This window comes from Endozoicomonas sp. OPT23, assembly GCF_009653635.1.
Taxonomy (GTDB): domain Bacteria; phylum Pseudomonadota; class Gammaproteobacteria; order Pseudomonadales; family Endozoicomonadaceae; genus Endozoicomonas_A.
Genome location: NZ_PPFD01000006.1, coordinates 403,700 through 460,122, shown reverse-complemented (window position 1 = coordinate 460,122; position 56,423 = coordinate 403,700). Strand labels below are relative to the sequence as shown.

Below are 56,423 nucleotides of genomic sequence, written 5' to 3'. Positions count from 1 at the left end.
CTTGCTGCTTCTGCTGCACAAGCAGAAGAAACGCGTCCATATCTGACTTCTGCCAATGCTCTGAAAGGTATTCAGGCCTGCCAGACACTGGCTGCCAGCAAAGGCTGGAATATGGCCATGGTCATTGTTGATCGTGGTGATGATGTTGTGGCTTCATTTAGAATGGATGAAGCGTTACCAGCGGCATACACTGGCGCAACTTTGAAGGCAGGCTCCTCTCTCTCGTGGGGGATGCCGAGCGGTGATATCGCCAATATCACCAACAAGAAGCCTGAATTCAAGGCGTTTCCAGGTCTGTTGACCGTTGGTGGTGGTGAGCCGTTGTTTTCAAAATCCGGTAAGTTGATGGGTGCTATTGGTGTTGCGGGTGGTTATGTTGAGCATGATCAGGAATGTGCGAAGGCTGCTGTCGCGGCAATGAAATAGTCTTTGTATTCAGGGGGTTGACTCTTCAGATATCAGTCCCTATAGTTGCACCCTCATTGCGACGCGCTCGTAGCTCAGCTGGATAGAGTACCTGGCTACGAACCAGGCGGTCGGAGGTTCGAATCCTCCCGAGCGCGCCATATTTAAAAAGCCGATTCTGTTTTCAGAATCGGCTTTTTTCGTTTAATACGTTAGTTTTATTGTTAGCGTTGAGTCAGTTGTCGGAACCTTTCGCAATCTCCCTTCTTAGCTTTGCCTGTGACTTTTTAAATTCCGGTGTTGATAGCTTTTTTCGGTCTGTATTTGATAATTTCTGCCCTGCTGCCTGATATAAGCTGTCATGATGAAGAGGGCAGGGGATAAGAAAGAGTTGTCTTCCAAATAGTTCTTTTTGGCTGTCGACGATTTTGTTGTTTTCATCATCTAATGACAGTTCAAAGTCTTTCAGTAGATTGCCGATCTGAAGTACCAGAGTGTATTTTTTTGCATCGTGTTCCCCAGACGACAGTGTTTTGGTTTTGTATTCGACAGGGCATGTTTCCTTTCCACTCGGACAGTGATCACTGGCCAGAAAAATATGTCGGTCGTCGTGGTCGGGAAGACCAAGTTCTTCCAGTTTTTCTGCAAGCAGTTGGCGTTTTTCCTTTGCATCACTTCCGCCCATAGAAGACAGTGTTTCATCAGCGATATAGAAAATATCATAGCCCTGATTTTTGGCGTTAGTGAGGGCTTCATAGGCGCCAGCAATTAAGTTGCTGTTATCAAAGAGTCGGCTGAACCACTGATAGTGATCGTCAGGGTTGTCGTCAGGGCTGGGTGTTGCGGGCATGTATTCCAGTACGCTGCCATTTAAGGTGATTGTGATTGCGGGGTTGCTAACTTGTGTTCTGTCGACCTTGCTGGTCACCTGATCCACTTTATTAAAAGTTTGCAGGGCTGATGCGTCTGCTTCTGCTGATGCGTGCTGCCATAAAAAAGCCGAAGTGCTTTGTTGTGCGTATAAAGATTCTCTAATGTCTGGGTAGTAGCTGTTGTTGAGAGCGGCAAGGCGTGCAGAGTGTTGTTCTTCTCGTGTTGGTCTGGTCAGGTTGCCGTTAACTGTGGTTTCCCATGAGCCGTAAATCAGATTAGGAATATAAAACCAGTTCTTGCCGAGGTGGTTCTGGTTGTTATACAGCCAGTGTCTTTTTTGTGGCAGGCTGGAGTTGGTTGCAGGGCCCAGGTCTTCCAGTTGGTCGCCAATCAGCATGACAATATGAAAGCCTTTATCACGAATGCTAGCTCTTTTGCCTTCTTTGCTGAGGGTGTCATTTTCAGCGCTTTGAAAAAGAAGATGGTCTTCGTTGCTGTCGGGAAACCCCATGGCTTTAAGGTTTTTTAATGTAGCTTTTTTAACCTGATTAAAGCGGCCGCTAATGTAGAAGATCTCCACTCCGGCATTATGAGCTTGCTGAAGGAAGTTTTTGGCTCCCGGCAGTGCGGGCATGGTTCTGTTTGACCACCAGGCCATGGAGCGATGAATATTTTTATTATCATTTGTGTCGATCAGGTTGGAGAAGTAATCAGCGCTTCTTAATACCGTGTCATCAATATCAATAACGATGGCGGGCTTTTTATTTTTAGGTACACCCTGCAGTAATTCTGGAAGCGAGTCGCTGGCAAAATTGTAGGTTTGATACACCAGTGCTGTAAATTCAGGGCTCTGCTGTTGCCAGAGTGATGCTATGACCCGCTCTTCATTCTGATCCTTCTGGGTGTAGTTCGACTGGTAGCTCGGTTGATGGCTTGATTGAGCGCTGGCAAAAGCTGGCAAAAGCAGCCAGAAAAGAAGTTGGAAAGGTTTCTGCATAAAGCACCCCCGGCAAAGAGATTTAAAGCATTATTGGATGCCTGATTCTGCCGGGAGTTCCTTTATATATGATTTTTTTTATTCAGGTTTATAGTTGAATCTGCTTTTACTGTTCGTCGCTGCTTTTCTGGGCATGGAAAGCTCTGCCGTTACTGTCCTTGCTGTCCTGTCCCATAAGGTAAAGGTAGAGTGGCATAACATCTTCCGGAGTCGGGCGGGTTTCCGGATCTTCACCAGGAAAAGCGGCTGCGCGCATGGTGGTGCGGGTGCCACCTGGATTCAGGCTGTTGGCACGAACGTTGGAAATGCCATCTTCTTCGTCGGCAACCAGTTGCATCAAGCCTTCGGTGGCAAACTTGGATACGCTATAAGCGCCCCAGTGAGCACGAGCCTTATGGCCAACGCCGGATGAGGTGAAGATAATGGAGCCTGCTTCTGACTCCCGTAAAAGTGGTAGTAATTCACGGGTCATCAGGAAAGGTGCATTCAGATTGACCTGCATGATTTCCTGCCACTTATCGTAGTCGTACTGAGCAATGGCTTTCAGTTCGCCCAGCAGACCAGCGTTGTGCAGCAGGCCATCGAGACGGCCAAACTCTTTTTCCAGAGTGGCGGCAAGGTTGGCATAATCCTCTTCACTGGCACCTGTCAGGTTCATTGGATAAATCGCCGCCTGCGGCCAGCCGTTGGCTTCAATCTCGTCGTAGACTGTTTCCAGTTTGCTGGTGGTTCTACCCAGCAGAATAACGGTGGCGCCGTGTTTGGCGTAAGTCAGTGCCGCTGTTCGGCCAATGCCGCTACCAGCGCCTGTTACCAGAATGATTTTGCCTTCCAATAGGCTGGCTGGTGCTGAGTATTCAAACATCAGGGTTTCTCCGTGGCAGTTGCCACTCCATGCTTTCCAGCAGAGGCAGAATCTCGCTGGCTTGATTAATATAATGATCAGCCTGCCAGGATGCAGGGTTATCGTCGTCTGTTATGTAGCCGTAGAGTGCCGCAATAGTGGTCATGCCTGCCGCTCTTCCTGCCTCGATGTCACGAAAGTGGTCACCTACATAAAGACAGTTTTCAGGCGAGGTTCCAGTCTGCTGGCAGGCTAGCAGTAATGACTCCGGGTCAGGCTTGTTGCGGCTGACATGATCAGGGCAGATCAGGGTTTGAGATCGCTCCTTTAAGCCATTCTGCTCAATCAGAAGAGATGCGTAGTCTGCTGGCTTGTTGGTGATAACTCCCCAGACAATATTCTTTTCTTCCAGGTTTTTCAGAAGCTTGCTGATACCCGGGTAAAGCATTGCCGGTGATGCGCGATCCACTCTCTTGATGTGTCGGTCATAACAGTCCAGAAAAATGTTCCGCTTTTCTTCCAGTTCTTGTGTACCGGGGGCTAGTTGATAAGCGAGCTCAACCATTTTGCGTGAGCCTTCAGAAACATGTTTATAAATGATCTCGGGATCAATCAGTGGTTTCTGGTCAAGGGTCTGCATTTGATGCATGACATTAATAAAGTCACTGGCGGTATCCATCAGGGTGCCGTCAAGATCGAAAAATACCGCTTCGATATTCTGCATCTTTTGACTCATGGTTTGGCTCATGCCTGTTCCGGCTTGCTGCCGTAAATCAGATAGTTAACGTCAGTGTCATTCTTGTTGAGTTTATAGACGCCGGTCAGAGGGTTAAACACCATGCCGGTCATGTCGTGTACTGCCAGTTCGGATTTGCGCATCCAGTTGCAGAGTTCACTTGGTTTAATGAACTTGCTGTGGTCGTGGGTGCCTTTTGGCAGCATTTTCAGCACGTACTCTGCGCCAACGATGGCAAACAGCCAGGACTTTTTGTTGCGGTTAATGGTGGCGAAGAAAATCTGGCCGCCGGGTTTCAGAAGCTTGTTGCAGGCGCGAACTACGGACTCCGGGTCAGGGACGTGCTCCAGCATTTCCAGGCAGGTCACCACATCAAACTGGCCTGGCATTTCTTCCGCCAGCTCTTCTACCGGAATACGACGGTAGTTTACTTCTACTTCACTTTCCAGACTGTGCAGGCGGGCAACAGAGAGCGGAGCTTCACCCATATCGATGCCAGTAACATCAGCACCGCGCAGTGCCATGGATTCGCTGAGAATGCCGCCGCCGCAGCCAACATCAAGAACTTTCTTGCCTGCAAGTCCCACGCGCTCATCAATAAAGTTCAGGCGCAGCGGGTTGATTTCATGCAGAGGTTTGAATTCACCGTCACGATCCCACCACTTGCTGGCGAGTTCTTCGAACTTGGCGATTTCCGCCGGATCAACGTTATGAACCGTTTTTTCGGATTCCGGTTGGGAGGTCATAGAGTCTCTGTTCTCAAAGATGGTGAGTCCCGGACGGTAAAAATCAAGCCGCCCTGTCATATTCCCGGAATTATACCCATTGCCGTAGTGACATGCAGTATTGCACGGTTAATAACCCGATTATGTGCGGGTGTTTTTTGTCATTTTAAGGCTGTTGATAGAGAGTTTCTGATACTGGTCAGTCTTTGTTCTTTTCAAGGCTTGAGTTACTCGCAGTGTCTGTCCTTACTGTGGTATTATTTCTCCCTTATTGAATTTGAATTGTTGCCGGCCAGCTGGCTGCGGATCAACCGCCGGATGTCGGGGTGGCTGCCGGTTTCTGAGCTCTACTCTGGACATGAGAGTGCAGAGCGTTTGCTAACAGCAATTTGAACCTGATCTTTTAAGACGATGGTTCTATATTTTTAGCATTCAGATTTCCGGCCTTTTCGAATTTCCCTGATCTGTTGACAGGGATTCGGCAGGCGCAAGCTAAAGGACAACTGGGTTTACATGACTGATATCGCCAAAGAAATTCTCCCGGTAAATATTGAGGACGAACTCAAGCAGTCCTATCTGGACTACGCAATGAGCGTCATTGTCGGGCGGGCACTGCCCGATGTTCGCGACGGGCTCAAGCCGGTGCACCGGCGTGTGCTCTTTGCCATGAATGTTCTGAATAATGACTGGAACAAGCCTTACAAAAAATCGGCACGTGTTGTCGGTGATGTCATTGGTAAATACCACCCTCACGGTGACTCCGCTGTATACGACACTATCGTACGTATGGCGCAACCTTTCTCCCTGAGATATATGCTGGTCGATGGTCAGGGTAACTTTGGTTCTGTGGATGGTGACTCTGCAGCGGCCATGCGTTATACGGAGATCCGTATGCGCAAAATCAGTCACGATATTATGGCTGATCTGGATAAGGAAACCGTTGACTACGTTCCAAACTACGACGGTACCGAACAAATTCCGGCGGTTATGCCGACTCGTGTTCCCAATTTGCTGGTGAATGGTGCGGCTGGTATTGCCGTAGGTATGGCGACAAACATACCTCCGCATAACCTGACTGAAGTCGTGAAAGGCTGTCTGGCGCTCATTGATGATGAAAATCTGACCATCGATGATCTGATGGAATACATTCCGGGTCCGGACTTTCCGACAGCGGGCATTATTAATGGCCGTGCTGGAATATTGCAGGCTTACCGCACAGGTCGTGGTCGTATATATGTTCGTGCTCGTGTAGAAATTGAGCACGACGATAAGAAAAACAAGAGCACCATTCTTATCCATGAATTACCTTACCAGGTAAACAAGGCGCGCTTGATCGAAAAGATTGCCGAGCTGGTTAAGGATAAGAAGATTGAGGGTATCACTGAGCTTCGTGATGAGTCCGACAAGGATGGCATGCGAGTGGTGATCGAGCTCCGTCGTGGTGAGGTTGCTGATGTTGTTCTGAACAACCTGTATGCCCAGACACAATTGCAAACCGTGTTTGGTATTAATAATGTGGCACTGCTGGATGGCCAGCCCAAGCTTTTCAATCTGAAAGAAATGCTGGAAGCCTTTATTCGTCATCGCCGTGAAGTGGTCACACGCAGAACCGTTTATGAGCTGCGTAAAGCTCGTGAGCGTGGCCACTTGTTGGAAGGCTTGGCTGTAGCGCTCTCCAATATTGATCCTGTTATTACTTTGATCAAGGCTTCTCCATCGCCTACTGAAGCCAAAGAAAAACTGATGGCGCAGGGCTGGGAGCCGGGCTATGTAATGGATATGGCTGAGCGTGCCGGTGCTGATGCCTGTCGCCCTGACGAGTTACCTGAAGAATATGGTCTGCGTGATGGTAAGTACTATCTGTCACCCGCTCAGGCTCAGGCCATTCTGGAGATGCGTCTGCATCGTTTGACGGGTCTTGAGCACGACAAGCTGCTCAGCGAATATCGCGAATTGATCGAGAGAATTGCTGAGTTGTTGCATATCCTTGCCAGTTCCGAGCGGTTGCTTGAAATCATCCGTGAAGAGCTTGAAAGTGTGGTTGAGGAATACGGCGATGAGCGCCGTACTGAAATCATCAGCTCCCGTCTTGATTTGACCGTTGAAGATTTGATTACCGAAGAGGACATGGTAGTCACCTTGTCTCATGGTGGTTATGCCAAGACAACAACGCTTGATACTTATCAGGCTCAGCGTCGTGGTGGTCGTGGTAAGTCTGCCGCGTCGGTAAAAGATGAAGATTATGTTGAACACATGCTGGTGGCTAATACCCATACCCAAATTCTGTTGTTCTCCAGTCGCGGTAAGGTTTACTGGTTGAAGGTTTACCAGATTCCAGTAGCGGGCCGTACATCCCGTGGCCGACCGATTGTTAATATTCTGCCGTTGGAAGAAGATGAGAGTATTACGGCCATGTTGCCGGTAGAAGAGTACACCGAAGGTCACTTTGTCTTCATGGCGACCCAGAAGGGTACTGTGAAGAAAACACCTCTGGAGCAGTTCTCCCGTCCGCGCAGTAGCGGCTTGATCGCACTGGGTCTGGATGAGGGTGATCAGCTGGTCGGTGCTGCGATTACCAAGGGTGACGAGCAGGTAATGCTGTTGTCCAATGCCGGTAAGGCAATTCGCTTTGAAGAGGGTGATGTTCGTGCCATGGGCCGTACCGCACGCGGTGTTCGTGGTATGAGGCTGCACGAAGGTCAGCAGGTAATCTCGCTGATCATTCCTGAAGATGAAGCGACGATTCTTACCGTCAGTGAACACGGCTTTGGTAAGCGCACCAATGTTGATGATTTCCGTATCACCGGTCGTGGTGGTCAGGGTGTGATCTCCATGCAGTGTACTGAACGTAACGGTGATCTGGTCGGCTCTATTCAGGTGCAGGATGGCGAAGAAGTCATGCTGATTTCTGATCAGGGTACTCTGGTTCGTACCCGTATCGACGAGATCTCCGTCATGAGCCGTAATACTCAGGGTGTGACTCTGATCAAGGTTCAGGAAGGTGAGAAATTGGTCGGTGTAGCTCGAGTTGAAGAGCCTGAGGAACAGCCTGAGTTTGATGATGAAGAATCTGATTCTGAAGGTGAAACCCAGGCTTCGAATGAAGCCCCTGCAGAAGCAAAAGATGATTCTGAAGAGTCTCAGGAAGACTGATTACTTAATTCAGTCTTAACTCTGAAAAAAACGCCGGCTTTTATGCTGGCGTTTTTTTTTGTTGGTTGATTAAGTTAATAAATAATTATCTGCTCTTATATTCTTGTTCTTGCTTTATCGCTGTCAGATGGTCTTTGAGTTTGTCTCTCAATGTATCTAGTTCTTCAATGTTTTCCGGGCTCAGTCGTTCTTGAAGGTCTGAGATTAACTGGTCAACTTCAAGTGTGCTTGAGTTGTTGTCGTAGAAAACGATCAGTTCATCATCGGAGATGGTGCCATCATTAATTCCGTTCCATCCAAGGTGCCAGCTATCATCAAGGACAGTCTCGCAAGCAGATTTTTTTGACATCTCGGTATTACGTAGGTCATCTGGTTCAATTATTTTGCGCTTTAGGGCTGAGCGATAAAAGTTACAAAGTTTTGGAGCTCCATAGTAGGAGTTAGTGGTTGGCAGGGGTTCATTTTGGCATTCTGGCACAATGGCTGGTATGACAGTGGTTTCCTGCTGGGAATCTGTAGGTGTTGCTTCCCGTTGGAAGCTTGTAGATAGTCGACCGGACTCTTTTGCCTGTTCCAGGCATGAGAATGTATCGTCGTTATAGGCTGAATCGAACAGATTTAAAAGCTTGGCCAGTTTCTCTTCGGTGGGGCTGATAGTATTGCGGGTATGACCTTGTAAAAAGTTTTTTGCTTTTTCGTTCGAATCAAAAGTAAAGATGACATCTATGAATTCATCTTGTTCTGGAAATGAGTCGTAGATGTAAGGGTAGATTTTTTTTATAACAGTGTATTGTTGTTCACCTAGGTGGCCGGTGAGTAAAACGGTGGATTCGGGCTCGGACGACTCAGTTTTGTAGGCTTCATCAGCTACAGCTGTACGGATAAGGACTAAAAGCATAAGGAATACCCAGTTAAGGGGTATGTTTTTCATTTTGTTGTTTTCCTGCGTGTTTTGTTAATTAGAGATAAGACCTGCCTGGCTTAGTTAGGTTCAAAAAAATCCTTTTCTATAGGTAAATCGGGTGATGCTGTTACGGGCAATACGTTGTATGCTTCGCTGTTCTTGAGTGATGGTGGTTGGCTGTATTGTCGACGCCTGTAGCTGGCAGGGAGTCTTGGGAGAAAACGATGAACCAGGTAGTAGCAGAAACACTGGCCCAACTGGAAGGTCGAAAATATAACTTTTCAGCAGGTCCGGCTCCATTGCCGCAGGCAGTTCTAGAGCGCGCACGGGATGAGTTGCTGGATTTTCGTGGCGAGGGCGCCTCCATTATGGAAGTCAGCCACCGTGGTAAATCGTTTATGCAGGTTGCAGAAGAAGCTGAGCAGGATTTGCGTGACTTGCTGGCTGTTCCTTCCAACTACAAGGTTCTCTTTCTGCAAGGTGGTGCTCGTGGTCAGTTTGCAGCGGTTCCCATGAATCTTAAAGGCGATAAGGCCGGAGCTGATTATGTGAGCAGTGGACACTGGGCGCAGTCTGCGATTAAAGAAGCGCAGCGCTATCTGGATATTAACGTTGTGGCTGACGGAAAAAATGCCTCGTTTCATACCATGCCTAAGCAGAGTGACTGGCGTTTGAGCGGTGATGCCGCTTACCTCCATTACACCCCTAACGAAACCATCGGTGGTCTGGAATTTCCTTTTATTCCTGACAGTGGTGATGTGCCACTGGTTGCGGATATGTCATCCAATATTCTCTCCAGACCCATTGATGTCAGCAAGTTCGGTTTGATCTATGCCGGTGCCCAGAAAAACATCGGGCCTGCGGGTCTTACCGTCGTGATTGTTCGTGATGACCTGTTGAATCAAGGTCAGTCAGCCTGCCCTGCAGTGCTCGACTATCGGGTTCAGGCGGATAAAGACTCCATGTATAACACACCACCAACCTATGGCTGGTATCTGGCTGGTCTGGTTTTTAAATGGTTGAAGGAGCAGGGCGGTCTGGCCGCGATTGATGCTCTGAATGATCGTAAATCTGGCAAGCTTTATGGTGCTATTGATAACTCCGACTTCTATCATAACCCGGTAGCCATTGAATGGCGTTCCAGGATGAATGTGCCATTTACTCTTGCGAAGCCTGAGCTCGATGCCACTTTCCTTGCGGAAGCGGATAAAGCGGGCTTTCTCTATCTTAAAGGGCATAAGGCTGTTGGCGGTATGCGTGCCAGTATCTACAATGCGGTTCCTGAGCAGCATGTGGATGCACTGGTCAGTTTTATGGCTGAATTTGAACGGAAGTATGGTTGATGCCTGCTTCGACAGTGCAATAAGAAAACCACAAGAAAATAAGGCTAAGAATTGATGTGCAGCCATCAGGTTGTACTCGACAGCAAACAGTAGCGAGTTTTAGTAGAGACGATTATGACTGATGACAAGTTGAAAGGGCTTCGTACCAAGATTGATAAGCTGGATACTGATATCCTGCGCCTGATCAGTGAGCGCGCCCAGTGCGCTCAGGATGTAGCTCAGGTAAAACAAAACGAAGACTCTTCAGCTGTGTTTTATCGCCCCGAGCGCGAGGCTCAGGTTTTGCGCCGGGTGATGGAAAGAAACAGTGGTCCATTGGATGACGAGGAAATGGCTCGTCTGTTTCGGGAAATTATGTCAGCCTGCCTGGCGCTTGAAGAGCCGGTTAAGGTTGCTTTCCTGGGGCCGGAAGGTACCTTTACTCAGCAGGCGGCCATGAAACATTTTGGTCATTCGGCAGTCACTGTGCCAATGGCAGCTATTGATGAAGTTTTCCGTGAAGTAACTGCGGGGGCTGTCAGTTATGGCGTAGTTCCGGTAGAAAACTCAACCGAAGGTGTTATCAGTCATACCCTCGACAGTTTTATGGATTCCGGTCTGCAGATTTGCGGTGAGGTGGTGCTGCGTATTCACCAGCATATGCTGGTCTCAGAAAATACTCGTCGCGATAATATCACTCGTATCTATTCCCATGCACAGTCTCTGGCGCAATGCCGTAAGTGGCTGGACGCCCACTGGCCGATGGCAGAAAGAGTGGCAGTCAGCTCTAATGCTGAAGCGGCCAAGCGTATTAAGGGTGAGTGGAACTCTGCGGCTATCGCGGGTGATATGGCCGCTGAGTTGTATGGTTTGGAAAAGATCTCCGAGAAAATTGAAGATCAGCCGGATAACTCAACCCGTTTCCTTATTATCAGTAATCAGGAAGTGCCAGCCAGTGGTGCAGACAAAACGTCCATTATTGTCAGTATGAGAAACAAGCCGGGTGCGCTGCACTCTATTCTGGAAGTGTTCCATGTCCATGATGTGGATCTGACTCGAGTGGAAACCCGGCCTTCCCGTTCAGGTACCTGGAATTACGTGTTCTTCATTGATTTTGAAGGTCATAAGGACGATCTGGTCATCAAGAAAGTGCTGGAGAAGCTGGGTGATCGTGTTAGCGATTTGAGAGTGCTGGGTTCCTATCCAAAGGGTGTGCTCTGATAGCCAGAAGCTGTTAGAAAGTTCAGGTCTGCTACTGCAGGCCTGATGTTTTATTTTTCTGCACAATTGTTATGTCTTTTTTTGCGGCATTTCCAAAGTAAACACTACAACTAAAACAGGTGAATTATGGGTTGTGATTTCTTGAAGCTGGCGGTTTCCGGTGTTCAGTCACTTCACCCTTATCTGCCCGGCAAGCCCGTCGATGAATTAGCGCGGGAGCAGGGTCTGGCAGTAGAAAGTATTGTTAAGCTGGCCAGTAATGAGAATCCTTTGGGGCCTGCAGCGTCTTCAACCGCAGCTATTAGTCATATGTTGTCTGAGTTGGCTCGATATCCGGACGGTAACCTGTATAACCTGCGTGTCACTCTGTCAGAAAAACTGGCTGTAAAACCAGAGCAGCTGACTTTCGGTAATGGTTCCAACGATGTCTTAGTATTGCTAGCAGAATGCTTTCTGAAAGAAGGTTGTTCGGCGGTATTTTCACAGTACGCTTTTGTGGTGTATCCCATTGCTGTTCAAGCTTCTGGTGCGGAAAGTATTGTTGTGCCGGCTAAGGACTTCGGGCATGACCTGGAGGCGATTGGTGCAGCCATTCGTTCGGATACTCGTATGGTATTTCTGGCGAATCCGAACAACCCAACCGGAACTGCTTTTGGCACAGCTGAATTCACAGATTTTATGGCGAAAGTGTCTGAAGATGTGATTGTCGTACTTGATGAAGCCTATTTTGAATACGCCGATGGTGGTGATCATCCGGACGGTGTTCAGTTGTTGAACCAGTACTCTAATCTGGTGATCACTCGCACCTTCTCCAAGGCTTATGGCCTGGCTGGTGCAAGAGTGGGGTACTCGGTATCCAGTCCGGAGATTGCCAGTATTCTCAACCGATTGCGTCAGCCGTTTAATGTGAATAATCTGGCAGAAGCGGCTGCGGTGGCCGTTCTTAATGATGATGAATACCTGCAGCAATCCCGTGATGTAAATTCCGAGGGTAAAGCGTTACTGGAGAAAGGGTTGGCTCAGCTGGGTTACCGTTTTATTCCATCGTCAGGCAACTTCATTACCTTCGATACTGGCATGGATGGTGTCGCCTGTTATCAGAAACTGCTGGAAAAAGGTGTGATAGCGCGGCCTGTTGCTAATTACGGTATGCCGAATCACCTGCGGGTTTCTATTGGTTTGAAAGAAGAGAATGAGCGTTTTCTGGAAGCGTTGGCTGAAGTGAAAGAGCAGGTGGTTGAGTGACAACGCTGATGAATGATAAGCCGCTGAGTATTCTGGTGGTTGGATTGGGCCTTATTGGTGGCTCGTTTGCTTTGTCCATCAAAAACAGTGCTTTCGCCTGTAAAGTTTCAGGCTTTGATCTGAGCAGTGAGTCTGTAGCTGAAGCGTTGGAACAGGGCATTATTGATCAGGGTGTTGACAGTCTTGAGTCAGGCGTGACTCAAGCAGATGTGGTGATGCTTTCGGTGCCCATGCTGGCCATGGAAAAAGTGCTGGAGCAGTTGAGCGGCTTTGATCTGACTGGCAAGGTTGTTACCGATGTTGGTAGCTGTAAGGTGTCGCTGGTTCGGGCAGCTGAGCGTATTTTTGGTCGAGTACCAACCAATCTTTTGCCCGGGCACCCTATCGCTGGCTCAGAAAAGAGCGGTGTTGCTGCGGCCAAAGAAGGTCTGTTTAAGGGTCATAAAGTTATTATTACGCCACTGCCGGATACTGAGCCCGAGGTTATTTCTCTGGTCAGAAAACTCTGGCAGGCCTGTGGCGCTGAAGTGAATGCCATGGATGTACAGCGCCATGATGAAGTGCTGGCATTGACCAGTCATCTGCCCCATCTGCTGGCGTTTTCGCTGGTGGATACGCTGGCAGGCAATCCTGAAAATCAGGATATTTTCCGTTATGCCGCAGGAGGTTTTCGGGACTTTACCCGAATTGCCGGCAGTGATCCTGTGATGTGGCATGACGTTGCAGTGGGTAACAAGGATGCCATATTAACGGCGCTGGACCAGTTTTCTGCCGGGGTAGAAAATCTACGTCAGGCCATTATTCAACAAGACAGTGAAACCATGCTGGGTACCTTTGAGCGAGCCAGGGCGGCTCGCAACCATTTTGCCAGCATGCTTGAGAGAAGAGCTTATATGACTAAAGAACTGGAGAATGGGTCTCAGACCTATGTCGCTCGTCCTGGTGGCAGTATCACAGGTGAGTTGAGAGTACCGGGTGACAAGTCCATCTCTCATCGTTCGATTATGCTGGGTGCCCTGGCTGAAGGCGTAACCGAAGTTGAAGGTTTTCTGGAGGGCGAAGATGCTCTGGCAACCCTGCAGGCTTTCCGTGATATGGGCGTTAATATTGAAGGCCCGCACGAAGGTAAAGTCACCATTCATGGTGTTGGCATGAAGGGGTTGAAGCAGCCTGTTGGTCCACTCTATCTGGGTAATGCTGGTACCGCCATGCGTCTGATGGCTGGCCTGATGTCGGCTCAGGATTTTGATGTCACTCTGACCGGTGATCATTCCCTGTCTGGCCGCCCAATGGGTCGTGTAGTCAATCCGTTACGTGATATGGGGGCGAGTATTGAAACCACTGAAGGAGGTCGTCCGCCATTAGTGATTAAGGGTGGTCAAAAGCTGAAGGGTATTGATTACGATATGCCGATGGCTTCGGCTCAGGTTCAATCCTGTCTGCTGTTGGCGGGTATGTACGCTGAGGGTGAAACCGCTACGGTTGCTCCGGGTATTGTTCGTGATCATACCAATCGTATGTTGGCTGGATTCGGGTATCCTGTTGCGGTTGAGGGCAGTCGAGTAGCTATTCAGGGCGGTGGTGCGCTGACCGCAACGGCGATTGATGTACCGTCGGATATTTCTTCTGCGGCCTTCTTTATGGTGGCGGCGAGTATCGCGGAAGGTTCCGATCTGACCCTGAAACATGTGGGTATTAACCCGACCCGTACCGGTGTGATCGATATTCTTAAACTGATGGGTGCCGATATCACGCTGTCCAATCTGCAAACCGTTGGTGGTGAGCCGGTCGCGGATATCCGTATCAAGTATGCGCCGCTGAAAGGCATTAATATTCCTGAAGAATTGGTGCCGCTGGCGATTGATGAGTTTCCGGTGCTGTTTGTGGCTGCGGCCTGTGCCGAGGGTGAAACCCTGTTGACTGGCGCTGAAGAGCTGCGGGTTAAAGAAAGTGATCGCATTCAGTCCATGGCGGATGGAATGGCGGCGCTGGGTATTGATGCTCAGGCGAAACCTGACGGTATGTTAATCAAAGGTGGTAAGCCTTTTGGTGCTGGTACGGTTGACAGTCACGGTGATCACCGTATTGCCATGGCCTTCGCTGTTGCTTCCCTGAGAAGTGAAGGTGAAATTCGAATTCTGGATTGTGCCAACGTAGCTACCTCATTCCCGAATTTTGTTAAACTGGCGACCCGTGCCGGTTTGAATCTTGTAGTAAGCGGCAATTAAACTTCGAATAAGTGTGTTCAGGCACACTTAAAGTTGGTAATCGATAGAAGGTAATTCAAGAGTGAGAAACTCGAAAGTGCCAGTTGTGACCATTGATGGACCAAGCGGTTCCGGTAAAGGAACGGTAGCTGGTCTGCTGGCTCGTGAGTTCGACTGGCATCTTCTGGACAGTGGTGCGCTGTATCGCCTGACTGGACTGGCAGCTAGTAATCATGGTGTTGCATTTGATGATGAGGCCTCACTGGAAGTGCTGGCTGAGCATCTGGATGTTCAGTTTGAACCGACGGAAGATGGTTTAAAGACCATTCTTGAAGGTGAGGAAGTCGGTGTCACCCTGCGTACGGAAGAAGTGGGAGCTATGGCTTCAAAAGTCGCAGCGTTGCCTGGTGTTCGCAAAGCTCTGATGAAGCGTCAACATGACTTTGCAATGGCTCCGGGGTTGATTGCAGATGGTCGTGATATGGGAACGGTCGTGTTCCCGGATGCACCGGTAAAAGTGTACCTGACGGCCAGTGCCGAAGAACGGGCGAAGCGACGTCAAAACCAGTTGCAACAAAAAGGGATTGATGCTAACTTCGACCAGCTTTTAGCTGACATAATAGCTCGGGATGATCGTGATACGAATCGTACCGTCGCGCCACTGAAGCCTGCCGAGGATGCCATTGTGCTGGATAGTACCAGGCTGAGCATTCAGGAAGTCTTCAATAAGGTGATTGCTGCTATGCGTCAGCAGGGCATGATCTGATTTCTCAGAAATCATTATCCATGCCGACAATGCATTACCATCAGGCTGGTAAGAATCCTGTTAAAAGGATGCCTTAACAGTCTGTTTTAATTAAGGCTTTGCCATCAGGTAAGGCCGGAAAAATCCGCTGGCCGAGAGAGCCAGTCAGCAACCGGCGGATTCTTTACTGACAACCCACACAGACTGGCGGTGTGGCCGGCATCCAGCAGATTTCTTGCTGAATGACCGATTTACAGGAAATACCATGAGCGAAAGCTTTGCTGATCTGTTTGAAGAGAGCCTGAAAGATATCGAAATGAAGCCGGGCGCTATCGTTAGCGGCCAGGTTATTGATATCGACAGCGACTGGGTAACTGTTCACGCAGGCCTGAAGTCCGAAGGCGTTATCCCTAAAGCCCAGTTCCTGAACGAACAGGGTGAACTGACCATCGCTATCGGTGACGAAGTTCAGGTTGCTCTTGATGCAGTTGAAGACGGTTTCGGTGAAACTCGTCTGTCCCGTGAAAAAGCCAAGCGTATGGAAGCTTGGGGTGAGCTTGAGAAAGCATTTGAAGCTGAAGAAATTGTTAAGGGTATTATCTCTGGCAAGGTTAAAGGCGGCTTCACTGTTGACGTTAAGACCATCCGTGCATTCCTGCCTGGATCTCTGGTTGACGTGCGTCCGGTTCGCGATACTGCGCACCTGGAAGGCAAAGAGCTGGAATTCAAGGTTATCAAGCTGGACCAGAAGCGTAACAACGTAGTTGTTTCCCGTCGTTCCGTGCTGGAAGCTGAAAACTCCGCAGAACGCGAGCAGCTGCTCGAGTCCCTGCAGGAAGGTCTGGAAGTTAAGGGTATCGTTAAGAACCTGACCGACTACGGCGCGTTCGTAGATCTGGGTGGTGTTGACGGCCTGCTGCACATCACAGACATGGCTTGGAAGCGTATCAAGCATCCTAGCGAAATCGTTAATGTTGGTGACGAAATCAACGTTAAGGTTCTGAAGTTTGACCGTGAGCGTAACCGCGTATCCCTGGGTCTGAAGCAACTGGGTGAAGATCCATGGGTTGCTATCACTAACCGCTTCCCAGAAGGTACTCGCGTATCTGGTCGTGTAACTAACCTGACTGACTACGGCTGCTTTGTTGAGCTGGAAGAAGGCGTTGAAGGCCTGGTACACGTTTCCGAAATGGACTGGACCAACAAGAACATCCACCCATCCAAGGTTGTTAACCTGGGTGATGAGGTTGAAGTTCAGGTTCTGGACATCGACGAAGAGCGTCGTCGTATTTCTCTGGGTATCAAGCAGTGCAAGATCAACCCATGGGAAGACTTCTCCGGTTCCTTTAACAAGGGCGATAAGCTGGCTGGTAAGATCAAGTCTATCACTGACTTCGGTATCTTCATCGGTCTGGACGGTGGCATTGACGGACTGGTTCACCTGTCCGACATCTCCTGGAACGAAACTGGCGAAGAAGCCGTTCGCAGCTTCAAGAAGGGCGACGAAGTTGAAGCCGTTATCCTGGCGATCGACGCTGAGCGTGAGCGCATCTCCCTGGGTATCAAGCAACTGTCCGAAGATCCGTTCAACACCTTCGCTGGTCTGAACGAAAAAGGCACCATCGTTAAGGGTGTGATCAAGGAAGTGACAGCTAAGGCTGCTACCGTTGAACTGGCTGAAGAAGTACTGGCTACTCTGAAAGCGTCCGAAATCAGTGTTGATCGCGTTGAAGATGCGACTAACGTCCTGAAAGAAGGCGAAGAAGTTGAAGCTCGTATCATCAGCATCGATCGTAAGAACCGCAACATCTCCCTGTCTATCAAAGCGAAAGACGTAGCTGAAGAAAAAGCAGCTATGAAAGAGCTGAAGACTAAGCAGGAAGATGAAGCTGCTGGCCCAACCACCATCGGTGACCTGATCAAGGCACAGATGGAAGGCAAGTAAGTTTCTGACTGACTTGTGAGAGCCGGTTTACCGGTTCTCGGCTTTCAAAAAAAGCCGCAGAAGTGCTATTCAGGTAGCGCATCTGCGGTTTTTTTTCGTCTCTACTTTTTGTCTTTGGCTAGAGAATGCTTTTCCCAGTCTTTTCAAGGGCTTGCTTGATTTCTTTATTCTTGTTAGCTAGGGTAGAGAGGTTTAAGCTTCTGCTGGTTGAGTCTTTGTCATGATTTATTATTATGACTCTGTGCCGCTGTTGTTCAGAAGTCGTTAATGCCTGGGATGGCAAGCAGTAACAGTAATCATCAATGAGATTACTGTCTGATAGCTGAAACTCAGGTATCATCAGAGGGTGCAGGGAAAGGAAGAGCATAATGACCCGATCTGAGCTGATAGAATTTTTGGCAGCCCGGCAGGAACAACTGCCCATCAAGGATGTCGAATTGGCCATAAAATCTATTCTTGAGCAAATGTCTCAATCGCTGGCCATGGGTGACAGGGTTGAGATTCGCGGCTTCGGCAGCTTTTCGCTGCACTATCGTGCCCCAAGAATAGGGCGAAACCCTAAAACGGGGGAATCGGTTTCCCTGAGTGGGAAATATGTTCCACACTTTAAACCGGGTAAGGAAATGCGGGATAGAGTGAATAAAAGTATGCTCAAATAATCCTGCTTCAATCTTTTCTTAATATACTTGTTTGGTTACATAATTCTGGAACAGGATATGGTCTCTGTTGTTGCTGTATGGCTCAAAAGAATGCTGTTGTTGCTGGGAGTTGTCGCACTCCTGATAGCGCTGGTTAATTTTGTCATGGTGAACCCTCAGATGGTTCAGTTCCAGTTTGCTGGCAGTGTCATGCCTGAAATCAAGGCGTCATCAGTCGCTGTAATAGCTTTTATTGTTGGTGGTCTTGCTGGTCTTCTGGTGTCAATGTTTTCTCTAGCCAAGCTGAGGCTGCTTAATGCCAGCTACCGGCGCAAACTGGGTAGAAGAGATGCAGAAATTCATAAACTGCGAAGCGATACCCTGAAGGGTCTGAGCTGATGCCAGACATTGCCTTGCTGGCTCTGATACTGGTGGCTATCTTTGCTGGCTATCTGTTTGGGCGAGCAGAGAAAAAGAAACAGTTGGTGCAGGCCCAGCAAAACCCTCTTTCCAAAGAGTATTTTGTGGGTCTTAATTACCTGCTAAATGAGCAAACGGATGAGGCTATTGAGACCTTCATCAAGGCGCTCGACCTTAATAATGATACCGTCGACACCTATCTGGCGCTTGGCAGCCTGTTTTGCCGGCGGGGTGAAGTAGAAAAATCCATTCGTGTTCATCAGGATCTTCTGGCAAGACCCAGCTTGACCCCTGATCAGTCTGTTCGTGTTCAGCTGGAGCTGGCGAAAGACTATATGACCGCTGGTCTGCTCGATCGAGCGGAAGCCATGCTGGCTGACCTGTCCCGTCAAAACTCTCCCTTTCGCACAGAAGCTTCTGAGCAGTTACTGAAAATCTATGAGCAGGAAAGAGAATGGCAGCAGGCGGTTGAGGTGACTGAATCACTGTTCCGGCTCAAAGGTGAGTATTATGGTCCGAGATTGGCTCACTTGTACTGTGAGCTGGCGGAGGATTGCCTGAATCGTAATGACCGGGCAGGCGCACGTCGCTGCCTTCGTACTGCTTTTTCCAGAGACCGTGACTGTGTGAGAGCCAGTCTGATACTTGGGCGTATTGAGTTCGAAGAGGGGCGTGACCGTGAGGTTATTCGTACCCTGCAGAAGGTTTCCCGACAGAATTACCGTTATATCCCGTTATCTCTGGATTTGCTGGAAAAAGCCAGTGGGCGGAGTAATAGTGAGCGGGCTCATGCCGGGTATTTGAGCCGCTGTCTCAGTGAGCACCCTGATACGTCGGTGGTTCTGGCTTTAACAAATATTCTTGTTAAAAGTCGTGATGAAGGCTTTGCGCTTGAATTTCTGACGGAGCAACTTCGTCGAAACCCATCTCTGAAAGGCTTGAATGCATTGATTGACCTGCAATTGTACAAGCCAGCGGATGGTTCCTTGACCAGTCTCCGGCTGTTGCAGGAAGTGATTGATAAAATGCTTGAAGGTAAAGCAGCCTACCAATGTCACAGTTGCGGTTTCTCTGGCAAAGAGATGCATTGGCATTGCCCCCGTTGTCTCGACTGGGGGACGATTACGCCGGTTCAGGGAATAGAAGGGAGCTAATACGGAGTAAAGGGATTTGCTAAGGCTTGTAGCTCTGACTAAACCTTTAGATAAGGTTTTCGAACGACAACCTTAATTATTGTCGCATAGTTCAAGGAGTATTAACTATGAAGTCATTTTTGTCCGCTATAGCTGTTACATCCATTCTTGCATTTTCCTCCATGGCCTCAGCCGAGAAAGCTGCTCCACCCGAGAAAGTAAATATCAACAAAGCGAGTGTTCAGGAGCTTGATGAAAAACTCAGCGGTGTAGGGCGTAGAATTGCTCAAGAGATTGTTAAGCATCGTGATTCTTATGGGCCTTTCCAGTCAACCGATGACCTGGATAAAGTGAAATTTGTTGGTTCCAGTATTATTGAAAAAAATAAAACACGAATTACTTACGATTAATAGCCGTCTGGTTTGGTATTCAAAAAGGCCTGATGATTTATCTTCAGGCCTTTTTTATTAGCCCTCACTTTCTCTCTATTGACTAAAATCATTGAACCTATTGGTTAACACGGACTGATGTCTCGGTAATTACCATGTTAATTACATGTTTGGTAAATTGTAACTATTCTCATTTAAACCTATTCTTGAACCTCGGTTTTACGCTTTATTTTTCATAATTGGCACAATCGTTTTATTCCGCAACCAACTGCGTTTTAAATGACTAACAGGTCACGATTATTGCTTTGCAGGCCAAAGTTGCAGATCGCAATTTCTGGTCATACTGAGTACTCAAACACCTATACACCGTGGTGTGAGAGGGAGATCAAAATGACGGTAACACTTGGAGAGCTCCGCAGTGGAGAGTCAGCCAGAGTTCTGGCGTTCAAAGCAGCAGGTGCCGCTTATAGGCGTAAATTGTTGGCTATGGGCCTAACTCCCGGTACTCAGTTTGTCGTAGCAAGAGTGGCTCCTTTGGGTGACCCCATTCAGTTACAGGTCAGAGGTTTCCAGCTAAGCCTGAGACGTCATGAAGCAGCAGTGATTGAGGTGGACGTGCTTGAGGTAGACAGAGCATGAACGATTACACCTTTGCCATTGTTGGCAACCCGAATTGCGGAAAAACGACAGTATTTAATGCCCTGACTGGTGCACGGCAGCGAGTGGGTAACTGGCCAGGTGTGACTGTCGAGCGACGCAGTGGCTTTTATCAGTATCAGGGAAAGCCTGTTGAAGTTGTCGACCTGCCGGGCACTTACTGCCTTGATGTTGTAGATGATCAGGTTTCCATGGACGAAAAAATCGCCCGTGATTTTGTCTTGTCCGGCAATGCACGTCTGATTGTTAATGTTATTGATGCTTCCAATCTTGAGCGGAATCTTTATCTGACGACACAACTACTGGACATGGGGCTGCCCGTAGTGATCGTCCTGAATATGATGGACGTTGCCAAAGAAAAAGGCATGGTGGTTGACCCCAGCGTTCTGGCCACTCGCCTTGGCTGTCCGGTTCACTGTGTCGTTGCCAGTAAAGAGCAGGGTATTGATGAGCTGAAAAGCTATCTGAATGATTACTTTGAAAATGGTCTGACAGTTGCTGAACCGATTCGCTATGAATCTGCAATGGAGTCAGCGATTGCTGAGCTGACTAATCAGGATGGAGCTGAGCAGCTGCTTCGCTGGCATGCCATCAAGCTGCTGGAGGGTGATCATCTTGCTGTCGAGCTAAGCCAGACTCAACAGGGAAAGATTGTTCTGGAGCGCCAAAAACTGGAAGAGCAGTTTCAAGCCGAAGTGGATATTCTGGTAGCGAATGGGCGTTATGAAGCTATTCGCGAAGTGATTGCTGACACCGTAAAAGAGAAAGGCAGTATCAGCCATAAACTCACTGATAGAATTGATGGTGTGGTTCTGAATCGTCTGCTCGGTTTACCGGTATTCTTTTTTATTATGTATTTGATGTTTATGTTTTCCATAAACATTGGCAGCGCCTTTATCGACTTCTTTGATATTTTTACCGGCACAATACTGGTTGATGGTCTGGGTCACTGGTTATCACAGATAGGCTCTCCGGATTGGCTGACCGCAATTCTAGCCAACGGTATTGGTGGTGGTATTCAGACGGTTTCGACCTTTATTCCGGTGATTGCTTTTCTGTTTTTGTTTCTTTCGATTCTTGAAGACTCGGGATACATGGCCAGAGCCGCTTTTGTAATGGATCGATTGATGCGTTACCTGGGGTTGCCCGGTAAAGCTTTTGTTCCCATGCTGGTGGGTTTTGGTTGTAATGTTCCGGCCATTATGGCGACCCGTACACTGGAGAATCAGCAGGACAGAATGCTGACCATCGCGATGGCACCCTTTATGTCTTGCGGTGCTCGCTTGCCCGTGTATGCGCTTTTTGCCGCGGCCTTCTTTCCAGCTTCTGGTCAGAATGTCGTGTTTGGCCTTTATCTTACAGGGATTCTTGCAGCGGTCTTTACCGGTCTTGTTCTGAAGAAATTCATGTTCAGTGGTGAAGTTTCTCCGTTTGTCATGGAGTTGCCTAACTATCATTTGCCCTCAGCCAAGCAGGTCGTACTCAGAACCTGGGATCGTCTTAAAGCATTTCTGTTCAGAGCAGGTAAAGCGATTGTGATGGTGGTTGTGGTGCTGAATACTCTCAACTCTATTGGTACGGATGGCTCTTTTGGCAATCAGGATACCGAGTCTTCTGTATTGAGTCAGATTGGTCAGACAATCACTCCTGCTTTTGCTCCAATGGGAATGCGGGAAGACAACTGGCCAGCTGCCGTGGGTATTTTCACCGGTATTCTGGCGAAGGAAGCCGTGGTCGGTACACTGGATGCGATGTATACGTCCATTGCCCGGCAGGGGAGTCCGGCTGAAAGTGATGAGGATTTCAGTCTTATGGCGGGTATCAATGAAGCGTTTGCCAGTATTCCTGCCAATCTTTCCGGTGTTGCTTCAGCGTTAACGGATCCATTGGGGTTGAATGTCGGTAATCTCGAAGATACGGAGTCCGTTGCTGAAGAACAGGGTGTTGATATGACAACCTTTGGTGTCATGCGACAGCTGTTTGACAGTAATGCTGCTGTGATCGCTTATCTTTTGTTGATTCTGCTTTATACGCCTTGTGTGGCAGCTCTCGGTGCTATCTATAGAGAGTCCGGCATTCGCTGGACCTTGTTTGTTGCAGGATGGACTTTCTTTATCGGTTACTCCTTTGCCACTATCTACTACCAGCTTTCCATAGTGAATATTCAGCCTCTGCTGTCCACAGGCTGGGTTTCTGCAATGCTGGCAGTGATGGCGCTTTGCTTCCTGTTTATTCGCAAGGCGGGGCAGCGCATGATCATGGCGGAAGTGCCGGTGTCATCACTCCCTGAATCCCGTGGTTGTCATTGATGTTGTTGGTCAGGCTTAAAGACTATATCGCCAGCCAGGGGCTTTGCTCCCTGGCTGAGATCAGTCAGCATTTCCGCAGTGACCCTGATGCGGTTCGAGGCATGCTGCAGCACTGGTTGAGAAAAGGACTGATTGCCTGCGAGCAATCAGGCTGTCAGAAGGGTTGTGTCAGTTGTGCCCCTGAGCAGCTTGAAATCTATCGCTGGCAGGCTGAGAGGGCTGACCAGAGAATTCCTCTTTGCAATATCCAGCCCGATACAGATAGATAGGTGTTTTGTAGAGATCATCAGCCTGCAGTACTTTCACAGGTTCCCACCCAGGCAGTCTGAACGTGTGGCTGATGATCAGGCAGCCTTCAGGTAAGTCTCTTTTCAGTTTTTTGGCCAAAGCCATCATCAGTGACGGGCACAGATAGCAAACGATCAGGCCTGCATCCGTTAAATTCCTTCCCAAAAAGTTCTCTTTACTGATTAATGTGTCACGGTTGTTACCAAAACGCAGTCTGGCAATGAGCCATGGTAGTGGCGATCGTTCTAGGCCTACAACCTGATTGTTTCGGTATTTATTGTCGAGCATTTCCAATAGTGAGCCGCTGCCGCAACCCAGCTCATAGACTTTGCCATCTACGTCTTCGGGTAGCAGTTGTTTCAGGGATTGTTTAACGCGGTTTGAGGTTGGGGTGGGAGAGATGCCCAGTTCCAGAGTCCAGAAGACAATGGAAATCATCATATAAATGCCTGCAGCAATAAGAAGAATGGCGAAAATCTCGGTCATATCCATGACATGCTCCTTTCTTTTCTGCGAGAAATATTCATCAGGAGAGCTAGATCAGCAGGGCTGGTGAATAAGATTTTCTCTGTTTTTTGTTGTTTTTATTCTTCTTCTCGGCTGTCAGGCTACAACATTGGGATCGTGTTTGTCACTATTGAAACGGATTAGTGCCGATATTTTTTAGTCGAAATGGGTGCAGGACGTTGCTCCTGCATACCGTCCATCCATGGACATAAAAGCCCGCACACTCATGATAAGTGGCGGGCTTAATAGCGGTAGGCTATCTACAGCAGTAAGCTGTTACAGACGAACAACACCTTCTGGTGCGAACTCTTCAGCTTTCAGCTGTGGGTGGTTTTCGATGTACTCACGCAGAACGTCAGCGTCTACGAAACCAGTATCAACATAACCTGGCTTAACTTTCAGGTTAGGGTATTTGTCACCACCACCCGCAGAGAAACTCAGGATAGCCATTTTGTAAGTCTTGTTCAGGTCAATGGCTTCGCCGTTGATCTTTACATCGCTTACCTTGCCGTTAGCAATGGTCATATCTGCGCCTTCAAAGTGAGCGAATGCACCACTGTTGGTTGGCTTCAGAGCAACAACGTTCAGGTAGTCAACAACTTCCTGACCAGTCATTTCAGTCGTGGTTACTGTGTTACCGAAAGGCAGCACTGTCAGAACGTCTTTGTAGGTGATTTCACCTTCGTCCATGCTGGCACGGATGCCGCCGCCGTTCATTACGGAGAAGTCAGCGCCAGTTTTTTCGATGAAAGCACGGTTCAGCAGAACAGCCAGGTTGGTAGGCTTAAAGCGAACTTCGCTGCGCTCACCCTGCAGACGTTCGTCCAGAGCACCTACCTTGATTTCGATCAGTTTGGAGGCTTTGTCCTTATAAGGCTTCAGCAGTTTAACCATTTCTTCGTTCTGAGCGAGGGTTGGCTTGCCTTTCTTGCCGTTAACTGCGATCAGCTTGTAATCAACCAGCTTCAGGTCGCCGTTCAGGAATTCGAAGTCAGCACGGCCAACGTACTTGCCCCATTCATGAGCCTGAACAATGTAAGTACCATTCTGCTGGTCCGGCTTGAACAGTGGATCCTGGGAGTGGCCGCCAACAATCAGATCAATGCCGTCTACGCTGCGAGCCAGAGTAACGTCACCAGGAGCGTTTACACCGTAGTCGCCGTTTGTATAGTGACCCATGTGAGTAGAAGCGATGATGATATCCGCTTTTTTCTCCAATTGAGGAACCAGCTTGGAAGCGACTTCAACTGGGGATTTGAATTCCAGGCCCTTAACGTTTTCAGGGCTGGTTTGGTCAGGAGTATCAGTGGTTGTCAGACCCATAACAGCAACTTTCAGGCCGTTAAACTCGAAAGTGGTGTAAGGATTGAACAGAGGCTTGCCAGTCGCTTCATCGATGATGTTAGCAGACAGGAATGGGAATTTTGCCCACTCTTTTTGCTGCATCAGGATATCGCGGGTGTTATCAAATTCGTGGTTGCCGATGGCCATGGCATCGTAGCCCAGCATGTTCATACCCAGAAAATCCGGCTCTGCTTCCTGCAGGTCAGACTCAGGTACACCGGTGTTTACATCGCCACCTGACAGCAGCAGTACATTACCGCCTTCCGCTTTAACCTCTTCACGAATCTGGTTAACCAGAGTCATACGGGCAGCCATGCCCCAGCGGCCTTTACGATCCTGCCAGAAACGACCGTGATGGTCATTAGTGTGAAGAACAGTCAGTTTGTAAACCTTGTCTTTCTCGTAGGTAACTTCAGGTTGTTGCTGAAGAAAAGAGCAGGCGCTGACAGAAATAGCAAGAGCTGTTGCGGTAAACAGCTTCAGTCCATTATTGACTGTAGACATATAATGTCGTCCGTTTATGTGATTGTTTGTGCTGGAAAAATCCTGTAACGGATTATCCGTTACAGGATTAAAACTTCAACTCATAATTCCTAAAAAGAATTAAAATTTGTAGTCGAGGTAAACACGTACTTGCTGTTCGTCGTTTTCCTGGCGACCCGTTTTGTATTCCAGACCGGACTGGTTATAGATTGCGTAGCGAACACGAGTGCTCAAGCCTTTAACGGACTTGAACTTGTATTTCATGTCGATGCCATGTTCATTTTCAGAAGCCTTGCCGCCGACAGCCAGGTCGATTCCTGAACCATGACGGAATTTGTAATCAATGCTCAAGCCATTATCGAACTTGTAGCCTGCACCCAGTGCGACAACGTTTTCTCCGTTCCAGTAGAATTCTTCAATCAGGCCAGAGTTAGTCCAGGTGTTCCATGCGCCGTAGCTGTACTTGCCAAAGTCGTAGTAATGACGACCCGTTTTATCATCGTAGTTTTCAGCTTTTGTGTAACCCAGACCTGCACGGACATAAGCCTGACCAATGGAGTACTTCACATTGAAGTCGTAAGTTTCAGCCTGATCCTTGAAACCATTACCGCCCCAGCCACCAGTGCCTGTCCAGAGGTCACCATTTTCCTGAGAAATGCGGTAGTTACCTTCAACAGCAAGCTTGCTGCCATCAGCCAGTTTGTAGCTGTGTTTGGCGATCAACTGGTGGCCTTTAACGTAATCCTTGGCGAAGCCATTCATATATTTCAGGCTGAGGCCGTTGGCGAACGTGTAGTTCACTTCTGCACCCACGATGGAGTCGATCCGCTCGCCACTAGCGGTGACCATTTGCTTCATGCCAGCACGGTCACGCGGAAGGACTTCGTTAACGTAGGCAATGCCGACATTCAAACCATGGATGTTGAAATCAGTATCGATGCCTTGCCAGGAGCTTGGAATTGAGCGAGAACCTGATCCTGAAATCAGACCGGTATAGATGCGGGCACGACCAGCCTTGAAAGAAAAGTTTGCGTCTTTATCGCCAAATTTACCTTTGATGTAAGCCTGGCCAAGCTTGGAGAAATCATTACCGCTGTCGTCCAGCAGGTTTTTGGAATCATAGTAGTCATACTTGCTGTTGTAGTATTCAGCAGAGTCCAGCTTCTTGATGCCGTAGAAAGAGGCGTCAAAACCAATAGTGTCAAAAATATAACCGGAGCGGAAATCAATCATGGCGCCTGCCGTAGCTGCTCCGGCGTCATTTTTTCCCTCTTTGCCATCAACTTTCATGTAAACAGCACGGACTTTACCTTTTACAGAAGCATCATCAATAAAATTACTAAAGCTGGCCTGAGCTGAAGAAGCTGCTACAACGGCAGCAATTGCCAATGGCAGAACACTTTTACGGTACATATTAACCCCTGTGTGTCTTTAATCGCTCTGATCATGTCTGTTTTTTTCGGACAAAAAGTCCCCGTTCCGAAAGAAATCGAATGATCAGATGTATTGAAATTTTGACCCGTACTGTTTTTTGGTGATCAGTCTTGAGCTGCAGAAATCCTATTCTTTCTTTTCAGTGAATTCACGCATAAATAGCAATTAAATGGTTAAAATTTGACTTGCCTCAAGAATCTATAGTTGACAATTAAATGCGTCGAATGTCTGAATAAAATAATTGAGTAAAGATCGTTGTTAGTCACTAAATTGGCTGGTCTGGGATGTGGGTGTTGATATTAATGTGAGTATTAAACTCGCTCTACGCATTCTTATAATTGTTCAGTAAAATAAAGCGACGACTTATTAATAAGGATTTTCAGTGTTGAATAAAATGAAGAGTTTCCTGTTGGCAGGCCTGCTCATTGTTGTTTCCGGCTATACGATGGCTGAAACGATTGATGTGCGTATGTCGACCAATAAGGGGGATATGGTGATTCGCCTGAACCCTGAGCGTGCACCTGTCACTGTTAAGAACTTTCTCTCTTATGTAGATAAGGGTTATTACAATAACCTGATTTTTCACCGTGTGATTAATGGCTTTATGATTCAGGGTGGAGGTTTCAGTGCAAGTCTGGAAAAGAAATCCACTTCTGCTGCCATCAAGAACGAATCCACCAATGGCTTGAGTAATCGCCGTGGTACGATTTCCATGGCTCGAACCAGTAATCCGGACAGCGCCACGGCTCAATTCTTTATAAACCTGAAGAATAACGACTTTCTGAATGCATCAGTAGGTCGCCCTGGCTATGCCGTATTTGGTGAGTTGGTTGAAGGTATGAAGGTACTCGACACCATTGGCGCTGTGAAAACAGGCAGAAAGGGTTCTTACAGTGACGTACCCGTTCAGCCGGTTATCATTCTGAAAGCAGAACGTGTATTGAAAGAGAAAAAGAAAGCGGCAACTACTAAGAAGGTCAGTTAATCTTTTATTGCCAACAATAGGGGTATTCCCTTCTCAATCAGGTCGGTATGCATTGGTAGAATGGCCGACCTGATTCTTAGCTGTAGAAATACAACTCCATGATTCAATGGTTAAAATACATTGTTTTACTGCTGGTGCTGCCTTTGATGGTTTCCTGTGACAAGTTCTGGAATCACCGTATTGAGCTCAGGCACGTAAACGCAGAAAAAATGACACTGCTGGTCGAACAGGGGTATGCCCTGTTGGATGCCAGAGACAGTAACTGGTACAACGGCTGGCCTGCTAATGGTCGGTTGGTGGGCGGACATATTCCCAAAGCAAGAAACTTTGATGTTGCCTGGCTGGAACAAAAGCCTGAACTGCTAAAAGAACTGCTTGCTACCAAAGGCATTACACCAGATAGAGGTGTGGTTGTTTATGGTAAGGATAAGCAGGATGCCCAGGTATTGGGGCAGTGGCTGGTGGCCGAGATGGGCTTTGCGAAGAAAAAAGTTCTGATTTTTGAGGAAGGTTTCAGCCAGTGGCTGGCAAAAGGTAATCAGCCAGAGAAGTTACCAGGTTATCAACGACTGGTAACACCTTATTGGCTGGATGCTCATATCAGAGCTATGCCCGAGTTGAAGGTGCTTGATGTTTCCTGGGGCGATGGCCTGCGATACCAGACCGGACATATTCCAGGTGCTTTGCACCTTGATACAGGCTCTATTGAGTCAGAGCCGTTATGGAATATTCGTGATGCTCAGTGGCTTGAAAGAGAGCTGCTGAATCTGGGTATTCAGTCCAGTACGCCAGTCGTTGTCTATGGCGATGATATGATGGCGGCTGCCAGAGCTCTGTTTGTTCTGAAGTATGCGGGCGTTGGTGATGTACGGTTACTCAATGGTGGCTGGAAAGCCTGGGTTGAATCGGGCTATCCGATAGAAAGAAAGATAAACCAGCCGGTAGCTGTTCAGAGTTTTGGTGCTGAGATTCCTGCCGTCGCTGATATTCTTGCTGACACCGAAGGGGTTGCAAAGCTTCAGCACGAAGAACATAAAGCTTTGATCAGTGTTCGTTCCCTGGCTGAATATAAGGGAGAAACCAGCGGTTACAACTATATTGACAAGGCTGGCAGGATCCCCGGCGCGCTCTGGGGGCATTCAGGCTCTGATCCTTATCATATGGAAGCCTATATCAATCCTGATAATACACTGCGGGAATACCATGATATGGAAAGCTACTGGCAGGAGCTGGGTATAGAGGCTGATGATGAGCTGACTTTCTATTGTGGTACTGGCTGGCGTGCCAGTCTGGCCTGGTTTGCAGCCAGTCTGATGAATTATAAAAACATTGCAGTCTATGATGGTGGCTGGATGGAATGGAGCCGCGACCCATCCCGACCCATTGATAAAGGCTGAGAAAACAGGACTGAAACTTGAGTGTGCTGAAGCAGCTGGATCAGATTATTGAATCTGCACAAAACAACAATCACCGACAGCTGCTGGTTCTGGCTGGAAATGAGGTCTGGGGGCAGCAGTTGGCTGAACAAATGTTCAGCCATATTGAAGCTTCCATACCGTTATGGATTGGTGAACGGGAAACTCAGCATACATCGGTTCGTGCGAAACAGGTGTTTGGCTGGCTGGGACGTGAGCTGGATCTGATTGTTTTTAATGCTTATTCAGGGTTTGATGTTGATGCCTTTGGTGCCGTGTCAGGCAGTTTGAAGGCGGGCGGTATACTGATTCTATTAACACCTGAATTGAGCCGCTGGCCTGATTATAAAGACCCCGAGCATTCAAGGCTCTGTGTTCACCCTCATAAAGAAATTCCCGCTTCCAGTTATTATTTGAAGCGATTGGCCTCTCTGGTAGAGGGCAGTACAGCAGTAACACGTATTACTGAGTCAGACCCTGAGTCGTTTATAATGGCCTCTTATAAAGCCATTTCAGAAACGGCAGTGACAGATGTTGAGGCTCCCTATCGGACCCATGAGCAGCAACAGGCTGTAGATGCTTTAGTTCGTGTAGCAAAGGGCCATCGTCGTCGGCCTCTGGTACTGACGGCTGACCGTGGTCGTGGTAAGAGCGCTGCATTGGGCATTGCTGCAGCTCAATTGCTGCAGAATGGCTTACAGAGAATTTTCGTCACAGCACCTTCAATGGCAGCGGTTGAAGTTATGTTCAGGCATGCTGACGCTTTACTGCCCAGTGCTGAAACCTCTGCAGGTCGAATTGAGTGGCAGGGTGGCTTTGTTCAGTTTATTGCACCCGATGAACTGGCTCAGTCTGTCAGTCAGATTGAATGCGACCTTATGCTGGTGGATGAAGCAGCTGCGATTCCAGTTTCAATTCTGACAGCCCTTTTGAAAAGTTGTTCGCGTATTGCGTTTGCTTCCACGATTCATGGTTATGAAGGAACCGGGCGAGGCTTTGCGGTCAAGTTTAAAAAAGTGCTTGATCAAGTGGCGCCTAAATGGCGAGGCATGCACATCAATCAGCCGGTTCGGTGGTCGGCCAATGATCCTCTTGAAGCTTTCGTGTTTCAGGCGCTGCTATTGAATGCTGAACCTGACAGTGTTTCTCAATCCAAAGAAGTAAATCGACCAGATTACGAGTTTGAAAAGCTGAATAGAAACGAACTGGCTGACAACGAAAACCTGTTGAAGCAGGTTTTTGGTCTGCTGGTTCTCGCCCATTACAAAACCCGGCCTTTTGATCTTCGGCACCTGTTGGATGGCCCCAACATTGAAGTGTTTGTGATGAAGCTTGAAGGTGTTGTGGTTGCAACAGCGTTGCTGGCTAAAGAAGGCGGAATTGAGGATGAGTTGCAGGAAGCAGTCTGGCTGGGTAAACGGCGCGTTAAAGGCCACCTTTTACCGCAGTCACTGAGTAATCATGCCGGTTTTCCTGAAGCTGTTGGCTTTGAGGGTTATCGGGTTATTCGTATAGCTGTTCATCCAGACCTGCAGGGGCAGGGTATAGGCCAGCTGTTTCTGGATAAGCTAACGGTATACGCGCAACAGCAGCAACTTGATTTTATGGGTAGCAGCTTTGGTGCCAGTGAAGAACTGGTTCGGTTCTGGTCACTCTGTGGTTATCAATCTGTTAGAGCGGGGTTGGTAAGAGAGGCCAGCAGTGGTGGCTATTCGCTGATGGTCATCAAACCTCTTTCACCAGCGTTTGAAAAGCTGTTGCCAGAGATTCTTGAACGATTTACCGAAAACCTGCTCTTACAACTGCCTGATCATCTGCAATCCATGGAAACTGCTTTGGCTCGGAATATCCTTTGCAGTTGTCAGATTCCTCCGATGACGTTATCGACTCGTGATAAGCTTGATCTGGAATCATTTGTTCATTCCGATCGGCTTTATGAAAGCTGCCAGCTGGCTATTCGAAAGCTCCTGCTAATTAGTTTCTTGGAGCAAGAGGCTGCTGACGATCATAGAGACTTACTGGTGGCTAAAGTGCTTCAGAACCAAAGCTGGCAACAGTTGGCCAGTAGCTTTGGTTTAACCGGAAGAAAGCAGGTAGTGGCTAGATTGAAGAGTGACACAGGGCAGTTGTTAGCTGCCCTTAGCTGAGCTCTTCGAATTTGAAACTTTTGCCTTACTTTTGCTCTTTGATTTGCCCAGTTGGTTACCGTAGTTTTGGTGGACTCTGTAAGTGATTTCGCAACGACCTTCAGAGGGCTCTTTCATAATGGCACTTACGCCACCTTCATTCTTTGTCCAGGTGAAATCACCCAGCTTTTGGATTTCAGACCATTCAGGATTTTTCTTCTGATACGTTGAGCAGGCTTCCTGATAAGTAATACCTATCACGCTGTAAGCAAGGCAGCTGCGACCAAATTTAATAAAGGTGGTGTTCTTCCAGACACTGTCCCCTTCCGAGCCCCAGGTCGCCATAATATTAAAGCTTCGATTATTGAAATAGCCGGTAGAAGCAATGGCATTACCCTGTTTGTCGAGATCCTTAAACTCGGCATTAATAGCCTGATCGCACTTGTTAAAACCGGCTTTATGGGCCAGTTTGATCAGGTTGGAGGCCTGAGCGGGTGGTGATTGAAATAGCAGCGGTATGAGAAGAAGCGGAATAGTGAAGTAGCTGAATAATGCGTGAAACAGATTCTTTGTTAACCGCTCTATTCTTTTAGCCATGATCCATGGTTCTCTGTTAAGTGTGCAGACACACATAACCGAATATTGAATGGCTGTATTCCCGCCGGTGGCGGGGATGCAGCTTAAGAATTCATATATTCGGTTTCTTATAGATATCCTCTATCGAAATACAAGAAAATAACGATTTAGAGAATCAGGTTTGCCTGTTTATAGTTAGCGGCATAGAGATTTCCCAATTTAGCCGCTCTTTGTTAGAGCAGAGGTATAGCGTTATGGATCGTTTCACTGTTTTTGGTCGCCCAGGTTGTGGTTTTTGTGTTCGTGCCAAGGAAGTTCTGGAAAATCGCAGCCTGCCATTCCTGTATGTAGATATTCATAAGGAAGGTATTTCCAAGGCAGATCTGGAAAAGACAGTAGGCAGATCAGTAGAAACCGTGCCGCAGGTATTTCATGGCCAGAAGTATATTGGTGGCTTCACCGAACTGGACGCCTACCTGAAAAATGATTTTCAGGCAGACGCATAAAGTTTCGAGTTTATCTCCTCGGTCAGGGTTTGACTGAGGAGTAAATGGCGAGTTCTGTTGTATCTTTCAGCTCGTTCCAGAGTGTAATCAGCAGATATTTTTCGTCGTGAGACCAGCAGGCTGATGTTGGATAAGGTCCTGTAAAAAATCGTTGATAGAGTGTTTCTGCTCTTGCTTCCCCATTCACATTAATTGAAACCACTTCATTGGGTGGGAACAAATTTCGTGATGATACGTGGCCAGCAATCTGTCTGGGAGAATGTTTTAGAGGTGTGCTTTGACCGCTGATATCCTGAAGGGTGAACAGGGCTTTCTGATCTTTAACATAAAATTGAGCATTCTGAATAAAAGACTGAGAGCTGCCTGATTGATCCAGAAGTGTTCGCTTTTGCCACGACTGAGTGGAATATTCAAGAATATCCCCGTAAGAAAACACCAGCAGTTGGCTGCCAGTGCTGTTAATCAGGTTGGCATCACCATAATCAATAGGCAGTGATTTAATGACTGGTTGTACGTTGCTCTTCAATCCAGTTACCTGATACGTCTCCCGATTGTGAGCAAGATAAGCTGTTTCGCCGTTTGCGGTGAGGCTTAATCCGTGGTCTCCACCATCAGCTGAATACCCATGCCAGGCAGGCATCTCAATGGCTGTTGACTTCGCGTCTTTGTCGCTGACAGTGACCTGGTTCAACCAGCGTTTACCTGTGCAGTGGCCGCTGTCATCACAGCTGCTGGTCTCCAGGCTGACAAAATAAACGTATTCTCCCTGATTATCTGCGGCAAGAGAGAAACTGTTGCCGGGAAAAATGTCGCCAGGGAAATCTGCTACTTCAAGACGATCTGACGATACCTTACCGTCCCTGAGGGGGAAGGCGTAAACAGTATTGCCTGCACCGGGAAGGTTATTGAAAGCCATGACATAGATGATTTCGTCACCGCCATTGGTTACGAAGAGACCTGAATTAGCGGCACTACCATTTAAGTTCAGAGTGGCAACGATTCTGCCCTGTTCGTAATCAACCAGTGTTGCACCTGTTTCACCGCTGACCAGTGCCAGTGGATACAGTTTTGATGTAACAGTGCTGTAAGGGTGGTTGGGTACGTTTTTAATAATCTTTTTTTCAGTGGAAGGCTCAGTGACAGATACGAGATCAGGCTCTTCTTGCTGCTCTTGTTTCTGTTCTTCCAAAGGAAGTGCCAGTACCTGGCCTGTCAGAAGGGATAAGAACATCAGTGAGATTGAGACTGTTCGAATGCTATCAAGCATAAAAAAACTCCGGAAGAAACTGGCCAGATAAAAATAGCAGTAAATGTCCGGAGCTGATTGTTCGTTTATAGCGGCTTTATGCGTACCTGTAGATTCTGGAATGAGGGTTGTCGGAGATTCGAACCAGTTTGGTATCACTGCGAGTCAAGCGTTCCTGCTTGGCAGCGGGATCAAACGGGCGAATACGATTAAATTCCGGCAGCGGCGCACACTTATCCAGTTTTACAAAGACGGGCAGTGGTACATTAATCTGTCCGGGGTATTCCTTCTTCAAATCCTTATCCAGCTTGCGAAGGGTTTCGATATCTTTATGCCAGGTCAGGTTGGCTCTCAGGTGAGGTGCCAGCAGCCGTTTGATAATTACCGGTTCTGTTTTTGGCATCTGCGCCAGAACTTCAATATCTTTCTGGATTGCTGCAGAAGCCAGATATTTTTTTTGCAGGTGTTCAATGGCTTCAGAAGCACTTAAGCGAACCGAGCCGCTGTGATGGGCCGCCCAGCTAAAACCAATCCTCTTGGGTGCTGTATCAAACAGCTTCAGCTGGCGATAGCTTTGAACAAAATGAATATGCTGGATTTTCAGTCCACCCAGCAAACCATCTCTTAGCTTTTCCGATGCTTCTTCGATGGCTTGAATACTGTCGCCAAACAGTTTGCGATAATCAGACATGGCCTTTTTGAAGCTATCTCTGGCTTCATTCAGCTGATGCCCAATGATTAATGTCTTTTCAGAAATACCGACAATGCCCGGAAGTCGAGCGGTTTCCTGTTTGTTCTGATGTTCATTGTACGTCAGGCGGCAGGCCGTTTCGGCCGCCAGAGCCCGGTCAGACTGAGCTTCGTCCATCTCTTTCATAACCCAGACTGGCAGAGTGTGGTCTGCCAGTACTGCATCACGAAACTGGTTGTTTACTTCCACCAGTTTGATCAGTTCATCGCGAACAGCAAGAGTTGCAGCGGTTCTGCGACTCATGGTGCCAGTCTCTCAATATGCCATTGATTATCCTGCTGACGGGTATAAAGGAAGCGGTCGTGAAGACGACTTGGGCGACCTTGCCAGAATTCAATTTTCTCCGGAACGACACGGTAGCCGCCCCAGAAGTCAGGCAGTGGCACTTTACCCTCACTGAATTTACGTTTCATTTCCGCCAGTTTCATTTCCAGCACTTTACGGCCGGTGATAACGGAGCTTTGGTGAGATACCCAGGCACCCAGCTGGCTGCCGTGAGGGCGGCTGGTGAAATAGCGCAGGGAATCTGTCTTGGATATTTTCTCTACACGACCACGGACAATCACCTGACGCTCCAGGCTGATCCAAGGGAACATCATGGCGACATTGGGATTCTCGGAAATTTCCCGGGACTTGTTGCTGCTGTAGTTAGTAAAAAAGACAAAGCCTTCTTCACTGACGTATTTCAGCAGCACCGTACGCAGGCTGGGAATACCGTCAGCAGATGCAGTCGCAAGGCTCAGGGCATTAGGTTCAGGCAGTTGTGCTTCCTGAGCCTGCTTAAACCAGAGATCGAACTGGCTGAACGGGTTTTCATCCAGGGTGTCCCGATCCAGTCCGGCCTGAGTGTAATTCTCCCGCAGATGACTGATATCCATGATCTTTCTTAACTCGCTAAAAGGTATAAGAGTTATTCTATAGAATTCTCAATGCCTGAGAAACCGGCGGGCTAGAATGGCCAGCAAAGAAGAGTAATAACAAAAAGAATAAACGGAACATTTATGAAAGCCGTTCGCTGCTGTGACAAACATATTCAGGTGCAGGAAGTAGCCAGGCCAGCAGGTGATGGCGTTAGAGTCAAAGTGGTTTCCTCCGGTATCTGTGGTTCTGACCTTCATCTTATTAATTCGGGCTTTACACCACCCGTAACCCTTGGCCATGAAGTAGCAGGCATACTGCCTGATGGAAGAGCGGTTGCCATTGAGCCTTTAGCTCCCTGCGGTCACTGTGATCAGTGTACGACGGGCAATTACCATTATTGCCGCCTTGGCGGAGGCATGATTCATGGTGTCTTCAGGGAAGGTGGAATGGCAGAGGAAATACTGGTGCCGGAACGTAGTATCGTAACTCTTCCCAATAATGTCAGCGCCAGTGATGCCTGTCTGGTTGAACCGCTGGCTGTTGCCATGCACGGTGTGAGAATGCTTGATCTTCAACCTCAGAGCAGGGTAGCTGTTATTGGTGCTGGTTCGGTGGGTTTGGCAGTTACAGCGATTCTTACCAGTCATTTGCAAGACGTTGCTCTGACAGCGCGCCATGATGCCCAGAAACAGGCGGGAGAAAGGTTAGGAGCGAAACTGGAATGCGCTGGTGAGTATGATGTCGCAGTAGACTGTGCTGGGACCTCGGACTCTCTGGCTCAGACTGCAACTCTCTGCAAGCCGGGCGGCATTGTTCTGATGCTGGCGACTTACTGGGATGGTGTTCAGCTGCCTACGCGGGAAATGGGAATGAAGAACCTGCGTTTTTACACGTCTTCTCTCTATGGTCAGCAGGGGTTAGTGAAAGATGTTGAAGTGGCAGCCCAACTATTGGCCAACAGGCCAGAGCTGCCGGAAATATTGATCACTCATCGTTTGCCGCTGGAAGCAGCCGTAGAAGCCTTTGCAATCGCAGGTGACCGCAAAGCAGGTGCCATTAAAGTGGTTCTGGAGCCCTGAATGCAAGGCTCCTTTCAATAAGCTGAGGTCAGCTCAATCCCATCAGTTCAACAATGCCATGGCTGTGTCCGGCACTGTAACCGCCATCGACAACCAGGCTGTGGCCATTTACATAACTGGCGTCGTCGGAAGCAAGAAAGCTGGCGGCGGCAGCGATCTCTTCCGGCTTGCCAAGACGGCCCACCTTGGTTTCTCTGATGATGTCATCTTTAAAGGCCGGTAGCTGTCCGATAGCCTGTTCCAGCAAAGGAGTTTCGATAAAGCCGGGGCAGATGCTGTTAGTGCGAATGCCCATACGACCGTAGTCCATTGCCAGATTCTTGGTGAGTATGACCACGCCACCCTTTGAAGCGTTATAGGCGCTGCCGCATTCGGTTCCGTTTAAACCTTCGATACTGGCAATGGTGACAATGCTGCCAGAGTGCTGTTTCATCATGGTCGGTAGTACCGCTTTAATGCAGAGGTAAGTGCCTTTCAGGTTGACGTCGATGGTGTCGTTCCAGTCAGCCTCTTCCAGCATATGCAGGGGGCCAGCCTTACTGATACCTGCTGCAGTCAACAGAATGTCTGCACGACCATAATCGACTATCACCTGTTCAAAGGTTTTCTTTACTGCACTTCCATCGCTGACATCCAGTTTATAAAAGCGAGAGTCCGGGCTTAGCGCCTTGACCTGTTGCCAGTCACCTTCCTTTATATCGATGCCGGCAATCATTGCCCCTTCTTCTGCAAGGCGACGGGCGCAAGCTAATCCAATGCCTGAACTGGTTCCGGTAACAATAGCCAGCTTGCCTGAGAAGCGTTTGTAATTGTTAGTGGTCATTGCTTGTGCTTCCTGCAGGTTGAAATTGAAACCCTTCATAGTCATTCTCGACGACGGACTGGCAAATCTGTCTGTAGCCAGGTACGCCTCCGGCATAAGGCATAAACTGTCGCGGTTTACTGGGGATATTAGCGCCCAGATACCAGGAGTTGCAGCTTGGATACAGGGTGTAGCCAGCGATGGTGTTGACCTGTTCCAGCCATGAAGTCTGCGCCTTAATGGTGGCTTCAATTGAGCCAAGCTGTTTTGTCCGCATGTAGCTGATGCAGTCGGTAATCCAGTTCACATGTTGGTGGATCGAGACCATTACATTGGTTAATACAGAAGGGCTGCCCGGACCTGTGACCGTAAACAGATTAGGGAAACCATGAACAGCCAGCCCTAAATAGTTGTCAGATCCTTGACTCCAGATGTTATCTAAACGTTGCTGGTCGTTGCCTTCTATTTTTATATTACGTACAGCGCCGGTCATAGCGTCAAAGCCTGTCGCCAGAATAAGAGCATCGAACTGATATTCAGTGTTATCAGTGATCAGTCCTTTTTCTGTAAAGCATTCGATAGGATTATCTTTTATGCTGACCAGTGACACATTGTCACGGTTATAGGTGTCATAGTAGTTGGTATCAATACATGGGCGTTTACAGGCAAATAGATCAGTAGGGCAGAGCAACTCAGCGGTAGTTTTATCCTTGACGATGGTGCGTATTTTATTGCGAATAAATTCAGAGGCTATTTCATTGGCGTCGCTGTTCAACAGAAGATCGCTGTAACTGTGGGTGAAGCCAACACCGCCGTCTTGCCAGCGCTGCTCAAATTCAGCCTGTTGTTCGGTTTCGCTCACATCGAAGACAGACTGCTCATTCACTTCACCTTTGAATACTACGCCACCAAAGGACTGGCTAGCCTTATCTCGTAGCTGCTGGTAGTTGTTTCTGGTGTTATTAATCTCTTCTGTGCTCAGCGGCCTATTTCCGGCCGGTAACGAGTATGAGGCAGAGCGTTGAAAAACAGTGAGTTGTCTGGCCTGTTCAGCAACGACAGGGATGGCCTGAATACCGGAGGAGCCTGTACCAATAACAGCGACTCGCTTGCCTGTGAAGTCGACGGGCTGTTCAGGCCATCGGGCGGTGTGATAGACCTCACCCTTGAAATCTTCAAGACCATTAAATCTGGGTGTGTTCGGGACGGACAGGTTGCCAGTGGCCATAATGCAGAACTGGGCCTGAAACTGTTCCCCCGTCGTCGTGGTGATCAGCCAGTGTTGATGATTCTTTCGGTATTCTGCGGATTGAACGCGAGTATTGAACTGAATGTCTTTTTTCAGATCAAAACGGCTGGCGACGTGTTTTGCGTATTCCAGAATTTCTGGTTGAGAAGGGTAGAGTTCAGTCCATTTCCATTCCTGTTCCAGTTCCTTATCAAACTGGTAGGAGTACTGCATGCTCTCAACATCGCAGCGACAGCCGGGATAGCGATTATGAAACCAGGTTCCGCCGACTTCACTGGCTGATTCCAGTATCAGTGCATTGAAACCTTCCCGCCGTAAATGATGCAGCAGTTGCATACCGGCAAAGCCAGCACCAACGACGATGACATCCTTTTTTATCATTATTATTGTCCTGTGGATGATTCAGCGGCTAAAAGCCTTTAATTTGATAGCACAGGTGTCTTATTAAATCTATAGAGTTATAGAAGTTGCTTGATGGGTGGAGTGGTGTTTATGAAAGGTCCAGAGCCTTTGATTTGAGTATGTCCAGCGGAATCACTTCCAGACTTTTAATATGGGTAGACAGTATAAAAACGGCGGGAGCCTGATTGTCTCGATAAGCTTCCAGCCAGCGATGAGCACAAAGACACCAGCGGTCTCCGGGCTTCAGCCCAGGAAAACCGAACTCTTCCTTTGGTGTACTTAAATCATTCCCTCTGCTGATTGAATATTGAAGAAATTCTTTGGTTGTCTGAACGCAGATCGTATGAATGCCGGTATCCATAGGGCTGGTATGACAATAGCCATCGCGAAAAAAGCCGGTGACAGGGTCAAGGCAGCAGGGTTCGATAGGAAGACCAAGTACATTGAGTTGGGGCGGTTTGGTGTCAGGCATGCCAAGGCTCTCTTTAATAGTAATGTTTACAGAAGCTCTAATAGACAGTCATTGTTTAATGGCTGGCAGTGCTTATTTTAGCGTCGTCAAACTGGACAGCGAAAAAAACTCTGGTTAGATTGTCATCGTGCAATCCGTATTGACGATAAAAATTGCAATGGAATATACAAGATCAAGAGAAGAGATCAGGGATCTGGCGACCGGCCTGTTGAACAGTGCAGGTGCCGGAGGTCAACTTCCTGTTCCGGTCGATAAAGTGATCGATCACCTGGGCTACTCGTTTGAATATTTTCAGCCGGATACTTCCACCCGAAGCATCGCCGGAGCTGTCAGTCACAACGAAAAAACGGTTTACCTGAACAGTGAAGATACAGCGCGGCGCCAGCTGTTTACCCTGGCCCATGAAATAGGTCATATTGTTCTTCACCTTAATGAAGGCAGCGATGATCAGGATTTTGTGGATTATCGAAAACCCGGACCGAAAACATCTAAAGAAAAAGAAGCGGATACTTTTGCCGCTGAAATTCTTATGCCCGAACAGCATTTTATCAATGCCTGGAAGAAGTGGACCGGTATTCCCTCGCTGGTGGCGGCTTCTTTTGGTGTCAGTGAACAGTCTGTAAAAATACGAGCACGTGTGCTTGGCCTGAGATAAGTATCTGGAGGCCAGGGTTGGCTGAAGTAAAAAATAATAAAAACGCTATTATCAAAAAGCTTTCTCAACAGACGAGCAGCAGTAAGCCTGAGTCTTTGATAGAAAATGTTGTTGAGGAGTCTGTCACTGCCTTACAGACCCTTCAGGAAGAGCAGCTAGAGTGGCATAGATCCCGCAGAAAACACCGGGAAAAATTTGACCGAAAAATATTCACCCTGTTATGTGCACAGGTCGTCTTCCTATCGGTTTTGATGGTCTTTCAGGGTTTTAAACCCTGGGGCTTTCAGCTGGATAACTGGGTATTTGGTTTTTTCATCAATGGCAGCCTTATCTATACCTACGCCATTATTCGATATATCGCTTCTGATTTGTTCAATGGTAACCATGAATTGTTGAAACCTGAAAAAATTAGTGCTGATAACCTTTGAAAATTATTCGAACAGTCATTTTTCCTGATCTCAGGCGATCAGATATCGGTAACTGACTGTTTGTTGTACAAAATATCTGGAGGCGCTAGCTGTTTATAGGCGGAAATATTCTATAACTCGTATAATTACCTGAATTTTTTCAAAGATACTTGTTGCCGATCGCCTAAAGCCGTGTAAAATGACCCCCACGTTACAAGTGCGTTTGATTCTTTATGTTTAGATTAAATGTTCTGGGTGTAGTAGCCCGTCATCTTCTTCATAAGTAACAACAAAACTTCTAGCTTTACGCCTATATTGTTGTAAGACAATGCAGGGCAACTTTGTGTTAATAGATAGGAAATGACTATGTCTACTACTACCGGTACTGTTAAGTGGTTCAACGAAGAGAAAGGTTTTGGCTTCATCGCTCAGGAAAACGGTCCTGACGTGTTTGCTCACTTCCGTCAGATCGTTGGCGAAGGCTTCAAGACTCTGGCTGAAGGCCAGCAGGTTGAGTTCCGCGTAACTCAGGGCCAGAAAGGTCCACAGGCTGAAGATATCCGTCCTCTGTAAGGACTGGCTATAACAGCTATATAACTTTGCTCTGAGCAAGGTACAAAAAGGTGATACTTTCGAGTATCGCCTTTTTTCGTATGGGCGTTCCAAAAGTTCATTCATCCAATTTTGGAAGTGCCTGGTTCGACAGTCGTATGATCGAAGGTCATCTGCGACAATAACAATAATCTATTTTGTTGCAGGTATGGTTAGGCTGGCCAAACAGTAGAGTTCGCAATTCTGTCTTTTGATTTACGTTTTATATAGGTCAGAGTAGGGAGGTGGTCTGCTGTTGTGAGGGTGGTTAATAGTATTTCGGTGGTTTATAGGGGGTTTTCTTTTTTTTGCGAAGGTTTCAAGACGCTGATTGAAGGCTAGCAGGTTGAGTTCACCGTAACTCAGGGTCAGAAAGGTCCACAAGCTGAAGATATCCGTCCTCTGTAAGGACTGGCTACACAGCACAGCTAAATGACGTTGTTTAGGCAGGGTCTGAGAAAAGCAGTACTCTAGAGTGCTGCTTTTTTTGTGTTTAAGGGATAATAAAAACGTATTAATGTATCGGTTGGGCTGATTTGTGTTTGGTAAGAAGTCTGTCAACGGAATGCTTTGGTGTTCGTGATAAGGTATTCATCAGACTGAACGGTATGTGATCCAGTTGATGTGAATTATTCAAGTCATTCAGCATTTCAAGCCATAGATGAGCTGTCATCTCTGCATCAGCCAGGGCTCGGTGAAAAACGCCTTCTGTTGGCAGGTTTTTGTATCGTACTAATGTTCCTAGTTTATGGTTGGGAGCATCCTGATACAGTCGTCTGGCAATTAGCATTGAGCAGGCAAATGAGCCTCTGTAGTTTGAATCAGCCAGTAACAGTTCGGCATCCAGAAACTTTTTATCGAATGAAGCGTTATGGGCTACCAGGTTGTGCCCTTCAATAAATTGGCCAAACTCTTTCATGACAGATGCGCAAGAGTCGGCACTCTTTATCATGGCGTTGGAAATCCCGGTGTAATTCTCTATAAATGAATTGATTCGCCTGTCTGGATTCATTAGTTTCTGAAAGCGGTCAGTGATTTTACCGTTCTCCAATAGCACTGCACCAATCTCAATAGCCCTGTCTCCCATATCCGGTGATAAGCCGGTGGTTTCGAAATCGAGTACGACTACAGTGCTGGCATTGCGTTTATTTAATGAGTTGGACGTCATATGTTTTCCATTAAGAGGTCAGCTGTTCTCTGACTGTCTTTTCGAAGCTGCCTTTGAATAAGGTAGATTTTACAGTATCAGTGCTGTCTGCTGGCACAAGAACTTTACCAATATGAAGGTCATGGAGGTTTACCTATAGTTGAGAATGTACGCCTATCTTTCTCAATTAGTTGCAGCGGTTGTGGTATTGATCTTTATGAGCGCGGTGGTGTTATGAGAAAGCGTCATTGTTTTCCAAGTTTTTATAGGCAGATATCTGTTTTTATCTGGTATTCCCCTCTGTTTAAGTTGGAATCTACTCGTTGTTGTGAATTCAAAGAGCTGTAAAATAGGCTCCACGTTACAAGTTCGTTTGATTCTTTATGCATAGATTAAGTATTCCGGCTGTTATGGCTCGTCATGCTCTTCATAAGTAATAACAAAGCTTCTAGCTTTATCGCCCTTACTGTTGAAAGACAGGCTGGGCACAATTTTGTTAAAACTGTTTTAAAAATTAGGGTATGACTATGTCTATTACTACCGGTACTGTTAAGTGGTTCAACGAAGAGAAAGGTTTTGGCTTCATCGCTCAGGAAAACGGTCCTGACGTGTTTGCTCATTTCCGTCAGATCGTTGGCGACGGCTTTAAGACGCTGACTGAAGGTCAGCAGGTTGAGTTCACAGTGACTCAGGGCCAGAAAGGTCCGCAGGCTGAAGATATCCGTCCTCTGTAAGGACTGGCTATAACAGCTATATAGCTTTGCTCTGAGCAAGGTACAAAAAGGCGATGCTTTCGAGTGTCGCTTTTTTTTGTTGTGGGTTTTGAAAGTCAGGAGTGAGGAGTTTGAGCGTTAAGGTTTATGCGAGTTGCAAGATAATTCTAGGTAAGGGCGTGGTGTAGTGATGAGGCTTTTAGTCGTTTCACGTAAATGAAAAAAATTAAGGATTGTGCACTTACTATCAATCGAAGGTGGCTGGTGAAATGAGATATAAGAAAAATATGGCGGAGGGGCAGGGATTCGAACCCTGGGTAGGCTATTAACCTACGCTGGTTTTCAAGACCAGTGCTTTCAACCACTCAGCCACCCCTCCACAGGGTATAACACTGAAAACAGGACGTTTACGAATGCTACTGAGATTTCGTTGCCAAATAACTTTTCAAATGAGAAGTGGCGGAGGGGCAGGGATTCGAACCCTGGGTGGGCTATAAACCCACGCCGGTTTTCAAGACCGGTACTTTAAACCACTCAGTCACCCCTCCGCGGCAACGAGAACGAATATTACCTGAAATCTTTCCGCTGTCAAACCCTTGAAAAGCAAAGACTATATAAAAAACTACGGATTTATTTACAGCCAGGGATGGCGATACGAATATAAGCAAGAACGGGTTCGGTAAAGCAAAGCAGAATATAGAAGTGTTCTATTTGCTCTGATCAGACGCTATACCCCTGAAAATAGTAGGGTTTATAGTGTAAAAAAGCGTACAGAAGATAGCCGATGAGGCTGGCTTTGGTATACTGCTTCTATATAAGCTCATTGAGAGGGGAATAAGATGGAACGTAAGTCCACCGTAATGTCGGCTAACCCGGCTGCTATTGGCTCGGGTATCGAAATTAACAAGGTTCTGCGTAACACCTATATGCTGCTGGGTATGACACTGCTGTTCAGCGCTGTAACAGCCGGTGTTGCCATGGCGCTGGAAATCAGTCGCCTGACCGCGATGATACTCAGCTTTGTTGGTCTGGGTTTGATTTTTGCTGTTCATAAAACTGCAGACTCCGGTAAAGGCATTGCTGTTGTATTCGCATTTGCTGGCGTAATGGGTGCTGCTCTGGGCCCAATGCTGAACCACTATCTTGCTCTGGCTAACGGTCCTTCACTAGTGATGCAGGCTCTGGGTGGAACTGCGGTAGTATTCTTTGCTCTGTCCGGCTATGTATTGACTACTCGTAAGGATTTCTCCTTCATGGGTGGTTTCCTGATGGTCGGTCTGGTTGTGGCATTGGTTGCCAGCATAGCCCTGATCTTTTTCCAGGTGCCAGCGGCGCATATGGCGTTGTCTGCTCTGATCGTAGTGCTGATGTCCGGCTTTATTCTGTATGACACCAGCCGTATTATTCACGGTGGTGAAACCAACTACATTCGCGCTACAGTTTCGCTATACCTGAATATTTACAACCTGTTCACAGCATTGCTGTCTCTGCTGGGCATGTCTGACGACTGATACTCTCGGTTGTTAAAAAGCCCTGCATTCGCGGGGCTTTTTTATGTCAGGAGTATTATTACTCATGACTATTTATTGGTTTGGAGTCATCTATGAACTACGCACTGGCTGTCTATGGTGCCATGGGCAGCAGTCAGGCTGGGCAGACTGCCTTGAGTTTTGCTAAAGCTGTATTGGCTTCTGGTCACACGGTTTCGCGCATCTTCTTCTATCAGGACGGTGTTCAGAATGCCTCCAGCCTGAGCAATCCGCCTCAGGATGAAGTCAATCTTCCTGCTGAATGGCAGGAACTGGTTCAACAGAATGAGATTGATGCTGTTGTTTGCATCGCTGCGGCTTTGAGACGTGGTGTCGTGGATGCTGATGAGGCTGAGCGTTACCAGTTACCGGCCAGTAATCTTGCTGATGGCTTTCAACTATCTGGCTTGGGTCAGTTACTGGAATCTCTGGTTGAAACGGATCGACTGATCACCTTTGGAGCATGACAATGTTGCAGCAAGCAGAGCCTCAAGAGTCAGAGTCGCAAAAATCAGTGAACCAAACATCTCTCTGTGTTGTTTCCAGCCAGTCTCCCTATAGAGGGCAGAGTGCCAGAGAAGCACTGGATGCAGCACTTGTCTCGGCGTCTTATGACCTGCCCACTTCATTACTGTTGATGGGTGATGGTGTTTATCAGTTGGTTGATCATCAGGATCCTAGCCAGCTGCCCAGAAAAAACCTGCTGGCTATGTTCAAATCACTGGAGCTCTACGGTATTGAAACGGTTTATGTAGACAGTGAGTCTCTTGATGAGAGGGGCCTTGAACCGGAGCAGTTACTGCCTGTCTATACCTTGCTGGAAGGCGATGGTGTAGCAACATTTCTTGCAACTCAGAAAAAGGTGCTGAACTTCTGATGGCTACTTTACACACCGTCAACAAAAACGGACAGCCACTGGAACTCTGCCTGCGCGCTGTCAATAAGGGCGATAGCCTTTTGCTTATAGAAGACGGTGTTTATGCACTGTTTGAAACAGCGGATATTCTTGCTGAACTGATCAGGGATGTCTCTGTCTATGTGCTCGAAGCGGATGTTATGGCCAGAGGTGTCACCAACCGGGATGAGCTGGATATCGAATTAGTGGATTACGCTGGCTTCGTTAGCCTGACCGAGAAAAATGAGAAAGTACTGAGCTGGTTTTAACATGGATCTGAATCTCGATAAAGATGGCTACCTTCTGGATACAGCAGAATGGAGCAGGGAAATAGCTGACCAACTGGCAAACGATTCAGGTGTGCAGTTGACGGATGATCACTGGCAGGTTCTGGAACTGTTACGAAACTTCTATCAGGAGTTTGAACATGCGCCTAGCCAGCGACCGTTTGTGAAATACATTGCCAATCATCTGGGTAAGGAAAAAGGCAGCAGTATGTACCTGATGAAACTGTTTCCCGAGAGCCCCGCCAAGCTGGCCGCCAGAATTGCCGGGTTACCAAGACCAACCAACTGTTTTTGATGGTTTGCACTTTGCCGGACGGTTCAGCAGGCGCCTCAATGGGCGAATAGTTCGCCCATACCTTTTTACTTTCTCTTTTTCAGTTGAATATCTACGCTGCCAGCATCTGAGCTGACCAACGCATGGCCATCCTGAATAGTCACGCTTAGTTGCATGCTTCTGTCAGCCAGGGTTGCCAGCTCTTTACCCTGTTGTTCTGGCAGATCAAATACTGAAAGATTATTGAAACGTTTCAGAGTGTTTTGGTTCTGTTGCCACCAGCTGTCAGATGTTCTACCACCGTAGTTTATTAACACAGCTTGTTTTGCTCGGCCGCAGGCCTTTCGAATACGTTTTTCGTCTGGCTGCCCAAGGTCAATCCAGAGTTCTATTTCATCGCTCAGGCTTTTCTGCCAGAGGTCGGGTTCATCATCGGTGCTCAGGCCTTTAGTAAAACTCAGCTGTTCACTGGCATAAAAAGCAAAGGCCATTACCCGGATCATCATTCGTTCATCGGTCTCGGACGGATGCCGGGCAATGGTCAGTAAGTGGTTCTGGTAATAATGTCGATCCATGTCGGCAATTTGTAAATCGCATTTGAAGATCGTGGCTTTCAGTGCCATAACTTATGTCCTGAGCAATCTGTAAGTGTGTAGACACACATCATCGAATAGTAAATTTCTATATCCCGCCGTTAGTGGGGATATAGCTCATGATTTCGTATGTCAGGGGGCTTTATGACCACAGACCCTACCGTTTTACTATGAAAATGCAAATTCCTGAAAGCTGTCACCGTGTCGGTTTGACGTTATCGGAACTGTTAATTTCTTATTCTGCTGACACTGTTTTTTGCCACTTCGGAAAATACTGGTTTGGTTTCCGAATGAAAAACGAATATTATTCGGAAACAGTATCATTTTAGTATGACCGCCATGTCACGACAGCAAAAACGAGAACAACGAGAGTCGGAAATTATTCAGGGTACTCTTCAGTTACTTCAGGAAAAAAGTTTTTTGGATCTGAAAATGTCCGAAGTTGCCCAGGTTGCAGAGTGCTCCATGGGCGCTATCTACTCTCACTTTTCCAGCAAGGAAGACCTGTTACTGGGTTGTGCTCTGGATATTATGAGGAATCAGGTCATTGTCCTGCACAAGGCTCTTGAAGTGCCTTCCGAGCCTTTAGAGCAACTACTGCTGGCTACTTTCTGCTGCATTATCTGGGACGAACAGCAACCCGCTAACTACGCTTTGAATCAGCTGGCGATGAACCCCTGTGTCTGGCAGCGTGCATCGTCTCACCGAAATAATGCGATGAATCAGGAAATTGAAAAAATTGATTTTCTGGTTCAAAACATTGCCACAAAGGTTCTGGAGCATGACAGTCCGGCTCACGCGTCAGACGACAACACTAAATCACTTTATTTGGGTCTGATCAGCATTAGTCATGGTTATTTTATGATCAGAAGTTCGGGTTATGGTGAATTCACCACCATCCAGAATGGCAGTGGCGTAGCAGAGGCACAAAACCTGTATCTACTAAGTGTTAAAAGTTATCTGGCGGGCTGGGGGCTGGCTGAAACAAACTCACTGGATGACCTTCACTCACTGTATAGGAGTGCTGAATCACTGGTGCTTGCTCAAATAAGCCAAACCAGCTGATTAGATTTCATAGAACAGATCTATTTTAGTTCTGACTATGCAGTTCATTTTTAATTACTACACCGGCGTCGTTGTTTCGCCGGCATTTTGCTATGGAGAGAAGAATGTTATCGCGAAAAAAACTTCAGCGATTGATGCCAGGGTTACTGACTGTACTGGCAGCCGTTGTGCTGACAGGTTGTTCTGAACCTGAGCAGGAAGTCAAAGAGGTGATTCGGCCGGTAAAACTGTTTACTGTCCAGTCTGATGACAGCGCCAGTCTGCGCCAGTTTCCGGCCAAGGTATCGGCCAGTAATCAGGCCGATGTTTCGTTTCGTATTTCCGGTGAGTTGATTGATCTTCCGGTCAACCAGGCGGACGAAGTTAAGAAGGGACAGTTGCTGGCTCGACTGGATGATCGTGATATCAAAAATGAACTGGCTGTTCGACAATCCGATCATGAACTGGCGAAAAGCAGTTATGACCGAATTGCTTCTCTGAGAAACAAGAAAGTGGTTTCCCAGTCTGATCTAGACAATGCCAGTGCCAAGCTTAAATCCAGTCAGGCAGCTCTGCGACTTGCTGAAGACAAACTGGCCTACAGTACTCTGAAAGCACCGTTTACTGGTCGTGTGGCTCAGACTCTGGTGGAGAATTATCAGTTTGTTCAGGCCAAGGAGACCATTCTTGTTCTTCAGGGCAGTAACACACTGGATATCAGTATCCAGATTCCGGAAGGCATTGTGTCTCAGGTGCGTAAGGATTCTATTGATCAGAGCTACCACCCTTATGTGATTTTTTCCAGCAATCCCGATCAGCAATTTGAGGTGATTTACAAGGAGCATTCAACTCAGGTGACTCAGGGTACTCAGTCCTATGAAGCGGTATTCTCTTTGCCGATTCCCGAGAACCTGACGGTTTACCCTGGTATGGCTGCGACCCTGACAATGGATCTGTCAAAAGTAATCAGGGTTAAAAACAAAGCTGAAGTTATCTTGCCACTGACTGCTGTGCTCAAGGATGATGCTTCTGGTAAGCAACAGGTTTGGCTGTTCGACAGTGAACAGAATATTGTCAATCCGGTAACCGTGACGGTGGGTCCTATTACCCAACATGGAATAGCTATTACTTCTGGTGTCAAGGCAGGTGACCAGGTGGTGAGTGCCGGTGTTAATCGCTTGCGTCCAAACATGAAGGTTAAGCCTCTGCTGCGTGAGCGAGGCCTGTAATAATGAACATTGCAGAATATTCTATTCGCAACAAGGTGCTCAGCTGGGTCTTTGTTGTCCTGCTGCTGATTGGTGGTGTTGTGTCGTTTACGGGGTTGGGGCAATTGGAATTTCCAGAATTCCCGGTTCCCAACGCGATGGTGAATACCGCCTACCCGGGAGCATCCCCGGAGCAGGTGGAAGAAGAAGTCACTTTGCCGTTGGAGCGAGCTATCCAGCAACTGGAATACATCAAAACCATTGATTCCATTTCCAGCGCCGGCAACTCCCAGATCATGGTGGAGTTGAAAGAAACTGTGACGGCGAGTCAGCAGCCTCAGGTTTGGGATGAGTTGAGACGGAAGATTAATGATACCCAGTCTTCGTTGCCTCAGGGTGTCTACCCGTCTTCGGTGAACGATGATTTCAGTGATGTGTTCGGCATCATGCTGACCATCAGTGGCCGTGACTTTGATTACCGTGAGTTGGAAAATTACGGTGATTTTCTTCAACGTGAACTGTCGCTGATTTCTGGTGTTAAGAAAGCCCAGTTGGCAGGCACTGTTCGAGAACAGGTGGTGATCGAAATGTCCCAGGCCAGAATGGCTGCTCTGGGTGTTGATCCGTCATTAATCTTTGGGCTTATTCAGAACCAGAACGTAGTGTCTAATGCCGGCAATATGTTTATTGATGGTCTTGCCGTTCGAATTCATCCAACCGGCGAATTCAAAAACATCAAAGAGTTGAAAGAGTTGGTGATCAGTTTACCTCAGTCGACTGAGCTGATCTATCTGGGTGATATTGCCGAGATTACGACTACTTTCGACGAAACACCGATGAACCTTTACCGCAGTAATGGTGAGAAAGCCATTGCCCTGGGTATCTCCTTTGCCAAGGGGGTGAACGTAGTTGATATCGGAAAGTCTGTCAGTGATCGACTGGCAGAGCTGGAGTCCATTCGTCCGGTCGGTATGGATCTTAGTGTTGTCTATGATCAGCCCAGTGTTGTCGATGCCTCGGTTAGTGGCTTTCTGGTCAGTCTGGCTCAGGCGATTGCCATCGTAATTATTGTGTTGCTGTTTGCAATGGGCGTACGCTCAGGTCTGCTGATGGGTGGTATTCTGTTGCTGACCATCCTTGGTACCTTTATCGGTATGAAGATTCTCAATGTCCAGCTGCAGTTAATCTCTCTCGGTGCTCTGATTATCGCTCTGGGGATGCTGGTGGACAACGCCATCGTTATCACCGAAGGCGTACTGGTTGGTTTGCAGCGTGGCATGTCACGACTGGAAGCGATTAAGCAGGTGGTTATGCAGAACCAGTGGCCACTGCTGGGTGCGACACTGATTGCGATTATTGCTTTTGCGCCCATCGGTCTGTCTTCAGACTCTACTGGCGACTTCATGATTTCGCTGTTCCAGGTGATGTGTATTTCCCTGTTTATCAGCTGGGTTCTGGCTATTACCCTGACGCCTTTCTTCTGTCACCTGGTATTCAAAGAGATGCCTGCGGCTGATGAAAATGCTGATCCATACAAAGGTGCGCTGTTTACTTTCTACAAAGCATTTTTAGGTAAGGCATTAAGGCATCGCCTGATTTCACTGGGCTTTACCGTTGCAGCATTGATGCTGGCTATTGTTGGCTTTGGACAGGTAAAGCAGGCTTTCTTCCCACCTTCGAATACACCGATTTTCTTTGTCGATGTCTGGTTGCAGGAAGGTACAGACATTCGCAAAACAGAAGAGACGGTTAAGGAACTTGAGCAGACAATTCTTGGCTTTGAAGGTATCAAAAATGTCACATCTACCCTGGGTATGGGCGCACAGCGTTTTATTCTGACTTATGCACCTGAGAAGGTTTACAGCAGCTATGCCCAGCTGATTGTTGAAGCAGACAGCCTGGATAAGATCCGTGAAGTATTACCGGGCATGCGTTCAGAGATGATTCAGGCTTATCCGGAGATGGAGCTGAAATTCAAGCTGCTGAATGTTGGTCCATCTCCCGCAGCCAACATTGAAGCTCGTTTTTTTGGCTCTGACCCTGTTGTACTTCGTGAACTGGGTGCCAAGGCGGTGGCTGTGATGGAAGCCGAGCCACTGGCTGAAGATATTCGTCACTCATGGCGTGAGCAGGTCAGCATTGTCCGTCCTCAGATTGATGAGGCGGCTGCCCGTCGCAGTGGTATCTCAAAGCAGGCGCTCGACCAGACCATGCTGATCAACTTCAGTGGTAAGCAGGTCGGCACCTATCGTGACGGCAGTCACTTGTTGCCTATCGTAGCCAGAGCGCCGGAAGAAGAACGCCTGAATGCAGACCGTATTACGGATCTTCAGGTCTGGAGTAAAGAGCGTAATGCCTTTGTGCCTGTCGGACAGGCAGTGACCGGTTTTGACACTAAATCAGAGAATGCCTTGATTGTTCGTCGTGATCTGAAGCGCGTACTGACAGTTATGTCGGATATCAAACCGTTCAGCGATCAGACACCAGAAGTTTTGAGACAGAGGTTGAAGGACAAAATCGAAGCGATTGAACTGCCGGATGGTTACGTGCTGGAGTGGGGCGGTGAGTATGAGTCATCTTCTAATGCACAAGCCAGCCTGTTCAGCAGTCTGCCAATGGGCTACCTGTCTATGTTCCTGATAACCATTCTGCTGTTCGGCACTATTCGACAGCCAATCGCTATCTGGGTAACCGTACCGCTTGCAGTCATTGGTGTGGCATCCGGTCTGTTGATTCTGGATATGCCGTTTACCTTTACTGCACTACTCGGTTTATTGAGTCTGTCCGGTATGCTGGTGAAAAACGGTATAGTGCTGGTGGAGCAGATCAATATTGAAACCGAGAAGGACATCACAGTTCAGCAGGCGATTACCGATGCTGCAGTCAGTCGTGTTCGTCCGGTGAGTATGGCTGCGCTGACCACCATGCTGGGTATGATTCCACTGGTCTTTGATGCGTTCTTCAGTTCTATGGCGGTAACGATTATCTTCGGTCTGGGTTTTGCTACAGTGCTGACACTGATCGTTTTGCCAGTAACTTACTCCTTGCTGTATCGGATTCGTTTTGATCAGTGAGTGATATCTGAAAATCTGTTCTGATATGAAGCCCGGTGATTCCGGGCTTCTTTATATGTACTGAAACTATTAAGTATCCGGACATATTAGATCGTCATTTCCCCGCCTGCGGCGGGGAAATGACGATCTAATATTCGATAACATGTGACTACACACTTATTCGTGAATGGTCTTGTCTGTTTTCAGAGCATGAAAATAAAGCTGATCAAACACTTGCGGATAATCGACCCCGGCGAACTCAAGAATCTCGGCCAGTTGGCGTGCTGAGTAGCCCTGGGTCATTAAGGTAATCAACGATTCCTGAAAATCCTCCTTCGATGTTTTGAAAGCGCGAAAGTAAGGACGCCCCGAAACCTGTATCAAGCTGTTCGCATAAGCAGGGAGCAGTTCCAGCATTTCGTTCTTCAGAAGGTTCGGATCAATCAGGTGGCTGGAGATTTCTCTGGTCAGCTGTTTGCTCTGATGACAGCTACGACGCTTATCCGGATCGCTGGCAGGTTGAAAAGCAACTCGTTTACAGGCTTTAATTCTCTGCTCCAGAGTGGGCATCACTTCTTCTTTTTCCATCATGCCCTTAAATTGTCCAGACAATGCATTATTACTCCACTCAGCAAGTTTTATCTCAAGGTTGCCTCGAATATTGACCAGTACTTCCGGTGACAATTGCTCTCGTCCCAGTCGAGTCATCCAGTCAGTCATCAGTTGTTCGTTTAACTTGTCTATGGTGTTTCCGGGTTCCTGCAACAGTTCACGAAGATAGCTGAGATACAAGCTTCTGATCTGATAACGGTAACCTTCAGTGATCATTCCGCTGGGGCTGTTTAGATAAGCATTAGCTAACATACCGTAACGAATGGCTGCTGAAACCAAAGGCATAGCCGGATCGGATACTGTTGTTGGTTCTGACTCAACCGCATTGGCAGAGAGATTCAAGGAAAGTAGAAGGGGAAGAATAAATAATTTTTTCATGATGAATCTCCTGACAGGCTTGAAGCAACTATGGAATGGAAGTTTCAGGTATATCGGCAGGAGTTTGTTTGTATAAGAGTATCAATTGACCAGAGGGGAAGTATTAGTCAGTGAACGTTTAATAGGTAGGAAGTGAATTGAGGGTCTATTATTGTTTTTTCTATTTTTGGTTCCAAGTACTCCGTCATGACGCTGTCACAATCTGGGCTCCAATGGCTACTGTCAGTCTTCCTTATTTCTTTGCTTGCAGGGTGCGCAGGTCGCTCTGCGAAACCTGTTCAGGTGCAACAGGCGGATGATGCTTTTCGAACCTGTCAGAGCATAGAGCAGGAAATACATTTCATTGAAACTGAAATAAATCGGTTGATTCCAAAAACAGAAAAAACCGGAAAGAATGTCGGGCTCGGTGTTGCCGGTATGTTTTTCTTTCCTGCCTGGTTCTTTATGGACTTAAGTGCCGCGGAACAGAAAGAAATTAATGCCTATCGTGACCGATACAATGTGCTGTTAAGGTTGGCGTCTGAAAAGCATTGTAAGTCCAGAGGGCAAGAACCGATTCCCGAGTTTCGTGATAAGGAGGGTTGGCAGCAATATCAACAGCAGCTTCAAATGCAGCAGCAGATGCATCAGCAACAGCTTCAACAGATGCAACAACAAATGAATCATCAACAGATGCAGCAACAGCAACAAATGCAGCAGATGCAGCAACAGCAAATGCAGCTTCAGCAGCAATTGATGCATGAACAGATGAAGAACAGTTCACAGCCACGCAAGTGAGGAAACCGTAAGAAGTAGTTATAACATACGATTAGATAGAGTGAGGTTGATCAGCCGCGTTTATCGGGCCTGGTAAGTGAGTTTCTGAATTTATCGCCAAACCCACAGTGACCATTCTCAAAAACCTCGGTGTTTTCTACAACAGTGATACGAGAATTTGTCTTAAAGTCTCGAAGAAATTCAGACATTCGCGATCCTTTACGGATCACAGGGTCATTCTGATTATTCATAACGGTAATGGGGATTCGCTCTCTTATCAGTTTTTTCATGGACTTAGCTGCATCAATGCCTCCGCCAACAAGCCAGCCAATTGCATTCGCCAACCTTGGCATTCCTGGCAAAACCACCTGTGGTGCGGAAGTAAAGGAATCATGACTGACAAGGCTAACTCTTCCTCTATCGAGGATATCCGTTGAGCTAAGAACTTTTTCCAGACTGACTGTTGCCACACCTCCTCCCAGTGAAGAACCAACGACTTCTACAAGTACAAATTTATCTAATGCATGTTTTAGAACTGCGCAACCATCCTGAATAATGGTTTGATTTGTGGATGATGGAGCGTCAGGGGATTTGTTAAGCCCCGTTCCCCTGTAGTCGTAGAAAATTACCGGGCATTTTCTCTCTTTCTGGAGAAAGCCAGGTAGTTGATGTGGATTGAGTTGTTTGTGTTCTGTAATAAATTCGGCGAGAAGCATTCCGTTAGGGTTATTGAAAACTATACAGCGGCTGTTTTCTTCTTTCGCTGGATTGTATCCCGGTGGATAGCATATCAGGGCTTTCAGCTTTGTTTTATTATCCTCAATAGTCATAATTTCATATTTACTGCCGTCAGGCGGTGGATTACTAACGAGATCATTCACGAAATTAGAGCAATTTGTTAAATTGCAGTAGCGATGGTGTTGCGATGGGATCAATACCTTACCAATCAGTTTGGCTACTCCAAAGCGATTTTCTGCGAGCCAGTGCATTGTGCTCACTGGTTTTGAAGCGGCCCTGGAAAGTAGTGATGAAGGGTTATTCCAGGCAAGTCGGGTGCGTTTGGCTGCATAGCCGAGCATTCCCGAGAGATAACTCTGATTATTAACCGGTCTTACAGGGGAACCATTTGAAGCAGTATTTCGATCTTTTGGTTGTGGTTCTATTCCAGGGCGAACCCAGGATCGAATTGTATTAATGACACCCTGAAACATACCTGAACCTCCTTTTCCCTGAAGACAGGTAAGATTCTGATTGCACTCATACCTGTTATTAGTGCTTAAGCATCCTCTCAAGATAGTACAGCGTATGGGGTGGTTCATGATCTGACCGGTTATCCAGAATAATGACCATGCATAGTGCAATATAAAGGATGTTAGACATTTTCATGGGTTCTGTTATAAGGCTGGCTGTAGGAGTGCTCTGTGGGCTGTGCCTACAACCAGGCTTATTTGACTGATGAGTCTTTGACAGGATTTACAGCTGATCTGCTATGAAGTCAGGGGAAATTTCAGCCTGCTCAATCTGTTCTTCTATATTCAACCCCTGATAAACCCCACAGGTCAGCAACAAGGTTTTACAACCCACTGCATTGCCACCGAGAATATCCGTGTAGAGCGTATCGCCTACCATCAGAACACGATTAAGATCCGTCACTCCATACTCTTTAATGGCTTGCTGGAAGATGCTCATAGCAGGTTTGCCAAAAAGTTCCGGTTTGCTCTTTTGATCTGTCTGTTCAGCAAAGTCAGCCAGAAAATAACCAGGAGTAGCAACAATCTTATTGCCATTGGGTGCGCCAATATCCGGATTGCCCACCAGCAATCGAAACTGTCTGGTTGTGCCTGACTGAGTCAGGTTTTTCTGCATCTTCCCGGTCCAGCCGGCACCCGTCAGAAATAGCAGTGTGTTGACCTGATCAGGAATGACACCATTGCAACCATTGAGTCGAACCATTCCCTCCAGTAAATGGTTGGAAGGGTGCTCCAGCGGTGCAATTACGCCGATACTTTCAGGACTCGTCACGGTTTCCAGAAAAGCATCGGTCATATCCAGACTGGTCAGGACTTCCCGGGCAGAAAAATCAAAGCCTCGCTGCTGGTATTTCTCCGCAGCAATGGATCTTCGAGTCATGGTGTCGTTGGAGACGACGCAGAATTTCTTCTGCCGCTCACGCATCAGGGCAATAGCTTCAACAGCGCCCTCAATGGGTTTTGGGCCTCGGCAGAGCACACCGTAGGAATCCAGCAGCACAAGATCAAATTGATCCAGAATATCGCCAATACCATTGATATGAACGGGTGAACGTTCAGGGTTCTTAATGGCCGGATACCAGTCAAGATGCTTTGCATAGACCTGATTTAGCAGGTCAGGGGTCAGTTCGACCATTACAGCCTCAAATAAAGTTGCATAAGTAATGCCACTGATTATATCAAAGAGTGGTATTTTTTATGGTTTTGAAGACACAAATAAATACTATTGAGATTGAATGGCGATAGCAGATAAACCCTCCGTTGTGACCATGCCTCCGGAAATCACCCACCTGAACACTGTCCTGGATTTTCTGTGCTGGAAGTTTTCAGCTATCTCCCGTGCTGACTGGCAGAATCGAATAGCGAAGAACAATGTTCATTGGCAAGACGGTGTACCCATAACGGCGACAGATGCTTACGCAGGGCACAAACGGGTTTTCTATTATCGTGAAGTAGAGCAGGAGCCAGTTATTCCTTTCACGGAAACCATTGTCTATCAGGATGAACATATTATTGTGGCTTGTAAGCCCCATTTCCTTCCAGTAACACCGGGTGGTCGCTTTGTGCAGGAATGTCTTTTGAACAGACTCAGGCTGTCAACGGGGATTTATGATTTAACACCAGCGCATAGAATTGAT

Annotated in this window: 54 protein-coding genes, 3 tRNA genes and 1 pseudogene (2 of these 58 running past the window's edge); 36 read left to right on the top strand and 22 right to left on the bottom strand. The window is 47.5% G+C overall.

The features are described from left to right. Positions 1-426 carry the 3' portion of a heme-binding protein gene (locus tag EOPP23_RS15970; RefSeq protein ID WP_153766985.1) on the top strand. It extends 45 nt beyond the left edge of the window, so the window shows 426 of its 471 coding nt (coding positions 46-471); its start codon lies off the left edge, out of view; its stop codon occupies positions 424-426. Positions 427-489: 63 nt separating this feature from the next. Continuing rightward, positions 490-566, top strand: a tRNA-Arg gene (locus tag EOPP23_RS15965). 74 nt (positions 567-640) lie between these two features. Here EOPP23_RS15965 and EOPP23_RS15960 read toward each other — a convergent pair. From EOPP23_RS15960 to ubiG, 4 genes are all read right to left on the bottom strand, one after another. Continuing rightward, a complete protein-coding gene (locus EOPP23_RS15960; protein WP_153766984.1) occupies positions 641-2,275 on the bottom strand; it encodes an HAD family acid phosphatase in 1,635 nt (544 codons plus the stop codon). A 106-nt stretch (positions 2,276-2,381) separates the two neighbouring features. Continuing rightward, a complete protein-coding gene (locus EOPP23_RS15955) occupies positions 2,382-3,140 on the bottom strand; it encodes a YciK family oxidoreductase (protein ID WP_153766983.1) in 759 nt (252 codons plus the stop codon). Further along, on the bottom strand, positions 3,133-3,867 hold the full coding sequence (locus EOPP23_RS15950; protein WP_153766982.1) for an HAD family hydrolase: 735 nt from the start codon (positions 3,865-3,867) through the stop codon (positions 3,133-3,135). The genes EOPP23_RS15955 and EOPP23_RS15950 overlap by 8 nt, the downstream gene beginning before the upstream one ends. Beyond that, entirely contained in the window at positions 3,864-4,601 is a 738-nt protein-coding gene (ubiG, locus tag EOPP23_RS15945; protein WP_153766981.1) for a bifunctional 2-polyprenyl-6-hydroxyphenol methylase/3-demethylubiquinol 3-O-methyltransferase UbiG, read from the bottom strand. The genes EOPP23_RS15950 and ubiG overlap by 4 nt, the downstream gene beginning before the upstream one ends. A 492-nt stretch (positions 4,602-5,093) precedes the next feature. Between ubiG and gyrA the strand changes: the two genes are divergently transcribed. Beyond that, positions 5,094-7,733, top strand: coding sequence for a DNA gyrase subunit A (gene gyrA, locus EOPP23_RS15940; RefSeq protein ID WP_153766980.1), 2,640 nt, complete (start codon positions 5,094-5,096; stop codon positions 7,731-7,733). 85 nt (positions 7,734-7,818) lie between these two features. On the opposite strand, the gene EOPP23_RS15935 is transcribed toward gyrA, so the two are convergent. After that, the gene (locus tag EOPP23_RS15935) at positions 7,819-8,664 is read right to left on the bottom strand and encodes a hypothetical protein (protein ID WP_153766979.1); all 846 of its coding nucleotides are present in this window, start codon (positions 8,662-8,664) and stop codon (positions 7,819-7,821) included. A gap of 197 nt (positions 8,665-8,861) precedes the next feature. On the opposite strand from EOPP23_RS15935, the gene serC reads away from it, so the two are divergent. The 13 genes from serC to EOPP23_RS21840 all read left to right on the top strand — a co-directional run bounded on the left by serC (position 8,862) and on the right by EOPP23_RS21840 (position 23,137). After that, complete coding sequence (gene serC, locus EOPP23_RS15930) at positions 8,862-9,980, top strand: 3-phosphoserine/phosphohydroxythreonine transaminase (RefSeq protein WP_153766978.1); 1,119 nt, start codon at positions 8,862-8,864, stop codon at positions 9,978-9,980. A gap of 114 nt (positions 9,981-10,094) precedes the next feature. After that, positions 10,095-11,180 carry a prephenate dehydratase gene (pheA, locus tag EOPP23_RS15925; RefSeq protein ID WP_153766977.1) on the top strand — a complete coding sequence of 362 codons (1,086 nt, stop codon included), beginning with the start codon at positions 10,095-10,097 and terminating at the stop codon, positions 11,178-11,180. A gap of 126 nt (positions 11,181-11,306) precedes the next feature. Further along, the gene (hisC, locus tag EOPP23_RS15920) at positions 11,307-12,425 is read left to right on the top strand and encodes a histidinol-phosphate transaminase (RefSeq protein ID WP_153766976.1); all 1,119 of its coding nucleotides are present in this window, start codon (positions 11,307-11,309) and stop codon (positions 12,423-12,425) included. 8 nt (positions 12,426-12,433) lie between these two features. Next, positions 12,434-14,653 (top strand): bifunctional prephenate dehydrogenase/3-phosphoshikimate 1-carboxyvinyltransferase, encoded by a 2,220-nt coding sequence (locus EOPP23_RS15915; RefSeq protein WP_153767233.1) that lies wholly within the window; start codon positions 12,434-12,436, stop codon positions 14,651-14,653. Between the two features lie 61 nt (positions 14,654-14,714). After that, positions 14,715-15,398 carry a (d)CMP kinase gene (gene cmk / locus EOPP23_RS15910; RefSeq protein WP_370514783.1) on the top strand — a complete coding sequence of 228 codons (684 nt, stop codon included), beginning with the start codon at positions 14,715-14,717 and terminating at the stop codon, positions 15,396-15,398. Positions 15,399-15,642: 244 nt separating this feature from the next. Beyond that, positions 15,643-17,322, top strand: a complete 1,680-nt coding sequence (gene rpsA, locus EOPP23_RS15905; protein ID WP_153766975.1) for a 30S ribosomal protein S1 — start codon at positions 15,643-15,645, stop codon at positions 17,320-17,322. Positions 17,323-17,690: 368 nt separating this feature from the next. Next, positions 17,691-17,981, top strand: coding sequence for an integration host factor subunit beta (ihfB, locus tag EOPP23_RS15900; RefSeq protein WP_153766974.1), 291 nt, complete (start codon positions 17,691-17,693; stop codon positions 17,979-17,981). Positions 17,982-18,038: 57 nt separating this feature from the next. Further along, on the top strand, positions 18,039-18,359 hold the full coding sequence (locus EOPP23_RS15895; RefSeq protein ID WP_153766973.1) for a LapA family protein: 321 nt from the start codon (positions 18,039-18,041) through the stop codon (positions 18,357-18,359). Then, complete coding sequence (gene lapB, locus EOPP23_RS15890) at positions 18,359-19,534, top strand: lipopolysaccharide assembly protein LapB (RefSeq protein ID WP_153766972.1); 1,176 nt, start codon at positions 18,359-18,361, stop codon at positions 19,532-19,534. Before EOPP23_RS15895 ends, lapB begins: the two co-directional genes overlap by 1 nt. Positions 19,535-19,641: 107 nt before the next feature. Next, positions 19,642-19,923: a ComEA family DNA-binding protein gene (locus EOPP23_RS15885; RefSeq protein ID WP_153766971.1), complete on the top strand. Its 282-nt coding sequence runs from the start codon at positions 19,642-19,644 to the stop codon at positions 19,921-19,923. A 369-nt stretch (positions 19,924-20,292) separates the two neighbouring features. Then, complete coding sequence (locus EOPP23_RS15880; RefSeq protein ID WP_153766970.1) at positions 20,293-20,541, top strand: FeoA family protein; 249 nt, start codon at positions 20,293-20,295, stop codon at positions 20,539-20,541. Continuing rightward, a complete protein-coding gene (feoB, locus tag EOPP23_RS15875; protein ID WP_153766969.1) occupies positions 20,538-22,868 on the top strand; it encodes a Fe(2+) transporter permease subunit FeoB in 2,331 nt (776 codons plus the stop codon). The genes EOPP23_RS15880 and feoB overlap by 4 nt, the downstream gene beginning before the upstream one ends. Continuing rightward, on the top strand, positions 22,868-23,137 hold the full coding sequence (locus EOPP23_RS21840) for a FeoC-like transcriptional regulator (protein ID WP_153766968.1): 270 nt from the start codon (positions 22,868-22,870) through the stop codon (positions 23,135-23,137). The genes feoB and EOPP23_RS21840 overlap by 1 nt, the downstream gene beginning before the upstream one ends. Here EOPP23_RS21840 and EOPP23_RS15865 read toward each other — a convergent pair. The 3 genes from EOPP23_RS15865 to EOPP23_RS15855 all read right to left on the bottom strand — a co-directional run bounded on the left by EOPP23_RS15865 (position 23,037) and on the right by EOPP23_RS15855 (position 26,903). Continuing rightward, a complete protein-coding gene (locus tag EOPP23_RS15865) occupies positions 23,037-23,648 on the bottom strand; it encodes a class I SAM-dependent methyltransferase (protein ID WP_153766967.1) in 612 nt (203 codons plus the stop codon). The two genes, EOPP23_RS21840 and EOPP23_RS15865, sit on opposite strands and share 101 nt — an antisense overlap. A gap of 291 nt (positions 23,649-23,939) precedes the next feature. Then, positions 23,940-25,511 (bottom strand): bifunctional UDP-sugar hydrolase/5'-nucleotidase UshA, encoded by a 1,572-nt coding sequence (ushA, locus tag EOPP23_RS15860; protein ID WP_153766966.1) that lies wholly within the window; start codon positions 25,509-25,511, stop codon positions 23,940-23,942. A gap of 99 nt (positions 25,512-25,610) precedes the next feature. Then, a complete protein-coding gene (locus EOPP23_RS15855; RefSeq protein ID WP_153766965.1) occupies positions 25,611-26,903 on the bottom strand; it encodes an OprD family outer membrane porin in 1,293 nt (430 codons plus the stop codon). A gap of 466 nt (positions 26,904-27,369) precedes the next feature. Here EOPP23_RS15855 and EOPP23_RS15850 point away from each other — a divergent pair, with 466 nt between their 5' ends. The 3 genes from EOPP23_RS15850 (at position 27,370) to EOPP23_RS15840 (ending at position 31,471) form a co-directional block, all read left to right on the top strand. Beyond that, a complete protein-coding gene (locus EOPP23_RS15850) occupies positions 27,370-27,909 on the top strand; it encodes a peptidylprolyl isomerase (protein ID WP_153767232.1) in 540 nt (179 codons plus the stop codon). A 98-nt stretch (positions 27,910-28,007) separates the two neighbouring features. Next, positions 28,008-29,306, top strand: a complete 1,299-nt coding sequence (locus tag EOPP23_RS15845) for a rhodanese-like domain-containing protein (protein ID WP_153766964.1) — start codon at positions 28,008-28,010, stop codon at positions 29,304-29,306. Positions 29,307-29,329: 23 nt separating this feature from the next. Next, the gene (locus EOPP23_RS15840; RefSeq protein WP_370514802.1) at positions 29,330-31,471 is read left to right on the top strand and encodes a tRNA(Met) cytidine acetyltransferase TmcA; all 2,142 of its coding nucleotides are present in this window, start codon (positions 29,330-29,332) and stop codon (positions 31,469-31,471) included. Here EOPP23_RS15840 and EOPP23_RS15835 read toward each other — a convergent pair. Further along, a complete protein-coding gene (locus EOPP23_RS15835; protein WP_153766962.1) occupies positions 31,454-32,047 on the bottom strand; it encodes a hypothetical protein in 594 nt (197 codons plus the stop codon). The two genes, EOPP23_RS15840 and EOPP23_RS15835, sit on opposite strands and share 18 nt — an antisense overlap. 233 nt (positions 32,048-32,280) lie before the next feature. Between EOPP23_RS15835 and EOPP23_RS15830 the strand changes: the two genes are divergently transcribed. After that, the gene (locus EOPP23_RS15830) at positions 32,281-32,532 is read left to right on the top strand and encodes a GrxA family glutaredoxin (protein WP_153766961.1); all 252 of its coding nucleotides are present in this window, start codon (positions 32,281-32,283) and stop codon (positions 32,530-32,532) included. 22 nt (positions 32,533-32,554) lie between these two features. Here EOPP23_RS15830 and EOPP23_RS15825 read toward each other — a convergent pair whose 3' ends face one another. The 3 genes from EOPP23_RS15825 to pdxH form a co-directional block, all read right to left on the bottom strand. Next, entirely contained in the window at positions 32,555-33,799 is a 1,245-nt protein-coding gene (locus EOPP23_RS15825; protein WP_153766960.1) for a hypothetical protein, read from the bottom strand. Between the two features lie 76 nt (positions 33,800-33,875). Beyond that, the gene (locus EOPP23_RS15820) at positions 33,876-34,772 is read right to left on the bottom strand and encodes a hypothetical protein (protein ID WP_153766959.1); all 897 of its coding nucleotides are present in this window, start codon (positions 34,770-34,772) and stop codon (positions 33,876-33,878) included. Continuing rightward, on the bottom strand, positions 34,769-35,407 hold the full coding sequence (pdxH, locus tag EOPP23_RS15815) for a pyridoxamine 5'-phosphate oxidase (protein ID WP_153766958.1): 639 nt from the start codon (positions 35,405-35,407) through the stop codon (positions 34,769-34,771). Before pdxH ends, EOPP23_RS15820 begins: the two co-directional genes overlap by 4 nt. A 123-nt stretch (positions 35,408-35,530) precedes the next feature. Between pdxH and EOPP23_RS15810 the strand changes: the two genes are divergently transcribed. Continuing rightward, a complete protein-coding gene (locus EOPP23_RS15810) occupies positions 35,531-36,469 on the top strand; it encodes a zinc-binding dehydrogenase (RefSeq protein ID WP_153766957.1) in 939 nt (312 codons plus the stop codon). A gap of 28 nt (positions 36,470-36,497) precedes the next feature. On the opposite strand, the gene EOPP23_RS15805 is transcribed toward EOPP23_RS15810, so the two are convergent. The 3 genes from EOPP23_RS15805 to EOPP23_RS15795 all read right to left on the bottom strand — a co-directional run bounded on the left by EOPP23_RS15805 (position 36,498) and on the right by EOPP23_RS15795 (position 39,394). Continuing rightward, positions 36,498-37,292: an SDR family NAD(P)-dependent oxidoreductase gene (locus EOPP23_RS15805; RefSeq protein ID WP_153766956.1), complete on the bottom strand. Its 795-nt coding sequence runs from the start codon at positions 37,290-37,292 to the stop codon at positions 36,498-36,500. Then, a complete protein-coding gene (locus EOPP23_RS15800; protein WP_153766955.1) occupies positions 37,282-38,901 on the bottom strand; it encodes an NAD(P)/FAD-dependent oxidoreductase in 1,620 nt (539 codons plus the stop codon). Before EOPP23_RS15800 ends, EOPP23_RS15805 begins: the two co-directional genes overlap by 11 nt. A gap of 109 nt (positions 38,902-39,010) precedes the next feature. After that, positions 39,011-39,394, bottom strand: coding sequence for a DUF2237 family protein (locus EOPP23_RS15795; RefSeq protein WP_153766954.1), 384 nt, complete (start codon positions 39,392-39,394; stop codon positions 39,011-39,013). Between the two features lie 157 nt (positions 39,395-39,551). Here EOPP23_RS15795 and EOPP23_RS15790 point away from each other — a divergent pair, with 157 nt between their 5' ends. From EOPP23_RS15790 to EOPP23_RS21550, 4 genes and pseudogenes are all read left to right on the top strand, one after another. Next, the gene (locus EOPP23_RS15790; RefSeq protein WP_153766953.1) at positions 39,552-40,049 is read left to right on the top strand and encodes an ImmA/IrrE family metallo-endopeptidase; all 498 of its coding nucleotides are present in this window, start codon (positions 39,552-39,554) and stop codon (positions 40,047-40,049) included. A gap of 17 nt (positions 40,050-40,066) precedes the next feature. After that, positions 40,067-40,477, top strand: coding sequence for a hypothetical protein (locus tag EOPP23_RS15785; protein WP_153766952.1), 411 nt, complete (start codon positions 40,067-40,069; stop codon positions 40,475-40,477). 345 nt (positions 40,478-40,822) lie between these two features. Beyond that, the gene (locus EOPP23_RS15780) at positions 40,823-41,029 is read left to right on the top strand and encodes a cold-shock protein (RefSeq protein ID WP_153766951.1); all 207 of its coding nucleotides are present in this window, start codon (positions 40,823-40,825) and stop codon (positions 41,027-41,029) included. 333 nt (positions 41,030-41,362) lie between these two features. Next, positions 41,363-41,455, top strand: a pseudogene (locus EOPP23_RS21550) (cold-shock protein); the annotation flags it as partial. A 106-nt stretch (positions 41,456-41,561) separates the two neighbouring features. Here the strand turns inward: EOPP23_RS21550 and EOPP23_RS15775 are convergent. Beyond that, complete coding sequence (locus EOPP23_RS15775; RefSeq protein ID WP_153766950.1) at positions 41,562-42,215, bottom strand: PolC-type DNA polymerase III; 654 nt, start codon at positions 42,213-42,215, stop codon at positions 41,562-41,564. A gap of 506 nt (positions 42,216-42,721) precedes the next feature. Here EOPP23_RS15775 and EOPP23_RS15770 point away from each other — a divergent pair. After that, positions 42,722-42,928 (top strand): cold-shock protein, encoded by a 207-nt coding sequence (locus EOPP23_RS15770; RefSeq protein WP_153766949.1) that lies wholly within the window; start codon positions 42,722-42,724, stop codon positions 42,926-42,928. A 267-nt stretch (positions 42,929-43,195) separates the two neighbouring features. Here EOPP23_RS15770 and EOPP23_RS15765 read toward each other — a convergent pair. Together EOPP23_RS15765 and EOPP23_RS15760 are read right to left on the bottom strand one after the other, a co-directional pair. Continuing rightward, positions 43,196-43,286 (bottom strand) — tRNA-Ser (locus tag EOPP23_RS15765). 78 nt (positions 43,287-43,364) lie between these two features. Beyond that, positions 43,365-43,455 (bottom strand) — tRNA-Ser (locus tag EOPP23_RS15760). 291 nt (positions 43,456-43,746) lie between these two features. On the opposite strand from EOPP23_RS15760, the gene EOPP23_RS15755 reads away from it, so the two are divergent. The 5 genes from EOPP23_RS15755 to EOPP23_RS15735 all read left to right on the top strand — a co-directional run bounded on the left by EOPP23_RS15755 (position 43,747) and on the right by EOPP23_RS15735 (position 45,913). After that, a complete protein-coding gene (locus tag EOPP23_RS15755; RefSeq protein ID WP_194842634.1) occupies positions 43,747-44,418 on the top strand; it encodes a Bax inhibitor-1/YccA family protein in 672 nt (223 codons plus the stop codon). Between the two features lie 92 nt (positions 44,419-44,510). Beyond that, a complete protein-coding gene (tusD, locus tag EOPP23_RS15750) occupies positions 44,511-44,903 on the top strand; it encodes a sulfurtransferase complex subunit TusD (RefSeq protein ID WP_153766948.1) in 393 nt (130 codons plus the stop codon). 2 nt (positions 44,904-44,905) lie between these two features. Next, positions 44,906-45,313, top strand: coding sequence for a sulfurtransferase complex subunit TusC (gene tusC / locus EOPP23_RS15745; protein ID WP_194842633.1), 408 nt, complete (start codon positions 44,906-44,908; stop codon positions 45,311-45,313). Beyond that, a complete protein-coding gene (tusB, locus tag EOPP23_RS15740) occupies positions 45,313-45,600 on the top strand; it encodes a sulfurtransferase complex subunit TusB (protein ID WP_153766946.1) in 288 nt (95 codons plus the stop codon). The genes tusC and tusB overlap by 1 nt, the downstream gene beginning before the upstream one ends. Before the next feature lies 1 nt (position 45,601). Further along, positions 45,602-45,913 carry a TusE/DsrC/DsvC family sulfur relay protein gene (locus EOPP23_RS15735; protein ID WP_153766945.1) on the top strand — a complete coding sequence of 104 codons (312 nt, stop codon included), beginning with the start codon at positions 45,602-45,604 and terminating at the stop codon, positions 45,911-45,913. A 65-nt stretch (positions 45,914-45,978) separates the two neighbouring features. Here the strand turns inward: EOPP23_RS15735 and EOPP23_RS15730 are convergent, their stop codons facing one another. Continuing rightward, a complete protein-coding gene (locus tag EOPP23_RS15730; RefSeq protein ID WP_153766944.1) occupies positions 45,979-46,515 on the bottom strand; it encodes a YaeQ family protein in 537 nt (178 codons plus the stop codon). A gap of 309 nt (positions 46,516-46,824) precedes the next feature. Here EOPP23_RS15730 and EOPP23_RS15725 point away from each other — a divergent pair, with 309 nt between their 5' ends. From EOPP23_RS15725 to EOPP23_RS15715, 3 genes are all read left to right on the top strand, one after another. Next, entirely contained in the window at positions 46,825-47,550 is a 726-nt protein-coding gene (locus EOPP23_RS15725) for a TetR/AcrR family transcriptional regulator (protein WP_194842632.1), read from the top strand. A gap of 104 nt (positions 47,551-47,654) precedes the next feature. Further along, entirely contained in the window at positions 47,655-48,758 is a 1,104-nt protein-coding gene (locus EOPP23_RS15720; protein WP_194842631.1) for an efflux RND transporter periplasmic adaptor subunit, read from the top strand. A gap of 2 nt (positions 48,759-48,760) precedes the next feature. After that, positions 48,761-51,811 carry an efflux RND transporter permease subunit gene (locus tag EOPP23_RS15715; protein WP_153766941.1) on the top strand — a complete coding sequence of 1,017 codons (3,051 nt, stop codon included), beginning with the start codon at positions 48,761-48,763 and terminating at the stop codon, positions 51,809-51,811. A 156-nt stretch (positions 51,812-51,967) separates the two neighbouring features. On the opposite strand, the gene EOPP23_RS15710 is transcribed toward EOPP23_RS15715, so the two are convergent. Beyond that, a complete protein-coding gene (locus EOPP23_RS15710; protein ID WP_153766940.1) occupies positions 51,968-52,780 on the bottom strand; it encodes a hypothetical protein in 813 nt (270 codons plus the stop codon). Positions 52,781-52,966: 186 nt separating this feature from the next. On the opposite strand from EOPP23_RS15710, the gene EOPP23_RS15705 reads away from it, so the two are divergent. Next, complete coding sequence (locus tag EOPP23_RS15705; RefSeq protein ID WP_153766939.1) at positions 52,967-53,557, top strand: hypothetical protein; 591 nt, start codon at positions 52,967-52,969, stop codon at positions 53,555-53,557. A gap of 50 nt (positions 53,558-53,607) precedes the next feature. On the opposite strand, the gene EOPP23_RS15700 is transcribed toward EOPP23_RS15705, so the two are convergent. Together EOPP23_RS15700 and EOPP23_RS15695 are read right to left on the bottom strand one after the other, a co-directional pair. Further along, positions 53,608-54,747, bottom strand: a complete 1,140-nt coding sequence (locus tag EOPP23_RS15700) for an alpha/beta fold hydrolase (protein WP_153766938.1) — start codon at positions 54,745-54,747, stop codon at positions 53,608-53,610. A gap of 262 nt (positions 54,748-55,009) precedes the next feature. After that, a complete protein-coding gene (locus EOPP23_RS15695; RefSeq protein WP_153766937.1) occupies positions 55,010-55,921 on the bottom strand; it encodes an HAD-IIA family hydrolase in 912 nt (303 codons plus the stop codon). 100 nt (positions 55,922-56,021) lie between these two features. Here EOPP23_RS15695 and EOPP23_RS15690 point away from each other — a divergent pair, with 100 nt between their 5' ends. Then, positions 56,022-56,423, top strand: partial view of a pseudouridine synthase gene (locus EOPP23_RS15690; RefSeq protein ID WP_153766936.1) — the 5' portion only. Its footprint extends 504 nt past the window's final position; the window shows 402 of its 906 coding nt (coding positions 1-402); it begins with the start codon at positions 56,022-56,024; its stop codon lies beyond the right edge, outside the window.

Bases quoted from the DNA above. Each gene is read 5' to 3' on its own strand.
- feoB (WP_153766969.1), top strand. From the start codon at position 20,538: ATGAACGATTACACCTTTGCCATTGTTGGCAACCCGAATTGCGGAAAA.
- EOPP23_RS15885 (WP_153766971.1), top strand. From the start codon at position 19,642: ATGAAGTCATTTTTGTCCGCTATAGCTGTTACATCCATTCTTGCATTT.
- EOPP23_RS15770 (WP_153766949.1), top strand. From the start codon at position 42,722: ATGTCTATTACTACCGGTACTGTTAAGTGGTTCAACGAAGAGAAAGGT.
- serC (WP_153766978.1), top strand. From the start codon at position 8,862: ATGAACCAGGTAGTAGCAGAAACACTGGCCCAACTGGAAGGTCGAAAA.
- ubiG (WP_153766981.1), bottom strand. From the start codon at position 4,601: ATGACCTCCCAACCGGAATCCGAAAAAACGGTTCATAACGTTGATCCG.
- EOPP23_RS15695 (WP_153766937.1), bottom strand. From the start codon at position 55,921: ATGGTCGAACTGACCCCTGACCTGCTAAATCAGGTCTATGCAAAGCAT.
- rpsA (WP_153766975.1), top strand. From the start codon at position 15,643: ATGAGCGAAAGCTTTGCTGATCTGTTTGAAGAGAGCCTGAAAGATATC.
- lapB (WP_153766972.1), top strand. From the start codon at position 18,359: ATGCCAGACATTGCCTTGCTGGCTCTGATACTGGTGGCTATCTTTGCT.
- EOPP23_RS15795 (WP_153766954.1), bottom strand. From the start codon at position 39,394: ATGCCTGACACCAAACCGCCCCAACTCAATGTACTTGGTCTTCCTATC.
- ushA (WP_153766966.1), bottom strand. From the start codon at position 25,511: ATGTCTACAGTCAATAATGGACTGAAGCTGTTTACCGCAACAGCTCTT.
- EOPP23_RS15790 (WP_153766953.1), top strand. From the start codon at position 39,552: ATGGAATATACAAGATCAAGAGAAGAGATCAGGGATCTGGCGACCGGC.
- EOPP23_RS15830 (WP_153766961.1), top strand. From the start codon at position 32,281: ATGGATCGTTTCACTGTTTTTGGTCGCCCAGGTTGTGGTTTTTGTGTT.
- EOPP23_RS15805 (WP_153766956.1), bottom strand. From the start codon at position 37,292: ATGACCACTAACAATTACAAACGCTTCTCAGGCAAGCTGGCTATTGTT.
- EOPP23_RS15955 (WP_153766983.1), bottom strand. From the start codon at position 3,140: ATGTTTGAATACTCAGCACCAGCCAGCCTATTGGAAGGCAAAATCATT.
- tusD (WP_153766948.1), top strand. From the start codon at position 44,511: ATGAACTACGCACTGGCTGTCTATGGTGCCATGGGCAGCAGTCAGGCT.
- pheA (WP_153766977.1), top strand. From the start codon at position 10,095: ATGACTGATGACAAGTTGAAAGGGCTTCGTACCAAGATTGATAAGCTG.
- EOPP23_RS15865 (WP_153766967.1), bottom strand. From the start codon at position 23,648: ATGGATATGACCGAGATTTTCGCCATTCTTCTTATTGCTGCAGGCATT.
- EOPP23_RS15835 (WP_153766962.1), bottom strand. From the start codon at position 32,047: ATGGCTAAAAGAATAGAGCGGTTAACAAAGAATCTGTTTCACGCATTA.
- EOPP23_RS15820 (WP_153766959.1), bottom strand. From the start codon at position 34,772: ATGAGTCGCAGAACCGCTGCAACTCTTGCTGTTCGCGATGAACTGATC.
- EOPP23_RS15960 (WP_153766984.1), bottom strand. From the start codon at position 2,275: ATGCAGAAACCTTTCCAACTTCTTTTCTGGCTGCTTTTGCCAGCTTTT.
- EOPP23_RS15935 (WP_153766979.1), bottom strand. From the start codon at position 8,664: ATGAAAAACATACCCCTTAACTGGGTATTCCTTATGCTTTTAGTCCTT.
- EOPP23_RS15735 (WP_153766945.1), top strand. From the start codon at position 45,602: ATGGATCTGAATCTCGATAAAGATGGCTACCTTCTGGATACAGCAGAA.
- EOPP23_RS15915 (WP_153767233.1), top strand. From the start codon at position 12,434: ATGAATGATAAGCCGCTGAGTATTCTGGTGGTTGGATTGGGCCTTATT.
- hisC (WP_153766976.1), top strand. From the start codon at position 11,307: ATGGGTTGTGATTTCTTGAAGCTGGCGGTTTCCGGTGTTCAGTCACTT.
- EOPP23_RS15720 (WP_194842631.1), top strand. From the start codon at position 47,655: ATGTTATCGCGAAAAAAACTTCAGCGATTGATGCCAGGGTTACTGACT.
- EOPP23_RS15895 (WP_153766973.1), top strand. From the start codon at position 18,039: ATGGTCTCTGTTGTTGCTGTATGGCTCAAAAGAATGCTGTTGTTGCTG.
- pdxH (WP_153766958.1), bottom strand. From the start codon at position 35,407: ATGGATATCAGTCATCTGCGGGAGAATTACACTCAGGCCGGACTGGAT.
- EOPP23_RS15710 (WP_153766940.1), bottom strand. From the start codon at position 52,780: ATGAAAAAATTATTTATTCTTCCCCTTCTACTTTCCTTGAATCTCTCT.
- EOPP23_RS15715 (WP_153766941.1), top strand. From the start codon at position 48,761: ATGAACATTGCAGAATATTCTATTCGCAACAAGGTGCTCAGCTGGGTC.
- EOPP23_RS15755 (WP_194842634.1), top strand. From the start codon at position 43,747: ATGGAACGTAAGTCCACCGTAATGTCGGCTAACCCGGCTGCTATTGGC.
- EOPP23_RS15850 (WP_153767232.1), top strand. From the start codon at position 27,370: ATGGCTGAAACGATTGATGTGCGTATGTCGACCAATAAGGGGGATATG.
- EOPP23_RS15880 (WP_153766970.1), top strand. From the start codon at position 20,293: ATGACGGTAACACTTGGAGAGCTCCGCAGTGGAGAGTCAGCCAGAGTT.
- EOPP23_RS15845 (WP_153766964.1), top strand. From the start codon at position 28,008: ATGATTCAATGGTTAAAATACATTGTTTTACTGCTGGTGCTGCCTTTG.
- EOPP23_RS15705 (WP_153766939.1), top strand. From the start codon at position 52,967: ATGACGCTGTCACAATCTGGGCTCCAATGGCTACTGTCAGTCTTCCTT.
- gyrA (WP_153766980.1), top strand. From the start codon at position 5,094: ATGACTGATATCGCCAAAGAAATTCTCCCGGTAAATATTGAGGACGAA.
- EOPP23_RS15780 (WP_153766951.1), top strand. From the start codon at position 40,823: ATGTCTACTACTACCGGTACTGTTAAGTGGTTCAACGAAGAGAAAGGT.
- tusC (WP_194842633.1), top strand. From the start codon at position 44,906: ATGTTGCAGCAAGCAGAGCCTCAAGAGTCAGAGTCGCAAAAATCAGTG.
- EOPP23_RS21840 (WP_153766968.1), top strand. From the start codon at position 22,868: ATGTTGTTGGTCAGGCTTAAAGACTATATCGCCAGCCAGGGGCTTTGC.
- EOPP23_RS15950 (WP_153766982.1), bottom strand. From the start codon at position 3,867: ATGAGCCAAACCATGAGTCAAAAGATGCAGAATATCGAAGCGGTATTT.
- EOPP23_RS15700 (WP_153766938.1), bottom strand. From the start codon at position 54,747: ATGTTTCAGGGTGTCATTAATACAATTCGATCCTGGGTTCGCCCTGGA.
- EOPP23_RS15730 (WP_153766944.1), bottom strand. From the start codon at position 46,515: ATGGCACTGAAAGCCACGATCTTCAAATGCGATTTACAAATTGCCGAC.
- tusB (WP_153766946.1), top strand. From the start codon at position 45,313: ATGGCTACTTTACACACCGTCAACAAAAACGGACAGCCACTGGAACTC.
- EOPP23_RS15775 (WP_153766950.1), bottom strand. From the start codon at position 42,215: ATGACGTCCAACTCATTAAATAAACGCAATGCCAGCACTGTAGTCGTA.
- EOPP23_RS15810 (WP_153766957.1), top strand. From the start codon at position 35,531: ATGAAAGCCGTTCGCTGCTGTGACAAACATATTCAGGTGCAGGAAGTA.
- EOPP23_RS15800 (WP_153766955.1), bottom strand. From the start codon at position 38,901: ATGATAAAAAAGGATGTCATCGTCGTTGGTGCTGGCTTTGCCGGTATG.
- EOPP23_RS15825 (WP_153766960.1), bottom strand. From the start codon at position 33,799: ATGCTTGATAGCATTCGAACAGTCTCAATCTCACTGATGTTCTTATCC.
- EOPP23_RS15725 (WP_194842632.1), top strand. From the start codon at position 46,825: ATGTCACGACAGCAAAAACGAGAACAACGAGAGTCGGAAATTATTCAG.
- EOPP23_RS15855 (WP_153766965.1), bottom strand. From the start codon at position 26,903: ATGTACCGTAAAAGTGTTCTGCCATTGGCAATTGCTGCCGTTGTAGCA.
- ihfB (WP_153766974.1), top strand. From the start codon at position 17,691: ATGACCCGATCTGAGCTGATAGAATTTTTGGCAGCCCGGCAGGAACAA.